The organism is Planctomycetaceae bacterium, from assembly GCA_041398825.1.
Lineage (GTDB): Bacteria > Planctomycetota > Planctomycetia > Planctomycetales > Planctomycetaceae > F1-80-MAGs062.
Window position 1 is genome coordinate 57,672 of sequence record JAWKTX010000011.1, and the last position, 57,671, is coordinate 115,342.

Below are 57,671 nucleotides of genomic sequence, written 5' to 3' on the forward strand. Positions count from 1 at the left end.
GGTCGACAATGTTGTCAATGAGATAGTCGAGGTTACCCCGCTGAGCTCCGGTGAGATTAGGCCCAATCGTTGCGCCCTCTTCGTAAAGGCGGTGGCATTGCGAGCAGTGTTTGCGAAACAAGACGCGTCCCGCGGGGAGGTTGCCCGATGCCAGAATCTCAGGAGTCAGTTGCGAGCGGAGTTTATTCGCCGCCGCCTCTTTGTCGGCGGGAGTATCTCGGATCTCGCCCCAAACCTCGGCCAGCAGTCGGTTGATGCTGTTGTCGTCCAGGCTGCGAATCATTCGTGCGTCTGCCGGCGTGATGGCAGTGACAGAGATGGGCGCCCCCTCTTTCGCGGCCAGCAGGAGTTCACGTGCAAAACGCGCGCGGGATGTGAGGATCTGGATGACGCCCGGCCGGTCATCGGCTGGAAAACGACGGAAGTTTTCGATCAGCAAGCGGGCGATATTTGCATCGTCAAATCGCGCGAGAGCCTGAGCTGCGATCAGATTCGCGCCTCTGACCCTGATAAACGTTGAGCAAAAGTCACGCAGATCGTCAGGCTCGGCAGCAATCAGTGTTCGGAGTGCCGCATCGCGTGTCAGTTTATCGGCCGTTGTACTCATCGCAATGGCTTTGATTTCATTCAGCGCGCGGCCACTTCCGAAGACGATGTCCAGTCCGCGAAACAATTCGGGATCGTTGCGAGCGGCAGATGTTGTGGCAATATTTTCCCATGACGGTGGGCGGTCAACTTTACGCACGCCCTGAAATGAGTCTCGCAATCCCCGAAGAACGGCAAGCTGCAGAGGTTCCTCAAGGTCCGGGATGACTGCGATCAGGTCATCGAGCAGGGAGTCGAATGACGTGGCGCCAGAAGAAATCTTGTCCGGAATGACGGTTTCGGCTCCAGAGGTCGAAGCGGAATTCTGGCTATGACCCCGATTTCCAACCGCCGCCGATCCAATGCTTCTGGCAATCCACTGAGTAAGACGCGGCCATTTGGAATTCAGGACCAGCGGTACCAGTTCTGTCGGCCGTTCGTTTGCAACGGCCATCAATCCAAACCAAGTCAGGAACGGCAGGGAAGGATCATTTGCATAGGCCGGATGTTTCATGATTTCTGCGGCTAATGACGAACGGCGGTCAACGGGCAATCGTTGAAGAGTGGATGCCAGTGCAGACAGGACAAGTCCTGACTCTTCCGTTGACGCCATTTCGAGAAACCGGCTAATGATGGTGTCCATTGCGGCGTGTTCATTCGATCCGGGCTCCCATTGAATGGCGGGACGAAGTCCCGTGATCGTATCCAGCGGCCAAAAATCAGTGAGAAGACGAATCCCCCACACGCGCATGTGTTCGTCTTTTTCGTCCAGTAGTGACAGCATTTGTGATTGCGTCAATTGGTGATCTCGATAAGTCTGCCAGATAGATTTCAAACGTTCCGCTGTTTCATTTGGGGAAGCGGTTCGTTTTGGTGTGGTTGTCGCTGATGGCTGGCCATTCCATGCAATCCTGAATATTCGCCCACTCTGGCGATGCACACCGGTTTGTTCGTGGCATTCACCCGTGTCACTCCAGTCGATGACGTACGCGTTCCCGTCAGGGCCCGTTCGGATATCCATGCCCCGAAAGAAAGGGTCCTGACTGGCGAAAAAATCAGGCTCGTGTCGACCGACATAGCCAGCTCCCAGTCGTTCGAGACGTTCCACGTTGCATTGCCGACCATGCATGTTGAGAGTCAACAGCTTACCACGATATTCTTCGGGCCACTGCCTGCCCTGGTAAATCATCATGCCGATGTGTGCGTGACCACCGCCATGATCAGTCGCCTTGCCATCGCGACTTTTCGACCAGCCCAGTGAAGTATCAAAATGAAAGTGGTCGGCGATCATGTCCATTCGCTCGTAAACCAACGGATTCATGCTTTCGCCAAAAGACTCTTTGAAATGCGCTCCTGGCATCATATGCCAAAGGTGTCCGATGACTGTGTTGATGAAGAAGAGTTCGCCGAATTCGTCCCAGTCATGGCCCCAGGGATTTACCGTGCCGTGGCAAAGCACCTCTACCACTTTGCGCGTCGGATGGTATCGCCATATTCCGCCGTCAATCGGTACGCGTTGATCCTGCGGAGTACCCGGCTGGCCAATCCATCCCGGGCACGAATGGCCACACCGCCCATAGAGCCAGCCATCAGGGCCCCATCTCAGGCCATTGGCAAAGTTATGGTAGCTGTCCTGTCCAATCGTAAAGCCATCCAGCGCAACCTGAGCGGGACCGTCGGGCTTGCCGTCTTCATCGGTATCCGGGATAAACAGGAGTCGAGGTGGGCACATCAGCCATACGCCGCCGTGGCCGATTTCCACGCTTGTCAAAATCTGAACGTCATCTGTAAAAACGGTTCGCTGATCGGCACGACCATCATTGTTACTGTCTTCGAAAATCAACACACGGTCCCGCAGGGACAAGTCAAACCGCTGCTGTCGCTCTGCATACGTGTAATTTTCTGCGACCCAGATCCGTCCCCGCCGATCAAAGGCCATGGCAATCGGATTCTGCACCATGGGTTCGGATGCAAAGACCGACACCTGAAAACCGGCTGGAACGCTCAGCGAAGCAGCAGCCTTTTCCGCGGCCATCGGCTTCGCATTCCTGTCGCGTTCGCTGTTGTAAATTTCGGGGAAGTCATCGCTGATGGCTGCGCAAAGACTCTGAAACAATGCGATCAACAGCAGAAGCCTGCCGGCGATGGTTGCGTGAGAAAAGATTCTCCCTGAGGAAAATATCCGGCCAGCGAAGGTAGCAGACAAGAAGTTCACCTTTGGCGATTTTGTTTCGAGAGTTTAGCAGAACAGATTTGTCGTGATGACAGCTTCACTGCGGGTCAAGAATTCCGATTTCATGACCGTTCACAACGTCCAGCCGCTTTACACCGGTGAGTTTCCAGCGACCAGATTCTTTTTTCCATTGGGTTTCCCAGCGTGTCGCAACATTCTGGCCGTACCCGGAACTTCGCAGAATTGCCTGCCCATTGGCTCGCAGATGTGCGATCGCTTCGGTGTTTGACTCGTTCAGTTCGATGCGGACATCCTTGATATGAAAATCCGAATCCAGAGTCACCTGTTTCAGGCCCTCGGATGCAATTTGTCGAAGGTTTGGTGCATCGTCCGAGATTTGTCCGTGGATGGCAGGTTCGTCTCGTTTGATGAATGAATCCAGCATACTCTGCAGATCCTTTTCCAGCACTTCAGCTTCCGTCACAACACTACCTTCGAACCACCACAAGGATGCGGCCAGCAGAAAGAAGCCCACGGCTGCCATTCGACCTTTTGCGTCGAACAGGATCGCAGACATGATTCCGAGGGTTCCACAACCAACAATCAGGGGCCATGAATTCTCTGTTAGCCAACTCATCACAACCTCCTCATTCTTATTGTTGTCAGAACAGTACTGTTCAGCGTGCAGACAAAATCGTGGTACGGGCCACCTATGGTTGCATCGTCGGATGAAGAATCCTGGGAAGTTTGTTGCTTCCGGACATTATGGGTTCTCAGCTGCGTTTCAGGAAGAAAACAGCAGAGGCCCACTCTCATGGCACCCGCATGCGTCCGATGTAAGGAATCAGGGAGGTTTCAATTTCGTCTAATGATTCTTCAAATGCCGACTGAAACTCCAGGGATCGTTCATCAGGAGTGAGCTGTTTCAGCGGTTTCCGTTGGGAGATTGCCTTCATAAAGCGGTCCATGCCTTCCGGGTCTTTTCGGATCAGCCATGTCATCAGCGCCCAGCTTTCGGAGTAAGCCGCGGCTACCTGGTCGGCATTCTGAAATGGAGCGTCACTCGCAACCAACTGTTGTAACGGGAGGACGAGCCGTTCTCCGATGATTTGCGACCGGAATAACGGCTGATGGACAGGATTGACCTGCCCCGGGCGATTCCAGAGCAACGTTGATCGAACTGATGCCGGCTCAAACCACAACGACAAACCTTCCGAAAACCAAAGCGGATTGTCCGCCATTCGCACCTGAAGACCACTATTGAACGCCAATTGATGAACCGCTTCATGGACAACCGTTGAGACCTGACGCGGCATGCCGGAAAGTTTTTTGCGGATACTGCTGATGGAACTACGTTGGGGTTCGCCGGAAAGGTCGTGCATCAGAACCTGATTCTCCCGGACTGAGTAGTATCCGGGCGTGTCTTCAAACGACACGTCCGGGTGCTGTGTTTTTCCGAAAGCGACGAGTTCCTGATTTGTTGCAAGAATAATGATGGGCAACGGAGCCGTTGGCTGCACGATAAAGGGACGCGTCTCGTGCTCAAACAAATCAAAAAACTCGCCATGAACACGTTCGAGCAACTTCCCGCAGAATTCTGCATACTCCGGTGATGAATTGCTGCAGATCACGTAATGCGGGGTTTTGGTAATCCCGAACTCCGGGCCTGTGATTCCACGAAGATAGGCGGAGAGTTCGTCCGAATTGAAACGCGTGAATGGACTGTCAGAAACAGATTCCTGAATGATTGTCTCTGCCTTAACGATCCGGATTCGCCCGCTGCGTTCTTCGATAAGCAGACCGCCATCGGCAGCACGAACCAGAATTCGACCAGAAACAACGATTTCGCTTTCTGATTCGCGAATTGTCACGCTCAACGTGCCGGATTGCCCGGAACGCTCATCGCCAAAGACCGCAGAGGGACGCTGGACAGAGTCTTTCAGTTGCCCGGAGATTTGTTCGGTCGTGTTCAACAGGACGCAGACCCAAAAGAACACTACAATGCGCCGCCTGCGCGCGACGTTTGCAAATCGCGCAGGGTTTTGGAGATCAACCATTGTCTGAGTGCTCTTTCTCTCCGAGGAAGGGGCGAAACCAGCGAAACTGTTTCTACGCATATCCTACAGGCACAGCAGCCGTTAGAAACTCAGTAGCCGTTAGAAATACTCAATGAAAGAATCGCCAAATGGTGCGAACCAAATTTCTCTGTCTGGCCATCACACTTATGCAGGTTCTCTGCTTTTCCGGGGACACGGGAGCGGACGAGTCGGCGATAGCGGCAAGGGAACACCTGTTCCTGGAACCGAAAGTTCATGACCAGTGTTTGCAGGTTCTGAGATCCGGCCTGGCCGGTATCCATGGCGAAGACTTCTGGCCAGCGATCCATGCAGCCGAAGGTTTAACTCTCGGCGGCCATTCGTCCGAAGTCATTGAAACTCTGACTCCCCTTATGGAAACGGAAACCGATGACCAGCGGCGTTGTGGCCTGGCTCGTGAACTTGTGCGGGCCGGAGATGTCTTGCGGGACCGCGTTATGCTGAATATCCTGGCGGCAAACAATCCTCATGGACACACCCATGCAGCGGAAAGTCTCTATAAGGTGTACCGCCTGGGCAGTGGTGCTGCGATGCGGATGCGGTTTGAAACGACCACAGACCTGCGTTTGAAGTTGATGACGGCCGGCGCACTGGCTCGAGGCGGAAACCCGGAAGCGGTGGTATTTCTGCGCGAAATGCTGAACCACCGCGATCCTGAATTATGCAAAGTCGCTGCCTGGATTCTGGGAAGAATTGGCACCGTGGATGACATCCCACTGATCCAAAGTCAACTTTCCCGGCATGCCGATGAACTCACCACTGCGTACCTCAATCATTCGCTGGCCGCACTGGGCGATCCTTCCGGGCTCGCCGCCCTCGCAAAGAATCTTCAAAGCAGCGATCCGGCTGTTCGTACTTATGCCGCTACATTTGCCGGGGACGCATGGGCCACGCATCTGGCACCATTGCTGACTACGATGCTGAATGATCCGCACAAAGATGCCGCGATTCGCGCGGCTCAGTCATTGCTGCAGATGTCACGGGGCGAATCAGTCGCGGTGAATGAGGATGTGTCACGAATTGTCTTCGCAGCAACCGGGGAGCATCCACGAAATACAGAAGGGTCAGTGATCGAACTGGCGGATGGATCACTTCTGTTTGCTGCAACTCAGTTCGAAGACAGAGGAAGTGATTTCGACAGCGCAAAGATTGTTGCCAGTCGGTCCGGAGACGGAGGACGCACCTGGTCATTACCGACTATCCTGCAAGAGAATACCGGCGGGATGAACGTAATGAGCGTCACCTTGCGCAGGATTCAGAATCAATCCGCGAACCGAATCGCACTGTTTTATCTTCAGAAGAACGGACTGGACGATTTGGACATGTATGTTCGCTTTTCTGACGACGAAGCCCGAACGTTTGGTGCTCCGATTCTCGTAACCAGCGATCCTGGTTACCACGTGATCAACAATGATCGAGTACTTCAGCTGACCGGCGGTCGGCTGCTGGTGCCAGCGGCTTCCACTTCTGATGTGAAGTCGGTAAACCATTTTGTGAGTCATTGTTATCTCTCGGATGATGGCGGCGAAACATGGAGATCCCCTGTCAGCGATGGAGGCGATGGCAGATTTGTTGACGCGGCCAGACGAGGAGCGATGGAGCCGGATCTCGTGGAACTCCGGGACGGTCGCATCATGATGCTTGTTCGAACCCAGTTGGGGGACATTGGCCGAAGCTACTCGAGCGATCGGGGTGAAACGTGGTCGGAAATGGAATTGCTGGGATTGCGAGCACCCGAGGCCCCTTGCACCGTTCGGCGGATACCATCCACAGGTCATCTGATGCTGGTTTGGAACCATACCTGGCAGGAAGGTCAGGGCCATGGAGGCCGTCGAACCCCGCTAACGGTCGCATTGTCCAAAGATGAAGGCACAAACTGGTCAATTGCCTGCAACCTTGAGACCGACCCGGAACGTACCTTTTCCTACACAAGTCTGACCTTTATTCACCACCGAGCTGTCATGAGCTATTGGGACAATACCGGATCGCAATATTCATGTCGGTTTCGTTCTGTGCCAGTGAGTCGGTTCTATCGATCGGAATGAAATGGAATCTGCCGAGATCAGTTCAGAAGAAGTGGCATTGCGATACCTGGAGCAATTGCCCTGGCCACCCTACCCGTTTCAGGAACAGGCTATCCTGTCATGGTTTGAGAAGGACGATGGATTGCTCGTTTGCGCGCCGACGGGCAGCGGCAAAACGGTTGTTGCAGAAACGGCAATGTTCGAAGCATTGTTGACAGGACGCCGGGCCTATTACACAACGCCACTCATCGCGTTGACGGAGCAGAAGTTTTACGAATTGCGCGAGTCAGCGGTTCGCTGGGGCTTCAGTGCAGATGATGTCGGTCTGGTGACTGGAAACCGTCGAATCAACCCCGATGCTCGTTTGTTAGTTGTCGTCGCAGAAATTCTCCTCAATCGGTTATTGTCGCCTGAGGAATTTCCGTTCGACGACGTGTCTGCCGTTGTGATGGATGAATTTCACAGCTTCAACGACATTGAACGTGGTATTGTCTGGGAACTGTCGCTGGGAATTCTGCCGAAACACGTGCGAGTTCTGCTCATCAGCGCCACGGTCGGGAATGCGGCTGATTTTGTTGTCTGGCTCGCACGTCAGCATGGTCGTCGACTGCGATTACTGCAAAGCGAAGAACGCCGTGTCCCTCTTACCTTTACGTGGGTGGGGGACGAAATGCTTTCGGATCATCTGGAGAAAATGGCGGACGGCGAAGATGAGAATCGTTACACGCCGGCGCTCGTATTCTGTTTTAACAGAAACGAATGCTGGAGCGTTGCTGAGCAGCTGAAAGGCAAACGGCTTCTGGCGGATGGCCAGCAGAAACAGTTGCAAGCCGAGCTCGACCAGGTTGACTGGAGCATCGGGGCTGGTGGGAAGCTGAAGCAGATACTGATTCGAGGGGTTGGTATTCATCACGCCGGCTTGTTGCCCAAATACAGACGCATCATTGAAAAGCTGTTCCAGAAGAAACTTCTGTCGATTTGTGTCTGCACCGAAACACTGGCCGCCGGCATCAATCTTCCAGCCAGATCCGTCGTGATGACATCGCTGCTCAAGGGGCCGCCGGGCCGCATGAAAGTCATCGAGGCCAGTTCTGCTCATCAGATGTTCGGGCGCGCAGGACGCCCACAATTTGACAGTCGTGGCTTTGTTTTTGCCGTCGCACATGAAGATGACGTACGATTGTTTCGCTGGCAGGAAAAGTACGACGCGATTCCGGAAGACACCCGCGATCCTATGCTGATCAAGGCGAAAAAGAACCTGAAGAAGAAGATGCCCAAACGCAGGGAAGGTCAGCAATACTGGACAGAACGGCAATTTGAAGTTTTGCAGACCGCACCGCCAGCCAGACTTTCAAGTCGGGGCCGGTTTCCGTGGAGACTGCTGGCCTTCCTGATCAGAAAAACTGGCTCTGTAATGACGATGCAGGAAACGGTCCGGAAACGCCTGCTGGATTCTGATCAAAAAGACGATGCCGAGCGACTTCTGAAACGCATGCTGATTACGCTGGATGCCGCAGGCATGATTTCACTGGATCCTGTACCGCCGGGGCGAGCAGGCACCAGTGAATCCGGAGATGACAAATCGATGTCTGACCGACCATTTCATTCGGTCATTGCTGGCTCCGGTGGTGGTGCATCGCTGTTGCCGAAAGACGGGACTGTCTGGACTGCCACTCGATCTCGATGGACCACAGGAGAACAGGAAAAACTGGAAATCGGCGAAGTTCATGATTTCAGCAGCACTGCGTTGAGCGATGAGGAAGTGGATGCCTTTGGACTTGGGATTTTCGCAGATGACGACGCTGCTCAGGACGCCAATGAGAACACAGAAACGCTGAACGTCAGTGAGACAACGGAATCGGTTGAGCCCGCGAACGTCCTTCCGGCAGATTCAAACGCATCAATGACATCGCCAGTCGCGGCCGAAGCCGTTGAGAAGCAACCAACCACGACGGGGGAGTTACCAACGAGTGGAGGCGGTTTACTCGGGAAGTTGATTCAGGAAGCGATGGAAACTGGTCAGGCTTCGACGTCGGTTGCGAAGAAAAAGTCTCAGGCGACGGCATCCTCCGGCACTTCGTCAGGTCGTCTGGATGACGCAGGTTCACTCATCACTTACGAGCCGAAGCTCGCAATTCCAACCGATCAACTGCCATTGCTTTTTGCTTTTCGGAGCATCAACCCTTTGTACGGAATGTTTCTTGCGGAGCACATGCACCTCGCCAACTACGAAGAACGCCTGCAGTTGCTCGAAGCGGTTCTCGATATGCCAAGAAGTGTTTCCGGAATGGTGCGGGTTCCATTTCCGGATCAAATGCCACCAGGACCTCTGGCGTCAGACTATCTGAACCAAAAACTGATTTCGCGAGGGCTTGTCACTGTTGACGAACTGCAGGGGTTTCGCGACGAAGAGACGGGGCGTCGTATTCCGCCTCTCGTTCTGGGTGACAAAATGCGTCTGCTTTTTCGAAGCGAGTATCCAGGCGTGGATGACGTGTTCAGCACCAGCGTTTGGTGCGTGGGAGACTTGCTTCGTTACGGCGGGAACTTTGATCGCTATGTCCGGGCCAGGGAATTAACAAAGCAGGAAGGAGTGATCTTTCGCCACTGTCTTCGGCTGATCCTTCTCTGTGGCGAGTTCTCTCAGATTGAACCGCCGAATATTGATCCCGCGGAATGGCGAACAGACCTGGCCGAACTCGCCTCGATCCTCACGGATTCCTGTCGTGCAGTGGATCCCGACAGCACTGATGAGGTTGTCGAAGCCCTGCAGAACCAGACCCTGAATCCTGATCAGTTGTGATCGCGTGCGATGGTCCTGCACGCACGGCCAAAGGATAGAAACAAAAAAGGGTGAAACCCAATCTGGTCTCACCCTTTTAGTTTTCTGCTGGTTGCTTGATCCAGTTACTCGACGATGATTTCCCTGACGGTTCTGCCGCTTGGGATCATTGGCAGGACGTGTTCCTGATAGGGGCAGATGACATCCAGAAGGTACGGGCCATCGTGATCGAGCATCGCGGCCAGAGCCTTTGGAAACTCAGCCTTGCTTCGAACCTGTGAAGCTGTGACGCCGTATCCCCGGGCAATCTGCACGAAGTTCGGGAATGTCTCGACCGGCATCGATCCATCGCCCTCTCCCAGCGCTTCGGGGTGATGGACCGGGCCAAGATATGTATGGGCTCGACGACCGTCGTTAAACCGGTCCTCCCATTGAACCACCATTCCCAGATGCTGGTTATTGAGCAGGAGAATTTTGACAGGGAGCTTTTCGCAGAACAGGGTGCCCAGTTCCTGAATGTTCATCTGGAACGAACCATCACCATCAATATCCACAACCAGGGATTCCGGGTGCGCAGTCTGAACTCCCATCGCAGCTGGAAGGCCGAAGCCCATGGTGCCAAGACCAGAACTGCTCATCCATCGGCGTGGTTTGTCGAACTTATAGAACTGAGCCGACCACATCTGGTGTTGCCCGACTCCCACGGTGATATAAGTGTCTCTTTCACTGGTCTGGCGCCAAAGTTCCTCAATGGCGTACTGCTGCAGGATTGCATCTCCCGCATCCGCGTAGCTCAACGGAAACTTGTCTTTCCAGACGCTGATTTGCTGGTGCCATTCCGTCAGGTCCGGGATATCCGAATCTTTCAGCTCGGCATTGATCGCTTCGAGGCAGGATTTGACATCCGTCACGATGGGGATGTGAGCTTCTTTGTTCTTGTGGATTTCAGATGGATCGATGTCGACGTGGACGATCTTGCCATGTTTCGCGAACTCTTCCAGTTTTCCGGTGACCCGGTCATCGAATCGAACACCGAATGCCAGAAGCAAATCCGACTGGTCGACTGCGTAGTTGGCATACACAGTCCCGTGCATGCCGAGCATATGCAGAGATTGCGGATGAGTTCCAGGAAAAACGCCAAGTCCCATCACGGTCATCGCAACCGGGATGCCCGTTCGGAGGGCCAGCTTAGTGAGTTCTTCAGACGCCTCACTCTGGATGCACCCTCCACCTACATAAAGCACTGGTCGCTTGCTTCGCCGGATCGCAGCAATCACCTGCCGGATCTGCTCCGGTGCGGCGGTTCGAACTTCCGGATGGTATCCTGGAAGCTTGAAGCCCGGATCAAAGTCGACTTCTGACAGTGGAATCTCAGCCAGTTGTACATCTTTCGGGAAGTCGATCAGCACAGGCCCCGGTCGCCCGGTCGAAGCGATGTGGTACGCTTCTTTGACGATTCTTGCGACATCCCGGATGTCGGTAATCATGTAATGATGTTTTGTGATTGCCCGACAGACTTCGACAATTGGTGTTTCCTGAAACGCGTCGCTGCCAATAACAGCCTGCGGCACCTGTCCGGTGATGGCAATCATCGGAATGCTGTCCAGCTTTGCATCCGCAATGCCCGTCACCAGGTTTGTGGCCCCGGGACCGCTGGTCGCCATGCACACACCAACTTCTCCAGTCGAGCGAGCGATGCCCTGTGCAGCAAAGCAGCCTCCCTGTTCGTGCCGTGGCAGGATCGTCCGGATGTCGTCGCGTCGCTCTCGTAACGCCTGGTGGAGCGGCATGCTGCATCCGCCTGGATAGGCAAAGATGCTTTTCGTTTGGTGCCGAATCAGCATTTCTACCAGAATCTGGGCACCGTTAATTGTTTGTGTCGCCTTTTCAACCGTAGCCAACGTCATTCACCTCAGCAAAAGAACGGGGTCATCCAGCAGGTTCTCAGGTCGATTTGTCGGATTGAAACTTTGCCTGGATTCATTCCGTTTCGGCAGGAACTGCGTGTCAGCAGTTTACGTACGCGTCTTCGTGTGTTCGACCCCGGATTCGGGCAGATTCCTTCGAATCATTGAATTCATGCCCATTCTTCCCAGTTAGAACAGACTTCCGGCAGAGGCCGACCACAGGGGGTTCCCGCAGAATCGACGACGTCCCGAATGACAATCTCAGCAATTTGACCCTTGAGTTATCCATGTGTTCGGAATAGATTGCCCAGCCGTTCAGTTTTTCACCCGTGAGACTCTGGGAATACCCAACACTGACGTTGGTGGTCTCAAACGGGCTTATGAATTGTGGTCGACATGACTTCGACCGGGCATTCAGTGTTTCAGGGAGGAACCACCGATGAATCGCGTGCCACTACGTCTTTATTCACCGCCTGCTGAAGACATCGACAACGAACTGGATGCTGACGTTATCCCTTTCGAAGCCGCTCGACGAACTATCATTTTCAGTGGTCGCTTCACGGAGCCCACCCGTCGTGCGAGACTGATCCGGGATAACCGAACCTGCCCAAATTGCTCACACTGCGATATTGAGCCACTGGAGCTGCAGGACGCTATGATCAGCCCCAAGAGTCGCCTGCCCGTTCCGGGCACAGCAACCATCGTCGGTTTCCACTGTAATGACTGCGGAACGGAATGGCCTGTCTACGAGATTCGACGTAACGGCTGAAAACTGTGGTTCGGACGCCATGGTCGGTATCGCTCGGAACGCCCCTCAGTCAACAACCGACCGTCCATCCAGGCTGGTCAGTGGGAATGATGCCAAGTAACATCGAGTCTCGGCGTCTGGATAAAGCCCCCATTTGTGATGGATTTGCTGGCGTGCGTTTGTCTTCGGATCTCGCCACAGGTGGTTGTTTTGCTCGGCGGTCAGTATCAATGATCCAACCAATAAGATTCTCTGCGGCAGGAAGAAAATGACAACGTCACTTGGCAGCATCATGGCTGAATCACTGAATCTGTCGCTGAACTACGCAGAACGAATGTTGAAGGACATCACGCCATCGATGTTTGCCAGGATCGCAACGCCTGGTGGCGTCGCGGTTGATTCCAACCATGCCGCATTTATCTACGGGCATTTGAGTCTCTATGGTCCGCGGATTCTTGAGCAACTGGACCTTCCTGCTCCTCTGATTCCGGACGGTTTCGATGTGGTATTCTCGAAAGACGCGAAATGCGTTGACGATCCGGACGCCACCATCTACCCATCGATGGAGGTGATCACTACGGCATTCTTCAACGGGCATCGAGCCGTGGAGCAGGTGCTTCGAACGACGCCCGACGAAGTTTTTTCGGTACAGAATCCACAGGAAGGGCGAATGCGAGAGCTGTTCCCAACACTGGGCTCAATGCACAATTTTTACCTGGGCGGTCACATGATGATTCATCTGGGCCAGCTGAGTGCATGGCGACGAATGATGGGCCTGGGCCCAGCCTGAATCGCGGATCGGATACCTGAATCCCGGACGCGCTTTTGAATTTTCAACGATACACCGCCGCGAACTGTGGTTCACCAAAACGGCCGAGCGACAAATAGTCAGCTACCGAAACGAACGCATCGACATCCGGCTGCCATCATCTGTAGAGAAATGGCTCTCCGGAGTTGTGCACGGACTCCCGAAAGTCGCGTCACCCATCAGCTGTTGGTGATCGTTTCGATCAGCATGGCTCGGACCGTCTTTGGATCAGCCCCGGCGACCTGTTTCATGATCATCCCAATCATAGGACCGACAGCGGCCAGCTTGCCGGCTTTGACGTCAGCGGCAGCCTCAGGTTTCGAAGCAATGGCCGCGGTAATTGCTGCCAGCAGCGCTCCAGTGTCTTTGATGATCTCCAGTTTTCGTTCGTGAATGATTCGCTCAACGTCACTCGCATGAATGGGATTGCCTGCGGCAGAAACGCTTTTCAGCTCTGCGTAAACGTCACGCGCACTTTTCGTGGTCAGTCGATCATCTTTGATCCACTTCAGAAGTGAGCCCAGAATTTCGGCAGTGATGGGGAATTCTGATAACGAGAGTTCATCTGCATTGAGATCGCGAAGGATATCCTGGGTGACCCAATTCGCAGCAATTTTTCCATCGCCGCACAAACTTGCCACGCATTCGAAGTACTCAGTCACATCGGGCCCCTGAGCGATGATGACGCCTGCGTCGTATTCTGTGAGACCAAGCTGCGATTGAAATCGCTCCCGGCGAATTGCTGGTGTCTCCGGTAGAAGAGTCCTCGCCTCTTCGATCTGCTCCCTGGTCAGCACGACGGGTACGAGATCCGGGTCCGGGAAATATCGATAATCGGATGATTCTTCTTTCTCACGCTGGGCAAAGGTAGTTCCACGTTCAGCGTCCCAGCCTCGTGTCTGTTTCGTTGCGCCGGGGTCCCCAAGTTTGAGGCCCGTCTCTTTAAAGAGTTTCGCCTGCCTCCGAATCTCAAACTCAACCGCCAGTTCCACGTTCCGGAAACTGTTCATGTTCTTGAGTTCAACAATTGGCGTTGCTGTTCGGCTGCCATCAGCATTGTGGAAGTGCAGATTTATGTTGGCGTCGCACCGGAGACTGCCTTCCTGCATATTGCAGTCAGAAACGCCAACAAACAGCAGTAACGTTCGCAATTCTTCCAGATATCGACGCGCTTCGCTGGCAGAACGCAGGTCCGGCTCACTGACAATTTCCAGCAGCGGAGTGCCGGTGCGGTTCAGGTCGACCAAACTGTCTCCACCGCGGCCCGACTCGTCGTGGACGTTTTTTCCGGCGTCCTCTTCAAGATGAGCACGCGTGATGCGGATCGTACGAGGTTCGGCGGTCGGGTCATCTGCCGCAATTTTCAACCAACCATTCGAACTGAACGGCAGATCGAACTGACTGATCTGGTATGCCTTAGGGAGATCCGGGTAATAGTACTGTTTGCGGTCCCATTTGGTGAACTCTGCGATTTCACAATTTAAAGCCAGAGCCGTGCGCACTGACAGTTCGAACGCTCGCCTGTTCATGACCGGAAGCGCGCCGGGCAATCCCAGACACACCGGGCACGTTTGCGTATTCGGGGCCGCACCAAATTCGGTTGAGCAGCCACAAAACAGCTTACTGTCTGTTTTGAGCTGCGTATGAACTTCAAGTCCGATAATGACGGTGTACTCAGCAGATGACATGGCGGTTCGTTCGTCTGTCAGATGGCATTATGATTTGCAGGATCGGCCTGATTTCCTGTCAGGTTGTTCGGAATGATAACCACAGACCGCCGCAGAACCCAGAGTAGTGACCAGGTTGTCGTTTCGGAGATGAACTCTCGTCATTCGACCGGACGTAATGCCCTCCCCGCAGTCATTCCTGCGATGGTGTCATGGTTGCGGTGCGTATTCAACCACGATAACGTTGGTGAGAATAGCGTCAGAATCGTGACGCCCTCTGTACGTTCAGGACTGCACGGTCGCCTCTCGGCACAGTGAAGTCTGAAGCATCAGGCTCTGTCCCGGAAAATTCTGGATTTATGATTCCTCAAACCAGCAACATTCGACGTGTTCTTTTTGTGTGTCTCCCGCTGATGATCACAGGTCAGGCGAAGGCGGTGGAGCAGCCGCAGTCGCCTCCTAACATTGTCGTATTCCTCTCGGACGACCACACAGTCACGGATTCGTCACTGTATGGTTCCACGGACCTGAAGACGCCCAATATGGAACGCGTGGCGGGTGCGGGAATGACGTTTGATCGCGCATTTGTGGCGTCGCCTTCCTGTGCTCCCAGTCGTGCGGCATTGCTGACCGGGCTGATGCCCTCAAGAAACGGAGCTGAGGCGAATCATGCTCGGCCGGGTCAGGACCTCACGAAGTTACCGGCCTATCTTCAGGCCCTGGGCTACGAAGTTGTTTCCTTCGGCAAGGTGGGCCATTACGGGCAAACGCCGGAATACGGTTTCGATCTGGCAAAGCATTTTGGATACCACGAAGACGTCTGCGTTGCAGAAGCGCTGAAGTGGCTTGACGCTCGTCAGAGCAGGAAACCGCTTTGTCTGTTCGTTGGATCCAACTGGCCGCACGTCCCCTGGCCTGACTCCGATGAGTACAGCCCGGACGCGTTGGATATTCCCTCGCGGCACGTTGATACCCGGAAGACACGCGACGCGCGCGCTCGGTACTATCAGGCGGTCCATACCATGGACAGGGAGCTGGGACAGGTCTTTGACCTTGCCCGAAGCAAGTTCGGTGATCATCTGCTCTTTCTGCACACAAGCGATCATGGTGCTCAATGGCCATTCGGAAAATGGAATCTGTATGAAGATGGCATTCGCACGCCCCTGATTGTTTCGTGGCCGGGGCACGTCGCTCAGGGCACTCGCTCCTCAGCCTTGGTCTCGTGGATTGACATCCTTCCAACTCTGATCGATGCAGCTGCGGGAACTGTGCCCGGAGATATCGACGGGAGATCAATTCTTCCGGTGCTTACAGGAAAGACGACGACACACCGCGATGCCATTTTCACAGTGCACAGCGGTGACGGAAACATGAATGTTTTTCCTATTCGCAGTGTCCGCACTGAACGATGGAAATACATTCATAACCTGCATCCCGAATTTCGCTTCAATTCGCATGTAACGAAGAAGCCCGGCGATACAGGTTACTGGCCGAGCTGGGTGGAGAAAGCGGCCACAGATGCAAATGCTGCCGACATCGTACAACGCTATCAGATTCGCCCCCGGGAAGAACTCTTTGATCTGTCCAGCGATCCGCTCGAACAGAAGAACCTCGCAACGGATGCATCGTTTTCCAATGAACTGAATGAGATGCGAGCTCGACTGACAACATGGATGAAAGAGCAGGGGGATACCCAAACAGTGTTCGGTATGCCGGACATGCTGCCCCTGAAGGATCGCCACCCAAATGTCATCTCCATTTTCATCGACGATATGGGGTGGGCCGATCTTTCCTGTTTCGGTGGCACCGCCGTGCAAACGGAGAACATTGATCAACTTGCTCGAGAAGGCATTCGATTTACCAATTTCTACGTCAACAGCCCGATTTGCTCTCCCTCTCGAACGGCGTTAACGACCGGTAACTACCCCGCTCGCCACAGAATTACATCGTATCTTGCTGAACGCCAGATGAACGAACGCCGTGGAATGGCACAATGGCTCGACGTTAATGCAGCGACACTCCCGGGAATGTTATCTAAGAATGGGTATGCCTGCGGCCACTTTGGCAAGTGGCATCTCGGCGGTCAGCGTGATGTGGGAGAGGCGCCTTTGATTACCGAATACGGTTTCGATGCTTCGCTCACAAACTTCGAAGGTCTTGGCCCGCGCGTCCTGCCACTGAAGGACGCCTATGATGGCAAACCGGCCGTCCCGCATGCATTGGGAAGTGATAGGCTGGGACGCGGGCCCATCGAATGGGAAGACCGATCGATCATCACAGCCCGGTTTGTGGATCGGGCTCTTCAATTTATCGACGACCCTGCAAACTCAGGTAAGCCACTCTTCATTAATGTGTGGCCTGACGATGTGCATTCCCCGTTCTTTCCTCCAAAGGAACGGCGCGGCGACGCAACCAAACAGACGCTGTATCACGGAGTCCTGAAAACGATGGACGAACAGTTAGGGAAGTTGCTTGACCGTGTGCGAAGTGATGAAACGCTGCGAAACAATACGCTGATTCTGGTTGCCAGCGACAACGGCCCGGAACCGGGGGCTGGTTCAGCAGGTCCGTTGCGGGGGTCAAAGGGAGAGCTTTGGGAAGGTGGCATCCGAAGCCCGCTCATCGTCTGGGGGCCGGGACTCGTTGAACCAAATGCGGCAGGTTCAACGAATGATCACACGATCATTTCCAGCGTTGATCTTGTTGCTTCCCTGATCACTTTGACGGACGCACCCGTGCCCGCCAACTATGTACCAGACGGTGAAAATCTGCTTGCTGCGGTGCTGGGAAAAACCACTGCACAACGGACCGATCCCCTGTTCTGGCGTCGGCCGCCAGATCGTCCCTCGCAGCCGGAGAACTATCGCCCCGATCTGGCAATACGGGACAAAGAATGGAAACTGGTCTGCAACCTGGATGGCAGCAGTCCGCAATTATTCAATCTGAACCTCGATCCGGGTGAAGCCAAAGACGTGTCTTCAACACACCCGCGGATTACTCAGCGTCTCCGAACACTGGTAGTCGAATGGAATGCAACTCTGCCCGTGGATGGAACATCACAGAATGCCGGGCATTTACCGCAGGGCGATTCGCCATCGCCGACCGCAAAAAAGAAACAGGCAGGAAAAGGCGCGGGGAAAAAGGGCAAAGCTGGTGCAAAAGCCAACTAGTTATCAGTCACCCGATACTTTGGGAATGCCCTCGGCCGTAGAGACGGTCTCGGATGAACGAACGGCCGCGGATTTCCTGGTTGTCCCGGCGTCCCGGAAATTTTCGGCCGGTAGCGTCCGGGCACCGGAGAAGAATGAACCAGAATTGCATCGAACGCGATCCTGTGTTGCGTCCAGCAACGCTCATGGGTGGCTGACGCGATGCATTTCTGTGTGCTGCCTCTGTCTGTCACTTGTTTCATTACTTTGTAATTCTCTTGAAGCGCAGACGCGTGACCGGTCACTGTTGCCTTTCGTCACAACGGATCATGTGATCATCCGTGAAGCGATCGGGGGCAAGGAAACTCGCCTGACAGGTGTGATCGAAGACCTTCGCGGCGATGTCGTTCAGTTGCGTCGTGGTTCAGGTGAACCGATGCGAATTCACCTGCGGGAAGTCATCGAACTTCAGTTTCAGAAGTCCGCTGATTTCGACCTGGGACTGCTGCACATGCAAAAACGCCAGTGGAACGAAGCACTAATGGCGTTCGACCAGGCATTTCTGGTTGAGCATCGCGAATGGGTACGCCGGGAATTGCTTGCGGCATCCTCTGAAGCTCTGCTCGCAATGGGGCAATTGAAAGCAGTCCCGCCTCGGATCGCAAAGATTGCGGAATCAGATCCTGAAACTCGACACGTTGGCTTGCTGCCGATGGTCTGGGATCACCGAATGCCAACCGACAAGCGATATCCCGCAACGGGAACGGATTTGAGTGCTGTTTCACCGCTGATTCAGCTGACCGCCGCGTCTGTGCTGCTGGATCAACCCGAATTTAAAGATTCAGCAACCCAGACATTGACGACCCTGCGACTGAACGGACAGCCATTCGTTCAGCAGCTCGCAGAAGCACAGATGTGGCGTACAAGAATCATCGATGCTTCACTCCTCAAACCCTCTGATGCTCAGCGAATGTCTGACCGAGTCAGAGATTTCGATCGTTCCATTCGCAGTGGTCCCGAATTTCTGCTCGGACGCTCTTTCATGATTCTGCACGATTACGATAACGCGGCCATTCATCTCATGTGGCCCTCGTCATTGCACACCCCCGACAGGTACCTTGCCTCGGTCAGTCTCTCTGAAGCTGCCGAAGCTCTCGAACGGTCGGGTCGGATTGGTGAATCGGTGATCGCTCGACAGGAGTGGCAAACGCATTTCGGAAAGCTCGACGTCAGTGACAAGTAACTGAATCGGTTGCGTAACTTGCCGGCACAGAAAAACGATTGCGTACTCTTTAAACAGGACTCATTTCATGCACTGCCAGAGACCATTCATTCCCGCATGGACTCGATTCTCCACGACCATCACTCTTCTTTTCGGAGTCATTACGTTGGTGCCTTCTGCCACTGAAACAGCTATCGCTCAAAGTCTGCGTTCACCGCAGGTCAACGACGACAACACAGTCACGGTGCGTCTGAAGGCAGCCAACGCGAAGGAAGTCGTCGCCAACATTGCGGGGCAGAGGCTGAAACTGACGCAGAATGAAGGTCGTATCTGGGAGGGTACATCTGCCAGTCTGCCAGCGGGCATTCACGACTATACGTTCCAGGTGGATGGAACAATGATGATCGATCCCTCGAACCGCAACGTCAAGAAGTGGCTAACGATGGCGAGCATGGTGGAAATTCCGGGCAAACCAGCACTGCTGACCGAAATGCAGTCGGTTCCACACGGATCCATTCAACGTTGCTTCTACCCATCCAGCACCGTCGGGACCCAGCGTCCGGTGATGGTCTACACGCCGCCGGATTACCACGCCGTACAGGAAACCAAATACCCTCTGGTTCTGTTGCTCCACGGATTTGGTGATGATGAAACAGCGTGGACCGAAGTCGGCCGCGCGAACTTCATCGCCGATAACCTCATTGCTCAGGGAAAGATCGGCCCTTGTATCATCGCGATGCCATATGGGCACCCCGTCCCGGTGCCCGTTGAACAACGGCCGGATGACTATTTCGCATCCAACAATGATGTGTACGAACAGGACATCATGAAAGACCTTCTTCCCTTTCTGGAATCACGGTATTCTGTACGCAATGACAGGGAGGGGCGAAGCATCGTGGGACTGTCGATGGGAGGAGGTCACGCGCTTGATACCGGGTTGAAGAATATCGAAAAATTCTCCGCCATTGGGGCATTCAGTGCGGCCGTCCCTCAGCTCAGCAACGACGATCTGATTATCAAATATCCCGCTCTCGCCGGTCCATCACCTGCCGCGAACCAACTACAGCACTTGTGGATCCCCATCGGGGACAAAGACTTTCTTCTGCAGCGCAACCAGTCCTTCATTGAACAAATTCGGGAGAATCACGTTCAGTTTGACTTCCACCTCACAAGCGGCGGCCACGAATGGAAACTCTGGCGTGAGTATCTTCCTGAATTTCTTATTAAAGTAGTCGGGAAGTAGCGGGACGAAGTCATTCGTTCCAATGACCGGGATTCAAATTCACGGTGGCCGACTTGAACCGGGTCTCCATGAGTTGATGCAGAACGATTCACCCAAGTAATGTTTTTCAGCGACGTGATGAACTTCGCACGACGCGAATGAGCCACCCGGTGATCGTCAGCCCGGTGATCGTCAGCGACGCGCCGGGCGGAGTGTTCATCCGCCGGAGTTCAGTTGCCAGATGCTGAAGTTCAATATGCTGGCGAATGTGACCCAGCTAAGGTACGGCACCATGAGCCAGCCGGCAGACTTCGATCGCGCGAAGAATGCCACGGTCGTGGCCAGAATCGCGAGCCAGAGGACGACAATTTCAACAACAGCCCAGCCTATCTGGTGCATTCCGAAGAAGATCCACGACCACCCAACGTTTAGGGCCAACTGGACGGCAAACAGTGATAAGGGAGTGACGGCTGCCCTGAATCCTGCCGGTTTCCAGACGATCCATGCGGAGATCCCCATGAGAACAAACAGTGTCGTCCAGACCGGACCAAACACCCAGTCTGGTGGATTCCATTCTGGTTTGACGACTGTCCGATACCAGCCATCAATCTGAGGCGTGGTAGCGGCGGCCCCAAGCCCACCCGCTCCCACGCAGACCAGAACAAACAGAACCAAACCAATCCAGCGTGTCCGCTGCTTCATCAGTGAACTCCGAATCCGAACTGTGGGATGATAAGCCGACTGACCGTGTTACTGACGCGACAGCCGTCAGGCCATTTTTCCCGGCGATGCTTACAGACAGGCAAAGTTCATTCTCGAAAAGATCGTTGCTGCGTTGGCTGACATTCGTGCATCGCTCTCAGACGTGACTCGCACTTGTATGTTCGTCACCGACGTCAGCGGATGGGAAGAAATCGACAAAGCCCATGGTGATGTATTCGCTAACATCCGACGGGCAGCTACGATGTTCGAAGTCAGCAGGCAAATTGGTCCACAATATCCGGGCGAGATTGAAGTCAATGCTGTTGTCAGTCGAGGATCTGTGGAGTGATACATGAATGCCGCGCGTGATGGAATACCGAAAGAATACCTGGCTGCCACCGATGTCATTGACTACGCCGCTCCCGATGTTCGTACATTGGCAGCCGAGATCAGGGACGCGCAAACGGAGGATTCAGTTGTCGCGCCGCTGCTTCGAGTGGGTTCGAGATCACATCGAACACAGTCTGGACTTTCAACGGGCTGAACTAACTTGTCGTGCGTCTGACGTGCTGGCAAAACGCACCGGCTACTGCTACGCAAAAAGTCACCTGCTGGCCGCACTGCTGAGAGCCAACGGCATTCCTGCAGGTTTCTGTTACCAGCGACTCACTGTTGAAGGAGACCACCCTCCGTATTGCCTGCATGGGCTGAATGCCGTCTATTTGAACGGCCACGGCTGGTATCGCATCGATGCACGAGGCAATAAGCCGGGCGTCACCGCTCAGTTTACTCCGCCCTTGGAACAACTGGCATTTTCGACATCAACTCTCGGCGAATTTGATTTTCCGGAAGTCTGGGCTGAGCCGTTGCCTCCCATTGTTGAAGCGATGCAACGTCACTGCGACGTAAAGAGTCTTGCCGAATGCCTTCCTGATCTGACAATTGACCAGATGAAGCAACTTCGAGAACAACCGCCGATTCCCCCAATGCTCCTCAGTTGTGAGACTGCGACATGACCGATTCCTCAAACATTGGTGCCGAAGTCATCACAAGTGCCATCACTTCCTTTCGAGCCAACATGGGCTGGGCTGACAAAGCCATTGCCCAATTGCCCGACGACAATCTGCACGTCGCTCTTGATGACAACACAAACAGCATTGCCGTCATCATGAAGCACGTCGCCGGAAATCTGAAATCCCGCTGGACTGACTTCCTGACTACAGACGGCGAGAAGCCGTGGCGCAATCGAGACGACGAGTTCGTGGATACGTTCACCAGTCGTCAGGATGTGTTGAAACACTGGGAAGAAGGCTGGGCCTGTTTGTTCAAGACGCTGGAATCACTTCAGCCGGACGACTTATCGAAGACCGTGACCATTCGGGGCGAGCCGCACACAGTTCCGCTGGCGATTCACCGGTCACTCGCTCATTGTGCCTACCACGTCGGTCAAATCATGTTGTTGGCTCGCATTCTGGCAGGCGATCACTGGGAGACGATCACAATTCCCCGTGGCTCGTCGAAGGAATTCAACAAGTCTCTCTGGAAGAAGGGGACGGAAAACACATGAAGCTAATCGAGATCGGCGAGACTGGGAACCTGCCGAAAGGCATGATTGCAGATGATTTCCTTCAAGCCGTCATTGAGGCCACGGTGGCGCACTATCAACGTGTCGGATTCGTGCCGCCATGGCTTGGATTTATCGGCGTCGATGATGATGTTCCGGTTGGTGTTTGTGGGTTCAAAGGACCACCGACTGATGGACGAGTTGAGATTGCTTACGCCGCAGCACCCGGACACGAAGGCAAAGGTGTTGCGACTGCCCTCGCCCGAGAACTCGTGAAGATCGCTCAGGCTAACGACGACACGCTGACGGTGTTCGCTCAGACACTTCCCGAGGAGAACGCATCGACAAGCATTCTGAAAAAGCTCGGCTTCGTCATGACTCGCACGGTCGATCATCCGGAAGATGGTTCCGTCTGGGAATGGGAACTTCCGAGGGATTCTGGAATCTGACGCCGAAGTAGGTTCTTCATCGGGAGAAATTTAACATGGCACGATCACTGGACGTGATTCTTGTGGTTGATCTGGAATCAACTTGCTGGGAAGGCGAACCACCGGCCGACCAATCCAGCGAAATCATTGAGATTGGACTGTGCCCCGTCGATCTGAAGACGCTGACACGACTGGAAAAACGCAGCATTCTCATTAAGCCCGTCAAGTCTGAGATCAGCCAGTTCTGCACGGAACTGACGACGCTCACGTCCGACATGTTTTCCAAAGCGGGAAGTCTGACCGATGCGGTGCGGATACTGAAGAAAGAGTACTCTGCCAAAGATCGTCTGTGGGCAAGCTGGGGCGACTATGACCGTCGGCAGTTTGAGCGAGTCTGTCAGGATCAGAACGTTGGCTATCCGTTCGGCCCGAGCCATCTGAACGTCAAGTCGCTGTTCGCTGCTGCCGTTGGGACCGAGCACGAAATGGGCCTCGACGGAGCGTACAAGCATCTGGGTCTCACGATGGAAGGAACACACCACCGAGGAGACGACGATGCGTGGAACATCGCTGAAATCCTGTGTCGGCTGCTCAAGTCAATGAGGGGCGGAAACACTGGCTGCTGAATACTACTCGCCGCACGCTTCCTTCTCGAAGGGATTCTCACGGTATCCGTCTTTTCCCCTGAGTCGCAGATACAGGTAGCACACATAGTAAGCTGGCAACAGGAATGGTCCCCAGCGTTCGTATTGCCGAACGTGAACAAGTTCATGCCTCCTGCAGAGTTCAAGTGCCGATTCTGTTCGACCGAGGATCACGTGGCCCAACGCCATCGCCATGACATAATCGCTGAAGAGATGGGACAGAATCCAGCAAACGCCACCATTGCAGAATTCCAGTGGCAACCTCCGAAGCACTTTACCACCGGTACACAGCCCCACCGCCCCGATCATCAGGCCAAGGACAGTGTAGGGCAATGCCCAGACGATTTTGAAAAGGCGAACTAATAACATGCAGCAATTCTATCGGTGAATACTCAGCCTTAAACAGGCTTGCGAACAACGGCAGTCGTCACAAAATCGCTCTGCTGGTCCACAGAAACATCTTCACCGTTGCCCTGTACGACAGATGCGATCATTGTTGAGTTGATGATTCGTGAAAACTCACGATTCGGATTGATGATTCGTGCGGTGTGAAGCAGACCAATGATTCCATCACCAATCTGCTTCAGACTGTTGTTGATGATCAGAATCTGAAACGACGTGTTGTCAAAGGCGTCAATATACGTAGTGTAATTGGAAAGCCGATTCTGCCCGTCCGGGAACATGGGATTGAACTGGTCCAGAAACTCAGCCGGAGTCAAACCGAGATCGTATGCGCACTTTGAGTAATCCGATAACTCCACGTGACTTTCAATTCGTGAAGGTTCATAGCCCAACATCAGGATGGACTCATCAGGGCCGCCGTCACGGTGAGGCTTCGTTGTCACCTGCTGATCAAATCTGGTGAGCGACTGATAAACAAGTTCATGGCCTCGGTGCCTGCGTTCAAGTCGGTCAAACTCATTCTTCAAACCAATCATCAGCCGCCGCTGAGATTCGGAACCGTAGGCCGGACCAAGGTTAATCAAAGCAAATCCCGGCTCACTGAAGTCCGTTCGGAAGACACGGTGATAAACGGACTCAGCAATCACACGCGGTGCGTGAATTTCTTCGGTCATGGTATCCTCCTGTTTGGGTCGTACGACATAGCGACACCGCAATCGAGACAGAGTTCAATCTTCAACTCGTTTTCAGCGAACCATTCCAGACAGCCGGTGTCCGAGGCGGCAACTCTTACCCAGTTGGAGGTGTACCATGCGACATACGAACCACGAACAATTCGACGAACAGCCATTTTTTTTGAGACGATGAGCAGGCGACGCCGAGGCTATCCGTCCGAAACGCAGGTCAAGCGTGGAGTGCAAGTCGTCAACGGCGGCAAGCTGCTGGAGGAAAAGCTCGGCAGGAATGATCTCTGCCCCTGCGGTTCCGGCAATCGCTTCAAGAAATGCTGTCTCTCGAAAGGCTGCTTTTGATGGCGTGAACCGGGATCACTACTTTAGGGACTGAGAAGGGTAACGCCCTTCACCGGTAGGCGCTTCACTCGATGAGAATTCGCTCTCGATGGTCGCTCGCTAAAGAACTGGGCTTAACGCAGTCTGCAATGAAACGAAAGCCTACTCAGTTCAACGAAACCGAGCGGGCTTTTGTGTTTGGACTGATCAACAAGGTGAGTCATGGAAGCGGTCGTTCGTCGGGCTGCAAGCATCGGGAAATCGTCCTTCTACAAGGAACGGTTCTTCTCCACGCACGTGCGGATCAGCCTCGATCTGTTGCGAACTCGGAATCGAGGAACGACGACTACTCACGATGTGTCTGGAGACTCGTAGCAGCCGTTCGTCATCGACAATACAAACTCCGACTCGGGAAGAGCGATGGAAATATATCGCGCTCTGCGAAGTCCGCCAATTATTCGGTGGTCGGATACTACTTCCGGTCCAAAGCCGAAGAGTGCCTCGCTCCGAATCAGCAGCGAACGGATCAGGTGCCGGATGTCGGCGTCTTATCCACGGCCAGGAAACTGGAACTGCCAACATCAGAAGAAGGGTTCAACACCCTGAAATACGTCCGACTGACGGAAGACGGATTCGTCGTCGAGGAGTGGAACGATGAAGTTTGATGATCTCGACAAGAAGATGCGGGCTCGAGACTGCTGCCGATCTGTGCGTGCTGCCCAGCATGCTTTATGGTCGCCGTCTCGATGGTCGCAGTTTCACCCGGCTGACCAAAGATTTGTGCCAGTTTGAAGCTCCGTTCGACCTGCGCTTCCGTGACCTGATGGTGTCCACCACGGAGTCGCTGATGACTGCGGTTTCCGCGCTGTACGCCTATACGGAAAGTGACGAGGATTTCGCTGTTGTTCGATCCGGCTGAACAACTCTTCGGCCGCAAGCTGCGGGAAATACAACTCGACACTGGCTGGTGAAGCCAGTGCTCAGTTTTCCTCCGTCTCGGGAAACCGGCGTGTTTCGATTGCCGAATCTCCCAGTTGCCCTCGACGGAACTGGCTTGTGGACTACTTCCGCTGGCGTAACGAGGATGCCGCTCTGCAACGCTTGAGCGCATGGTGCTACTGGACGCTCCGCAAGGATGGCCAAAGCGAGCAGCAGGCCACGAAGCGGCTGCTCGGCCTGTCCGTGAGTCAGAAGAACGAGTTGCTGTTCCAATATGGGATCAATCAACGATCTCCGAACTGGCAGAAGCGTCGGATTTGTACTGGGAAGAGTACGATAAACCTTCAGTGAATCCGATAACAAAGGAAGGTCAGATTGCCGGACTCGGTTGGGCTGTCGTCGAAGCCAACGCAGCATGGGGATCAGGAATCTATGGATGCAACCCGAATCTTGTGCTCGATGTCATTCGACATGCCACACTTCAATCGGAACAGAAAGGAGCCATGACGATGGGTACTTCCCACGGTGATTTCACCAAGTATCCCCGCACGCCCCATCTGTTTGGGTCGAAGGGGACGGACGACGACAAGCATCTCGGCGAAGCGGAGTCAAAGGCGTTTATTGCCGACGAGTCGCTGATCGTCGAGGAGAAGATCGACGGCACGAACGTCGGCATCCACTTCTCGGAATCCGGTGAGATGGTCCTGCAATGCCGGGGCCATCTCATCACCGAGGGGATGCACCCGCAGTACGACCTGTTCAAACAGTGGGCAGCAGTGAAGCGGCATGTGCTGGAGGAACAGTTGCAGAGCCGCTTCATCCTGTTTGGAGAATGGGTCTACGCCCGGCACTCGATCCATTACCGCAAGCTGACGCACTACTTCTTCGAGTTCGACATCTACGACAAGGAGCAGGAAGCCTTCCTCGATCTGGAACGTCGGTTGTCGCTGCTTGAAGGGACGGGAATCCAGACGGTGCCGGTGGTTCATACGGGCACGCTGGATCGAGATGACCTTGAAGAATTGATCGGGCCATCAGAGTTCGACAGCCATTTCGAGAACCCAATCACGAAGCGGCCCGATAATCTCATGGAAGGTCTGTACCTGCGCACGGAGGCGGACGGCGTTGTTACGGGACGAGCCAAGTTTGTACGTCCCGAATTTGTTGAGAAGATCAAGCAGAGCACACACTGGCAGCACCAGCAGATGGTGCCCAACCTGCTGGCAGATGATGTGGATATTTGGGGATGAATTCATCCGGATGCGTGCGTCAGCATGTCAGCATGTCGTCGATTTTGTATTCAGCGGCGAAGCCGCGACCGCATGTAGCCGTGAGCGTAAGCTCATGGGAAAATAAACACCGGACAGGAACACAGCCGCGAAGCGGCGACAGCAGGAGCAATCTGATGGGCACATTTCATCGTCTTACGTATCACCTGGTTTTCGGAACGCGATTCCGACACCGTTCCATCAGCACCGATTTTCAGGAGCGTCTCTACGAATACATCGGCGGAATCGTCCGCACGCAGAATGGGCACCTGATCGAAATCGGTGGCGTGTCTGACCACGTCCATCTGCTGACGAATCTGACTCCCGCCAAGGCTGTGTCCGATGTTCTCCGCGAGATCAAAGCCAACTCGGCCAAGTGGATTAACGACGAGCAACTAGCAATTGGACGGTTCGAATGGCAGAAGGGATACGGCGCATTTACCGTCAGCTATTCCAACATCGAGTCTGTTCAGCAATACATCCGAAAACAGGAAGAACATCACCGAACCCGCACGTTTCGTGATGAATATGTCGAATTCCTCAAACGGCATGGCGTTGAATTCGAAGAGCGTTTTCTGTTCGAGGGGGAACATACTGGGTGAACGAGGTGTCGCCGCATCGCGGCTTTACAAAAAAATGCCATCGCACTCAACCCATTGGCTGACGCCAACGGCTACATGCTGACGCAGCTTCGCCACTGAAGACATCTGAACCGCCAATCGGCGGACCGATCACAACTGGACATCGAATCATGAACTGGGAGCAACTCAAACAGTCTTCGATGGAGGACATCACGGCATGGGCCGAAACCCAACCGTGGTGTCAGGCGATGGCGGACTGCGCACAGGATGCCGAATGGCATTCCGAGGGCGATGTCTGGACCCATACGAAGATGGTCCTTGTGGAAGTCAGAAGGATGAGGGATGAAGGCGGAAAGGCTGGTCCTTACAGCGATCCCACCTTCATCCTTCAGCCTTCTGATTTCATCCTTTTGGTGTTCACCGCTCTGTTCCATGATGTTGCCAAGCCGCTGACGACTGAAGTTGATCCTGAGACGGGCCGAGTCCGCTCTCCCAAGCACGCTGTCAAAGGCGAACATGTTGCTCGCAACGTTTTGCGTGATCTCGGTTGTGACCTCAAGACTCGTGAAGAAATTGCTCGGCTCGTTCGTTACCACGGTCGCCCGGCATTCCTGCTGGAACGTGATGAACCAACCCACGAAGTCGTGAGACTCTCGTGGCTTGTCAACAACCGTCTGCTGTATCTGTTTGCTCTGGCGGACACTCGTGGCCGAGACACGGACTCGATGAGTCGCCCCGAGGAGAACCTGCACTTCTGGAAGCTCATGGCGGAAGAAGTTGGCTGCTACGACCAACCATATCCGTTTGCCACCGACCATGCCCGCTTCACGTTCTTCCGGCAGCAGGTACCAAATCTGCACTACGTTCCCCACGAAGACTTCGCCTGCACCGTGACACTCATGGCTGGTCTCCCCGGCAGCGGCAAGGACACATGGCTCGCCAAGAACCGTGCTGGCATTCCGGTTGTTTCGTTGGATGACATCCGAGGTGAACTTGACGTTGATCCGACCGACAATCAGGGGCGAGTAGCTCAGGAGGCCCGGGAACGCTGTCGGGAGTTTCTACGATCAGGAACGTCGTTCGCCTTCAATGCCACCAACACGATGCGACAGACTCGTGGCAGGTGGCTCGACCTGTTTGCCGACTACAACGCCCGTATCGAGATCGTCTACCTCGAACCTCCGCTCGATACGCTGTTGCGGCAAAACAAAGCTCGGAGCAAGTCGGTTCCTGAGCAGGTGATCCGCAGGCTGGCCGAGAAGTGCGAGCCGCCGACATGGATCGAGTGTCACAGTCTGTTGCTGGAACCCAGAACAAGTGAGAGCGAATGAAAGCCAGATTTCCGGGTTTCAACAAATGTATGGAAATGATGCGGAGCCAGAATCCACAGATTCAGGAAGATGGTTTTCACTTCCTGCTGCCAGAAGCACCACAGTACGTTCAAGAACTCATCGAAGCGTTCCAGTCGGAGCTGGGTCTTGGCCTTCGCTGCTGGCTGCTGGAACTGATCGGTGCAGCCAAATCTGAAAGAGCATTTGACTTCCTCGCTGGACAGCTTCGCAGCGAGAGTTGGCAGTTGCGGTACTGGGCCGTTAGAGGACTGAAGCATCTTGACTCAAGACAGGCCCGAACACTGCTGTGGGATGCACAGTCCTGGGAACTGGACGCACCAGAGGCAACAGAGCGATTTCGGAATCAACTCATTGAACCTGATAACGGCAATTTCAGATGATTGAAGTAACGACGAAGATCAAGCAAGTGATCTGCATGAGACACGATTTGAAGATGCGTCGTGGCAAGCAAATCGCTCAAGGTGCGCACGCCTCGATGTCATTTATCTGCCATCGTTTACGGGAAGGGGCTTCAGTGTCGCTCAATGACTTCTCCGACGTTGAGCGTGCCTGGCTGACTGGAGCCTTCGCCAAAGTCTGCTGTCGTGTGGACAGCGAAGACGAATTGATGAAGATTCACGACGAAGCCATCGCCGCTGGCCTTGAGGTTCACTTGATTACCGATAGCGGCAAGACGGAGTTTCACGGCGTGCCGACTCGAACATGTCTCGCCATTGGCCCGGACGACGCTGAGAAGATCGACGAAATCACGGGGCATCTGCAGTTGTTGTAATGGAACGATTAATGAACCTGGAAACCAGCCTTTATGCCGACCAGATACGTCGATGGCCCGAAGCCGGTCGCCATATTCTCGCTCAGTACGATGATAATACGATCATCGTCTATCAGGCGTATCGACCGGAGATCGGGATCTTCGCAGTCAAGAACGGCTACTTCGGCGGCGAGTTCAGTTACAGCCGAATGAGCTGGATTAAGCCCAATTTCCTGTGGATGATGTACCGCAGTAATTGGGGGCGATCTCAGGGACAGGAAGTCATTCTGGCAATCCGACTACGGCGACCCTTCTTCGATTCGCTTTTGGAACAGGCCGTCCCATCGTCATTCGTTCCTGAGTTGTTTGAGAGCCATGAAGCGTGGAAAGCAGCCGTTGCACGATCCGACGTAAGGCTTCAGTGGGACCCAGACCATACTCCCGGTGGTGGCAAGTGTGAACGCAGAGCAGTTCAACTTGGCCTTCGAGGAAAGACGCTGGAATCCTTCGGCAAGAGCGAAATCGTTGAGATCATCGACATGAGCGAATTCGTGACTCATCAGCGTGAATTCGTCGGTCATGAAAAATCGGGAACCCTGTTGACTCCCCTGGAGAAAGTCTATGCCCCGGGAAGTTCCGTTGCCGCAGCCAATATCGGACTGGATGAATGGTCCAACACGTCAGGAGGACGGGAATGACATCACCCCGACTTAACCTGCTCGTCATTCGCGCAAACGCCCCGGCCCGCACAGTGAGCTTCTACGAAATGCTCGGTCTTCGCTTTCAGGAAGAGCAGCACGGAAAAGGCCCGATTCACTGGGCTGCGGAATTTAATGGTCTGGTCCTGGAAATTTATCCGGCTCAGTGTCCCGATGAGGTGGACAGCACAACTCGCCTTGGATTCAGTGTCGGCCACGTGGAATCACTCGTTGCCACACTGCGAGATCAGGGAGTCGAATTTGTAAGTGATCTGAAGCAAACGAAGTGGGGTCTGCGGGCCGTGGTCAAAGATCCCGATGGTCGGTCGGTGGAGGTGGTGCAATGTGCCAACCTTCTCGATGCGAACGCCGAGTGATGTCTTGTCGCAGAACTCACGAGATTGCTGATTCCCGTCCGGTAGCAAATCTCTTCGGAATTGCCTAAGCGCAACCACTCTTCGTCATTCACATGGTTACCCAATAATCCTGATGACCTTGCCAGCCTGCATCCTTGCCGAGCTCAGAAAACGATCCGTAACCAGCAATTGGACCAACCTTTGCTAATCACCCGGACCGCGAGGCCAACCGACGGTGCGTGTCAAAGGTCGTACCACACTCTGACACCCCGGTCTTTAATGTCTCTCACACGACTGCTGTCAGGGAAATTGAAGGACGACGCGACCGCCCCACGAGGCCGGGACTTGTTGACAACTTCAAGCTATTCGCAATTTCAATGTCCTGCGACGGAAAGGACAGGCCAGGGTGTATGACGTTCACTGCTCTGCTCTTGATGAAAAAGAAAAATCAGTTGACACAAAATTAAATGACATGTAATGTATCCACATGAGAGGAAGTCATGTCGAAAAGCCGATTGCAAAACGAACTCAGGAAGAAGCAGCCGTTCGATTCGCCCGAACAGGAAGCGATGCTGAACATCCTGCGGACGAACGATCAGTTCCAAAACCGTTTTGGCAGACTATTCCGCGACTTTGGCTTGACCGCCTCGCAGTACAACGTGCTCCGTATCCTTCGGGGCGAAGGGAAGCGGATGCCCTGTCTCGAAATCGCACAACGTATGATTCAGGTGGTGCCGGCAATGACCGGGCTGCTGGACCGCCTGGAAAAACAGGAACTCATCACCCGGGAACGCTGTTCCGAGGATCGAAGAGTCATCTATGTCGAACTCACGGAGAAAGCCGGACAACTACTGAGCCGGATGGACAGCCCGGTGATCGATCTGCACAAGCAACTCATCGGCCACCTCACGGCAACGGAACTTAGGGAACTCAGCCGACTGCTGGAGAAAGCTCGCGAAAGTGTGACTGCATAACCATTTTTTTGCCCATATGAATCACATATAAACTAATTATCAGTAAGCAATAAACGGAGGAAGCAATGATTCAGATTCGAAAAGCACACGACCGGGGCCACGCCTACCACGGATGGCTGGACACTCACCACACGTTCTCATTCTCAACGTACCGAGACCCCGATCATATGGGTTTCCGCTCGCTGCGCGTGATGAATGAGGACATCGTGGCTCCGGGTCAGGGATTCGGGACGCACCCGCATCACGACATGGAAATTGTGACGTACGTCCTTGAAGGGGCCCTGGAACATAAGGACTCAATGGGCAATGGCGAAATTCTCCGGCCAGGTGAGTTTCAGCGAATGTCAGCGGGCACCGGGATCACGCACAGCGAGTTTAACCCGTCGGATTCCGAGCCCGTTCATCTGTACCAGATTTGGCTGTTCCCAGAACGCAAAGGAATCGAGCCGAGCTATGAGCAGAAACAATTTCCCATTGAGGAGCGGCAGAACCGTCTGCGGCTTGTGGCCTCGCAAAACGCAGAAAATGGCTCGCTCCTGATCCACCAGGATGCTCGCATCTATCTGTCAAAGATAGACGCTGGTCACAAAGTCAAACATGAGCTTCTGCCGGGGCGTTATGCCTGGCTTCAGGTTCTCCGAGGCCTCGTTGTGCTGAACGGTACCGCATTCAACGGCATCACACTGGGCAGCAGCGATGGAGCCGCCATAAGCGACGAGACCATATTGACCATCCAGGCGAATGAAGATGCTGAAATCATGCTGTTTGATCTGGCATAACCTAACGACGAAGAATCACCAAGACAAAAGGAGAACTATTGATGCAGGCAGTCGCTTCGGCCCTGGGCCGTCTTATGATCGCAACTATCTTTCTGATGAGTGCGATCGGCAACAAGATTCCTCAGTTCAACAACGTCGCCACTTATATGTCCTCCGAAGGAATACCCATGCCGCAGGTCATGCTGGTTGGCGCCATCGTGTTTCTGATCGCCGGGAGCCTGTCCGTGATCGCCGGGTACAAGACCCGAATTGGCGCGGCTCTGCTGTTGATATTTCTGGCCCTCGCCACTTACTTCTTCCACGATTTCTGGAGCTTTGAAGGGCAGGAGCAGCAGACGCAGATGATCCAGTTCATGAAGAATCTGTCGCTGATGGGAACAATGGTCTTTCTGGTGGCGAACGGAGCCGGGTCCTTCAGCATCGACTCCCGGAACAACCCAGCGGTGCCACCTGCGCCGTAACAAAAGCTTTTGGAGACGAGGGATGACGCCAGATGTCCAGAAATTCCCAGTGGATTGCATTCCCTGGCGATAGCAAATCGAACGGATCAGAAAGAGTTTGCCTGCCGACAATTGCCTGAGCGGGAGTGTATTATGCAGGCGTTGGCAACTGAGAAGAGGAACGAAGGCCTCGGTACCGAATTGCTTTGAGCAATTCATTCAAGACGGTCTGGAGATGCGTTGAATGATTTCGCCGGTCAGTTTATCGCGAAGGATGAGCCTGGCACTTCCGTCTGGCATTTTCTCTTCTTTAATGAGCAGGTGTGTTTCATCGAATTCCCGCGTCTTACCAACGCGGCGGACGGCGTCCTGCCCACGCCAGATCGGCAACGCAACGGATTCCCACTTCTTACTATCTGCGGATCGATAAGCAGCATCGATAATCGCGTTCACGATGTAGCCGTCGTAGAAATCCTCCATCGGTCTGCGATTTTCTTCCAGCGCATTCAGGGCATCGGCAAACATATCGGTGTAACCCAGGGCGGCGGCTTCGTCACCGACTGGAAACAGCCAACCCGATTCTGTTTCGGCTTTTTCTGCAACGTAACCTTTCTGGCCACCGGCCGAAAACATCTCGGTGCCGGTTCGCAACCAATGGTTTAACCAAATCGTGCCATCCGTGCCTGCAACCTCATCCCGCAGATCCATTCCGCCTCGAAATGCCCAACTCACTTCAAACTGACCAATTGCACCATTCGCATATTTCACCATGCCAACAGCGTGATCTTCGGCTTCAATTGGATGCACCTGAGTATCAGCCCAGCAAATCACCTCGATCGGGCGGATGTCCTTGCCAATGAAATTTCGCGCAATCTCGATGCAGTGGCATCCCATATCAACAATTGCCCCGCCGCCGGACAGCTCTCGATTCCAGAACCAGTCGCTGTGCGGCCCGGGATGTGTTTCTCTTGAACGAACCCAGAGCACATCCCCGATCGCTCCCGCTCGGACAGATTCCAGTGCCTTCAGAGTCTTTGGGGTGTAGACAAGATCTTCCAGATACGCATGATAGACCCCGGCCTGTTCAACCACCTGCAGCATTCTCAGTGCCTCGTCCGCATTCCTGCCGAGGGGCTTCGTACAAAGAATCGCTTTTCCTGCTTTGGCGGCGGCGGTCACGGCTTCTTCATGAAGATGATTCGGCAAGCCGACGATGACCGCATCGATATCCGGACAATCCACGGCCTGCTGAAGGTCCGTCGTATGGAGTGGAATGTTGTACTGCCTGGCGAATTCAGATGCTCGAGATTCCGTCCTCGAATAGACCAGCGAAATTCGATCACGGGACCTCTTGCCGTGAAGTGATTCGGTATAGAACCGGCCGATTAACCCCGTGCCGAGTAAAGCGATTCGGGTCATGTTTGTCTCATCGTCGAACTGAACTGATGGATCGATTTCCGGACTCTACTTCGTGTCGTCATTTTCGGGAGGGCGAAGATGCCACGCGACGAGCCATGATTCCGCGGAACGCACGAATCTGAAATCGTTGACCATTCGTTTTTCCATGTCCCCGAAGTGACCGGCTCCATAAAAGACGCCGATTTTTCGGTGCCCTTTCTTAAGCTCCGATCGAAGTACTTTTAATGCGGCGAGATTTCGCTCGGTGATAATTGTCGACGTGCCATCACTTCCCGCAAACGGATCAATGTCGCCAGCTTTGGCAAGCTGTGCGGCGGCAATGCGTCGAATTCGGTATACGCGGTCATTCGACAAAGCAGACAGCACCACGTCCAGATTTGTCGCCAATGGATTTTGTTCCTGCCCCATGGCTTTTGCCATCTCCCGGGCGAGCATCTGCGAAAACGATTCACCACGGCTCTTCATCGTCTCTTCAAATTGTTCGGCCGTCATATCGGCATGAACAAAATTCGGATTCGTGTAGTCCACAGCTGACAATTGAAAGTCCAGCCCCAAAGCGTCCTTCATTCCGAGCTGCAATACGGAAATCGCCGTCAGTCCGACCTTGGCTTCTGTCCATTCATCCTCATCTGTCAATGCTTTCCTTGCTGAAGCTTTGCCGCCCGGCCGAAGATTTCGCCTCACAGCTTCTTCAGGCATGACGGCTTCAAACAGCACCACATCGTATTCCTGAAACATCGCATTCAGTTTTTCGTAGTAGCCGGTTTCCCCCAGATGGACCGCGCCGATCAGGTCTACTGTTGCTCCGGGGAAATCGGGAGAATCTGTCATCGTGACGACAGATGTTTCGAGGGCTACTGCCAGTCGGCGGTCATTCTTGCGGATACGAACGTATTCGTGATTGCGTTCACTTTCGGCGGCGGGCTCTCCAGTTTGAGGCTTCGTTTTCTCGCCAGCCTTCTCTTTCTCCTGCTGAGCGTTTACTTGCCCCGGCAGGGCCGCCATACAAAGCAGCGACAATATGCTGAGGCAAGCGATCGCTCCTGCTTTCCTGCTGGAAGATTGCGCTGAAGTAGATTTCACGAAAGTGACGGCCGAACCGTTGTTATCATGCCATGCCATGCCAGGGTACTCTTAAAGAAAACTTAAAACCCAGGACCCGCGAAGTAACCAGGCGATTCATCGTTTCCGGAAAACTTCCCAGCCCGAATACTAACGAAGAGCACCGTCAGTCGCGATACAGCTCGCTGGTTTGACAGCTTCTTCACAGACGGAACGACTTTATTGTGCTGATTCCGGCAGGAAATGCATCAAATTCCGCGACATCTGCGACGATCGTGCCTCTTTTCTCGCGTATTGTCGGAGGATTGCAGGTGTCCGGATTCCTGGTATCTGGGCATTTCGTTACAGAAAGATTAGAGTGCCGGAACAGGCCGAGCACCGACCGTCCTTCACTGTCTCCCTAAGAAACTGTTGATCTTCTGGTGGTACAACCAAATTTTTTTCTGCGAATTTTTTCGATCTGCCTCGCTGCGTTTGGTGCCGTTTTCTTGTTGACGCATCCAGGCCTTGCGTCTGCGCCGCCCACTCCTCCGCAAGCGGGAGCAGTCCGCCTCGACAATGGAATGATTCTGCACGGAAACTGCTGGACCACCAACACGTTTCAAATGACGGATCCTGTCATTGACCTGGGGATTTCCCTTCGCTGTATAGATCAGGGGTATCGCCGAGTCTTCGTAGGCAGTCGTACGAGTTCGACAACGATTCCCAATCCGAATGACTGGCCTGTGCAGAGTTTCGCAATCCCTCAGAAACGCACAGGCCGTGACAGACTACCGCAGATCGTGGGACCGATTGGCTTTGCTCCGTTCCAGCCGGATGGAACGACAACGGTAAGAGTGCAGACAAGTCGAGGAAAGGTTGAAGAGATTCGACTTGGCATCGTTCAGGTGAATGAACTGTTCGCCGAAGCAATCGGTTTGACCCACAACTGGAAACTGAAAGTCTCGACACGCACTTTGCCGGCGGGGATCCTTTTCCCCGGCATGCTCTCCACGACACCCGGGTTCGAAAAAGATGGCTTCAAAAGACTCGATGTTGCAAAAATGCTGATCAAGGCTGAGCGTATCGATGAAGCGGCGGCTGTTCTCTCATCCATTCAGGAGGACTTCCCGGATATTGCCGACCAGATTCCGCAACTGCGAACCGAACTCCTCACGGCAAGAGGCAGGCAATTGCTTTCCGTCCTGGATCATCGCTTTCAGGGAGGCCAGTACCGACTGGCACAGAATGCCGGGCGACTATTCCCAACCGAAGATCTGGCTCCGGAAGTGCTCCTGCAGGCCAGGCAGCTTGCAACAACCGTCGATCAAATCGACGCAAGGTGCAACGCCGTTCGCCTGAAGCTGAACAGTCTTGTCGCTCGAATCTCAGACGAATCACTTCAGCAACGTACCAGTCTCGTGATCCCGGAAATCATCGCAGGAATTCACCCCGACACGATCGATCGCTTTGCGGCATTCGAGCTTCTGTCGGCTGCCGATGACCTGCCCGCTGAAGCTTCACTGGCCCTGGCAATATCCGGCTGGATCATTGGTACCGAAAACGCCCTCCAGAATCTGGAAGAGTCGCTTGGTCTGTTCGAAGCGCGGCAATTGGTGATTGATTACCTTTTGTCGACACCTTCGGAGAGCGCTTACCGTGCCGAACTTCAACAACGGATCGGCGACCTGGAAGGTGTCAGCGCTGAGCGTCTGGGTTCGCTCATACTTCAGCTTCCTGCAATCGATCCACCACGACTTTCAATGGACATGAATCCGGCAAGTCGACGATATCGAACAGAAGCGATGGAAGGTCTGCCGGCGATGGCCATTCAACTACCGCCTGAATTCAATCCACATCGACTGTACCCGGTCGTCCTTGCATTCGCTCGCGAGGGTATTTCCATTGATGACACGGTTTCATTCTGGGGACCGCATGCGGACAACTACGGAAGCATTGTTGCCAGCATCGAGTTATTCGAAACAAACGCAGCCGATTACGACGCGTCTGCAGTTCAGCACGCACTGTTCCTGAATGCGCTCAGGCATCTCAAACATACGCTGCCTGTCGATGATGATCGCATATTTGCCGTGGGCCATGGCATGGGCAGTGAAGCAGCCATTGACATGGCAACGTCACACAGCGATTCAATCGCCGGAGTCGTTTCGATCTCCGGAATGGGGCGTCGACACTTCCAGTGGACGGCCATGAACAATCCCGATCTGCCCTGGTACATTGTCATCGGTGAAGGGCAGGGCAACTGGTTCGAACGAATGCGATACCTGCTGACACAGCTTTTCAAACGCGACACCAGGTCGAAACAACTGGCCGATGTCCTGCTTGCCATTTATCCCGACCGTGGCTTCGAAAGCTACCAGGAAGAACTTCCCGAAGTGTTCGAATGGATGCAGTTTCAAAAGAGAAATATGCAACCCGAGCTCATCAATGCTCAGCTACTCCGATCGACAGACAGACGCTGGGCATGGATCGAAGCTGGCTCGTTGCCCGCTCAGTTTGCTCAACTTGACCAACCAACCGTTTGGAGCGACAGTTCCTTCCGCGCAGGCGAATTGACCGCACGACTGACCGCAGGAAATGGCATTCTGATCAGCCAGTGCCCCGGAAGTTCGGTGACTGTCCGCCTGGGACCAGACATGCCACTGCTCGACTTTCAGAAACCCATCACGATCCAGTTTGGACGTCTCCGGCGTTCGATAGACTACTCGCCATCAATGTCAGATATGCTCGAAGACCTTTACGAAACCGGCGAACGCAAAAGGCTGTGTCTGATGAAGGTTCAACTGGGAACAGCTCCCTGAAAACAGAACACATGCTCAGTTTTGATTTCGTACCGGACTCGGCAAGAAACGGTTGTATTTCGATCGGCAACTTCGACGGTGTGCATCGTGGTCACCGGATAATGCTCGATTCTCTGGTGGCGCTGGCAAGGCAAGTACGCACTCACACCGTGGCTGTCACGTTCCACCCGCACCCGGTAGCCGTGTTACGGCCGGACTTTGCCCCTCCAATCCTCACCGACATCCCGGAACGAATTCGACTGCTGAAGCAGGCTGGAATGGACCACGTCGTGGTGCTTCCAGTCACGTCCGAGTTGATGGCTATGTCCGCCCGGCAGTTTTTTGACAGCTTCGTTGTGAATCAATTACAGGCTCGCGGCATGACTGAAGGCGTCAACTTTCGCTTTGGTCGTAATCGCCTCGCCGGCACAAGCGAACTTCAGCAAATGTGCGATGGCGCGGATATCCGGCTGCAGCTCACAGACATAGTGACCACCGAATCATTTGAGATTTCTTCAAGCCGAATTCGCAAACTGCTTGTGCATGGTCAAATTGCAGAAGCATGCACACTTCTCGGACATCCCTACACCATCAGCGGCGTCGTTTCCGCGGGCGCGGGACGCGGCACAGGAATTGGATTCCCCACCGCCAATCTCGAACGAATACCGACACTGGTTCCTTCTGCAGGAGTCTATGCGGGACTCACAACCATCAACGGAACGAACTATGTTGTCGCAGTGCATATCGGACCGAACCCGACATTTGCAGACGGACGACATAAAGTCGAATGCCACATCGATCAGTTCACAGGGTCACTCTACGGTACGGAGTTGTCGGTCCAGCTGATCGCCGAAGTCCGAACGCTGCAAAGCTTTGCCTCACCGGCGGAACTCGTCGCTCAAATTGAAGTCGATGTTCAATCCTGCCGGCGGATTGTATCTCCTTATCTGTAGATGGCATGGCTGCTGTTCGGTGCAGATCATCGTTGGACTCAGATCATTTCCCGCGTGGTGATTCACCGATCACGACTGGGCGATGGTGCGGAATCTGCGCTTTGAAGTCTCCCAGACTTTGCCAGTAAAGCGGTTTCCCAAGGTCAACCTCATGAATGGCCACAGTCCCAAACGTTTCCGCAACAGCAGCCGTATTCCCCGCATGATCAAATACCGCTGAAAGCATCCAGTCTGCAGCATGATCAGTGTACGTACTGCTCACGATCCAAACGTGATTCTCGCAGGCCCGGGCCTTCGCAAGAAGGGGATTACAGCCCCAGACGGGCCAGGCAATGACCTCAGCACCATTGTTCGTCAGTTCTCGGGCCACCTCAGGAAAGAAGCCGTCATAACAAACCATCATTCCGACTTTGCCAAAACGTGTTTCGAAAACCGGGTACTCTTCGCCCGGCGTGATCCCCGCCTCGATTTCCCCACGGGGCAAAGTGACTTTACGATATTTTCCCACAACATCGCCGTCCGGCCCCAACAGTACCGCAACATTGAACAAGAGTGGTCCATCACGCTCAACCAGTCCAGCGACGATGTACAGTCCGTGTTCTTTGGCAAGCCCAGCGAAATACTTCGACGACGGCCCGGGAATCGGTTCTGCCACATCTGCAAACGAAAGCCCCGAACCGTAATAGGTGAGTGTTTCAGGCAGCACAACGAGATCCGCATGTTTGGCGGCCGCTTCTGCAATCAAAGGAGCAAACTGCTTTCGCTTTTCTTCCGCAGTTCTTCCCGACGATGGTCGGTAGTGAACAGTCGCTAGTCGAACGGTCCGGGACTTCGGCGCAGCGACTTTAACCATCGATGGCTCCGTCCAGCGAACGACTCCATGAGGCTGCCAGCGATAGTCCAGTTCGATGCGGGCAAAGCGAGCGGCTTCGGGTGCCCGGAAAGTTCCGGAAACTTCCACCCAAACTTCCGACAAATGAACGTCGTTGACCAGCTGGTCTTGAACATATTCAGGTTCGGCGCGAGGCTTTTCACCAGGCCGATAACTGGCAAACGATGGCTCATCTCGTTCAACCGGCTTCCCGCCTTCGCCCTGCCACAATAACCGCACAACGGCCGTACGTCGAGGAAACTTGACACCTTCACATTGGCGCATGCACCTGAACTCGTACCAGGCCCCGCCCTCGACCGCAATAGTCTTTGTCCACCGGCCGAACAATCCCGGACGTTCGTCCGCACAGATCGACAGGATCGCCTGATTCTCGGGTCCTCCGGATTCAGTCCGTGTGAAAGCTGGTCGGATCTCATCGCGGGGAGATTCCGGAACCCAGACATTCTTCTGATCATCACCAGCAGCGGCCGAACAAACCACCGTCAGTACGACTGCGAACACAGCCATCCTTCCGTGTATTTGTTCCGCCAAAACGGAAAGAAGTGTGTGCGAACAAGAGTGTGAAGGAGAGTGTATGGACTGCATGGCAGATTCCCGAAAACCAATGAAAGGTCTCTTCAGCAATCATCAGCATCATTCAGCAGCCCCGGGAGATCAAGTCAAGACACCATTTTGCATGAAGCAAAGGCGGTACAACGCATCAATTCAGGAGCTATTTTCGCTGAGCATTCAGGAGTGTGCGGCACCGCTGTACTGCGGACGTCCATTCGCCTGCTCTTGCTTCGGCCATGATCTCCGACAAAAGGACCCGCTCACTTTCCAGCAAATCTTCACGACGGGATTCAGCAAGCTGAACTGCTGCCGCCTCCAGCCTTTCCATGTTCCGCACGCTGCACGCACTATAAATGGCGACGGTATACTCCGACGCAGACTGGCTCAGTTCGGGCGATCGCCCGCAACCAAACACGACCAGAAACAGCACCCACAACTGGCAACACCTGTGCAAACCCAATCGCACCGCACCAGACTCAATCCTCATGGCTGGCCTCCTTAAAACTCGCCGATCAATTCTCCTTCGGCCATGCTGGATAGCTCAGCCCAGGTGAACAGATAAATGTCCTCGGAAATAAACCGGACGGAGCCATCACCCAGACAAACAAATCCGCCGCCGGGATGTTCGGAGTACATCTGGCCCACGTGGTAGGCGGGAAAATTGACGGGATGAATAATCGGGTAACCAGTGATATCCAGTTCACCGCCCGATGGACCGGCGTGGACCAGAGTCAATGTGGCGGCAGAATCCGGTGCGTTCAGAGGCGAATCAATCCGTGGCGTGACGATGGCACCGGGGACAACTCCCGCCCAGGACTTGTCGCTTAACTGAGAGGAATGCTCTCCCAGAAAGATAGTGTTCGACAACCCATCCGTCACATCACGGAATCGCGTCGCTGAATTACGATAGAAAGGTCCGTCGGCAACACGAGACACATTTCCTTCAATCCGAACGGTTTCGGTTTCGCCCGTGTAAATATTTACGAACCTGATGCCGGTTAAAGAACCACCACACTCGCCCCAGCAGGATTCCTGCCCGTGACTTGCCACATAATGCGACCTTCCAAGAAGAACAGCACCACCGGACGTTTGCAATATTCCGCTCGCACCCATCACGGAAAAAGGTTCCGAATCTCCTGAAGAAGAAGGGCACAACAACGCTGCCAACCGAACAGACACGGTCTGGCGATGCTGAGGATCCCAGATCGGAAGGCGAGTATCAATTTGACTGCTGAGATTCCCCTGGTCGATGTACGGTAACAAAGATGAAAGCCACCCCCACCCGGGCGTGGCGTCCCATGTGATTGAGTCGTGGTCGGCCACGTTGGGCGGCATTCCGCTGGATGCCGCAAACGAGTAGTATCCGGCAGGCAAACGCTGATGAACGTCGTGATAATTGTGAACGGCAAGCCCAAGCTGCTTCAGATTATTACGGCATTGTGTTCGTCGTGCTGCTTCCCGAGCTTCCTGAACGGCAGGAAGAAGAAGCCCAATAAGAATTGCGACAACCGCAATCACAACCAACAGTTCGATGAGGGTAAATCCGCGACGCATCCGAGGCCCCTAAAAATTAGCCATGACTAACTTAGCACAGGCTAATTTAGCGTCGACTAACAATATGGCCAGCAAAAAACTGAAACTTCCTGACTTCCGGCAGACAAAAGTGAAAAAAGGCACACAACGAAACCAACACACGCGGACACGCGACGACCACGCGACAGAAACGACCGAAGACTACGTGGAAGCGATTGCAGAGATTACTGACAATGCCGGAGTCTGCCGTGGCGTGGACCTGGCGCGGCATTTCGAAGTCAGCAATGTGACCGTCAACAAGACCATCAACCGACTGCAGCGCGACGGGTACGCCATCACCGAACCCTATGGTCCGGTTTCTCTAACCGCAAAAGGGCGCAAACTGGCGGCGGAATGCCGCCGAAGACACAAAATTGTCTATCAATTCCTGCTTGCACTGGGCGTCGACGAACAGACAGCCCGCGTCGATTCAGAAGGAATCGAGCACCACGTCAGCCCATCCACGTTATCGCTGATGGAGAATTTTGCCAGCAAGCGCTAGCCTGGCAGCCTGCTGAAAAACGGGGCTGGCTCGAGCAGGAGACCTTAAGACACGACGGTTTCCAGTCGTCCTGCCTGCCTGTCCCGGTTTTTCAACGGACAGCCGGAGTCATCGGCTGAGCGGTTTAAATCGTCCGCCCTTTGGAGTCTCCGCATCGTCACCAAGTCGTTCGCGAAGCTGCTGTTCGTAGATACGGTAGTTTCCTTCGCACCAGACAACTTTGTCACCTTCGAATGCCATAATATGCGTGGCAATTCGGTCGAGAAACCACCGGTCGTGGCTGACAACAACGGCACAGCCACCGAAATTGGAGAGCCCCTCTTCCAGAGCTCGAAGAGTATCAACGTCCAGGTCGTTTGTTGGTTCGTCCAGCAGAAGAAGATTCCCCCCTGAACGCAAAAGTTTTGCCATGTGGACGCGATTACGTTCGCCACCGGACAGCTGACCCACAAACTTCTGCTGATCCGGACCTTTGAAATTGAAACGCCCGCAGTAGGCCCTCGCGTGAATCTTTACAGATCCGACTTCCAGGGTGTCGTGCCCACCGGAGATTTCCTGGTACACCGTCTTTTTCGGATCGAGAGCATCACGCGACTGATCGACGTACGAAATATCGACCGTTTCTCCAATCCGCAACGTCCCGGAATCTGGCTGTTCTGTTCCCATAATCATGCGGAAAAGAGTCGTCTTGCCAGCTCCATTCGGACCGATGACTCCCACGATACCACCGGGCGGAAGGTCGAAATTCAGATCCTCAAACAAGACCCGATCACCAAATGATTTCTTCAGGTTCTCTGCCTTGACGACCAGTTGCCCCAGCTTCCGTGACGTTGGAATCTGAATCTGAGCGGCTTCATCGCGGGCGTCATACTGCTGTGAGGCCAGTTCGTTGTAGCGTTCCAGTCGGGCTTTGTTCTTCGTGGCTCGCGCTTTGGGCGACATGCGAACCCATTCAAGTTCCCGTTTCAGCTCCTTCTGGCGCCGGGATTCGTTGCGTTCTTCCAGTTCCAGACGTTTTCGTTTCTGCTCAAGCCACGACGTGTAATTCCCTTCGTACGGGATACCGCGTCCGCGGTCGAGCTCAAGAATCCAGCCAGCCACATTGTCCAGGAAATAGCGATCGTGCGTCACGGCCACAACAGTTCCCGGGAACTGGTGGAGAAACCGTTCCAGCCATGCAATGGATGTGGCATCCAGATGGTTCGTTGGTTCGTCCAGCAACAACATATCCGGATTCATCAATAGTAACTGACACATCGCCACACGGCGTTTTTCTCCACCAGACAGCGTGGCAATCTTTGATTCGGCAGGCGGAAGCATCATTGCATCAGCCGCGATTTCCAGAGTCCGATCCAGTTCCCAGAGATTCTTGAGATCGATTTCGTCCTGAACGCGCGCTTGTTCGTCAAGAAGCTTCTCCATTTCCTCAGGCGACATATCCTCGCCCAGCTTCATACTCAATTCGTTGAAGCGATCCAGGACCGCTCGCGAATCCGCAACAGCGTCTTCAACACACTCACCAACGGTTCGTTCCGGATCGAGCCGGGGCTCCTGTGGGAAATAGCCAATCCTGATTCCCTTTGCAGGCCGGACAGTCCCCATGAAGTCCTTGTCTTCGCCGGCCATGATTTTCAACAGCGTGCTTTTACCCGCACCGTTGCTGCCAAGCACCCCAATTTTTGCCCCTGGATAGAACGACAGCCAAATATCAGACAGGATCTCCTTCTCGTCATAAAGTCGAGTGAGACTCTCAATCGTCATGATGTACTGCTGAGCCATTGTGGGAGCTTTCAAATCTCGTTGGACGATGACTGTTTTCTGCCAGAATCACTGAAGAACCACCTCACTGATGCGTCGTTCAGGCATCGGGTTCTTCAAACGCTGTAAGTCAACCTTGATTCTAGTGCCGTCAACAGGCCATTCCTGAATGTTCGTCGAGTAAGACCTTAGACGGACGAATCCCCGACTGAAAACATGTGTAAAATCAGTGGTCGGACTTTTTCTTTGCGACAGACTTTGAAACTTTTCGCGGCCTTTTGGGTTTCGCGATCAACTTCTTCAGCAGATCGACCATGAAACGAAATGCTTCGGGATAGACTCGATCATCCGAACTGCCACGAGGACCTGCCACGTTCAGGATGCGAATTCTATGAAGGTGGATCCACTCGACAACTGAGGCCAATTGTTCACTGCGTGGATTCTCATCAGTCAGCAATCCCGGAGAGGGATCAGGGTCAAGATGTACGATCTGAACGGGCCGGGCGTACGCCTGAGCCGCGGAAATCGTCAACCTCGTACCGCTGCTGATCTCATTGAGCACAATGATCAGCGTCGCGTCGGAATCACGAGCATTCCAGTCGGTCCGAATCGCGTAGGACCGGGCATGCGTCTCTTTCAACGGATAAGTGCCCGGAATCATTCCATCTTCGGATCGCCGTCCCCTTGGACACCATCCTCCGATGGGTATGTTCAACTCAAGTGCCGCATCCAGGGCCGCGCGGTCAACTCCGGTTTGTCCTCCCGAAACCACCATGAATGGTCCACTTTCGCGGCCCGACATCTGCCTCACGTTCTCCGCTGACGTCAACGGTTCTTCCTTTGCTCAATCGCACGTGCGAAAGCCGTGGAGACTCGTTTTAGCCGCACTGTTTCGCTGTTAATTTCGCCCACGGCGACCCGCGAAACACCATAAGCAACCAGTTTCAACACGTAAACCAGGACACCCAATAAAATACAGGGAATCAAAATCCACGGGTTACCAGTCGCACGCTGAGTCAGATAGCCACCAAAATACAGCCCTGCCAGAAGCCCCATTGGTATCAATATCCATCCCAGGCTTGCAAACAGCGTCATGTCTGACCAATGCCGGCGATGTTTCTGACACAACGGACAGGAGATTCGTACTTTCCGGGTCATCAGGATCGCAAGCACGATCCCAATCGGAAAAAACAAAATCAGTCCCAGCACGATCAGCCCCCCTGCCAGATCAGACGTGTGCTGAAACTCTTTGTACTGTCGACGCCTGGTTGGAACTCCGCACACGATGCAAACATCCGGCAGATCGTTGCTTTCAGCCATCTCCAGCGGAATATTCACGCAGGAATCCCCCGAGTGACCCTCCGAATCGTCCGGCACAGCATTCCCCGAATCATCAGGCCGGCGATCATCTCCAGCCACGAAGTCACGAATCCCTGCAGCCATGGCGGCCACGCCGTTGTCGATGATCGTGGAGACTCCGGGCAACCCCCGGACATCATCAGTTGAAGAAGAAAACTTTCCGGAAGAAATCGTGCTGATATGCGATGCCACTTCTCCAGCGGACTGATAGCGACGCCCAGGATCACTTGCCAGGGCGCGCATGATGACGGAGTCCAGACGGACATCACTCCCAACCCGCCGGGAAGGCATTTCGAATGCACCTGCCGGAACCTCGCCGGTCAGCATTTCATACAGCACGACCCCCAGCGAGTAGATATCTGCACGGTGATCCACGTTTCCGGATTTCGTCATCTGCTCCGGGGCCATGTATCGAACAGTCCCCAGAATCTGATGTGTGCCCGTCAGCGTGAAGTCCGCGTTGTCTCCACTCAGTTTGGCCAATCCAAAATCTGCAATTTTCACATGCCCGGCTGCATCCAGAAGAATATTCTCCGGCTTGATATCGCGGTGAACGATTCCACGCGAATGAGCATACTGCAACGCTTCACAGATCTGAGGAACAATCAACATCGCATGCTCTGGCGATGTACGGCCGGACTCAATGACCTGCCTGAGATTGACACCTTCCACATATTCCATCAGGAAGTAGTAAAGAGGCTGCGATTCTGCCGTCTCCGGGTCTTCGAACTGTACCTCGCCAAAATCATAAACTCCCACGATGTGTTTGTTATTGAGCTTCGCAAGCGTTCTCGCTTCCCGATTGAATCGCTCTGCAAACGCCGGATCCGAGGCAGAATCGGGCCGAATGATCTTCAGAGCGGCCAGTCGATCCAGCTTGATCTGGCGCACCTTATAAACCGCCCCCATCCCCCCACGCCCGATGACTTCGACTATTTCCAGCTGCGGAAACAAGCTGGCAATGGCCGACGACTCGGGAGCCGAGAAACTCCCCCGGGGCTGAAATGTCGGGGCAATCGCAGAGTTGCTGATCATACTGGACGGTGCGTTGCGTAATTCCGGGGAGACATGATCCTCAAATGCAGCAGCCAGAAGACATCTCGGACAAAGTCCATCCGTCTTATCCGCCGAAATGGAAGCACCGCATTGGGGGCAAGTACTGGAATTTGACATCGCTTAAAGGTCCGATTTCAAAAGTATCAGAACAGATTCTGATGCTGCTGTTCACCGGTTTTCCGCTGAGGTTACAAACGAAATCAGGAATTCATGGAAACCGCGCTGAACAGACGTCGAATTTCATCCTCGACTTCTTCCGCACGCTGCACGGTCTGAGCAATTTCCGAACGAAGCAACTCACGGAAACGCAGCTTTAGCCGATGTGCGGCGACTTTGACAGCGTTTTCCTGCATACCCAGCTGTTCAGCGATTTCCGCATACCGGCAGCACTGCACGTCTGTCACAGTTAACTTCAGCATTTCAAACAGATCCAGCTTACCCTTAGCACAATACTCATCACGAAGCAGGTCAAGCACTGCCTGCAACAAAGCCAGAGCCCACTCGTGTTCAAAAATTCGCTCCGCTGTTTCCTCGTCTACGGCTTCAATCTGAAGCTCGTTCTCTGCAGATTCGAAATTCAGCGACAATGTGGCAACCTGGCCCCCCCGTTTGATTCGGTGCAAATTTCGGTAGTAGTTGGACAGGAACCGCTGACAGGCCGTCAGTAGAAATGTCCGAAACCGTCCCCGCCCCGGATCTGCCGTCTGAATCGCCTGACGCGAAAGCAACTCAGCAAAGAATGACTGGGCCAGATCCTGCGCATCGTGGGTGTTCGCGACCCGGCGGCAGAAGTATCGATACACCGGTAACCAGTAAGTTTGACAAAGTGTTTCGAGGGCGCGGGCAGAAGTCCCGGGAGACTCTCCACGGCCGGCAGCCAGCACAATGCTCCAGCAGGTCGTATGGAAACGTCCGGGAACCGAATGAATGAACTCAGAGGGGCTTTGGCGACCAGCCATCGTTCTCAGTGCTCCGGGTGACTCGATTCGACCGCCAATTCAATTCCACTCAGGGTTCCTGACATTATGCGGCAACAGACGACTGGCTCGCTGCAACCGTCGCATGCAAACCTCCCACACTCCGTAAGGATCTTCTTCAAGAACAACAGAGCCATCGCCAGGAATCGATAACCAGTCGCCACGATCAATTTCCGATTCCAGTTGCCCGGCCCCCCAGCCAGCGTAACCACAGTAAACCCGGAATCGAACTTCCTTCTCTGGCTTCAATCCATCGACAACAACGGACTCAAACGACTCGTGGCTGCCGGCAAGAAAAACCCCCGGAACGATTTCCTGATCATGCTGCCCCAGCGTAAGGCAGTTATGCATGATGAATAACGACGAGGTTTCGACGGGCCCGCCAACAAAAACAGGTGTCTCACATCGCCCGGTGGAAATATGTTCCGAAAGTGCTGTTTCGACAGAAACCGCTGATGGACGATTCAGGACCAGCCCCATCGCCCCCTCGCTGTTGTGCTCCAGCATCAGAACAACGGTCCGATAAAAGTTCGGATCACGCATATGATTTGCAGCGATCAGAAAATGTCCCTGGAGCGACATCATATCAGCGAACACTCAGAGCTTGAGAAAGACACCAGTATAAACAAACGTCAGGCAAGGATTGAGTTGAACGTTGCGCTGGGGCGCATTGCGGCGGTCACTTTTGACTCATCGGGCAGATAGTACCCGCCAATATCAATGGGGGAACCCGATGCAGCCGCAATCTCGGCGAGAATGGTCTGCTCGTTGTCGGCCAGTCGGGATGCTACGCTGGTGAATTCATTTCGCAGTTCGAGGTCGATGTCCTGGGAGGCCAGAGCCTGAGCCCAGTACAACGCCAGATAGAAGTGACTGCCCCGATTATCCAGTTCCCCCGGTGCTCGACCAGGGGACTTGTTTTCATCAAGGTACTTTCCATTTGCGGCATCCATTGCTTTTGCCAGAACTGCCAGTTTCTGGTTCCCGGTTCGCTGCGCCAAATCTTCAAGTGACACCGCTATCGCGAGGAACTCTCCCAGTGAATCCCATCGCAGATGCCCTTCCTCGACAAATTGCTGAACATGTTTCGGAGCAGAGCCGCCCGCACCGGTCTCAAACAATCCTCCCCCGGCGAGCAAAGGCACAATCGACAACATTTTGGCGCTGGTGCCGAGCTCCAGAATTGGAAACAGGTCGGTCAGATAGTCCCGAAGCACGTTGCCGGTCACAGAAATCGTGTCCTTGCCTTCCCGGCAACGCTGACAGGTCAGCTTCGTCGCTTCCACCGGCGAAAGGATCTCAATCTGCAATCCCGTCGTATCGTGTTCCGTCAGGTATTTTGTCACCAGCCTGATCAAATTCGCATCATGCGCTCTGTTGGAATCAAGCCAGAAAATTGCCATGGCTCCGGTGGCTCGAGCACGGCTGACTGCCAGCCGTACCCAGTCCCGAATTGGTGCATCTTTGGTCTGGCACGCACGCCAGATATCGCCCGCAGCGACAGCGTGCTGCATAAGGACTCCACCGCTGGCATCGACGACGCGCACGGTACCCGCCTTCGGAATTTCGAAGGTTTTATCATGCGAGCCATATTCTTCTGCCTTCTGAGCCATCAGTCCAACATTGGCAACGTTGCCCATGGTTGTCACGTCGAAGGCACCGTGTTCTTTGCAGAAGTCGATCGTGGCCTGATAAACGCCGGAATAGCACCGGTCAGGGATCAGCGCCTTGGTATCCTGCAGCTTTCCATCGGGTCCCCACATCTTCCCGGAAGAACGAATCGCTGCGGGCATCGAGGCGTCGATGATCACATCACTGGGAACGTGCAGATTGGTAATCCCTTTGTCTGAATTCACCATAGCGAGACGCGGCTGACGGGCATAGACAGCGTCAATCTCCTGCAGAATTGCCTGCTGCCGATCCGCTGGCAACTGCTGAATTCGAGACAAAATGTTGCCGACCCCATTGTTGGGCTCGACACCTGCTTCCGTCAGGTCGTCCGCGAATTTTTCGAAGACATCAGCAAAGAACACTTCGACAACGTGCCCGAAGATGATTGGATCGGACACCTTCATCATCGTGGCCTTCAGATGCAGGGACAGCAGGACATCGTTCTCCCGCGCATCGGCGATCTCGGCGGCGATATATTCACGCAGGGCCTGACGGCTCAGACACGAGGCATCGATCACTTCGCCCGCCTGAAGCACCAGCCCATCTTTGAGAACGGTGACTGAGCCATCGTCTCCGACAAGCTCGATTCTGACAGAACCAGAGTCACTCATGATATGCGACTGTTCGCTGCCGTAAAAATCCCCCGATGACATCGACGCAACGTGGGACTTCGAATCCCGCGACCATGCGCCCATCGAATGCGGATGCTTCTTTGCATAAGCTTTCACCGGAGCCGCGACGCGACGATCCGAATTTCCTTCCCGCAGGACAGGATTGACAGCGCTGCCAAGCACTTTGGCATATCGGGACCTGATTTCCTTGTCCGCATCCGTTTCCGCCTCTTCCGGAAAATCAGGAACGTCGAATCCCTTCGCCTGCAGTTCTTTGATCGCGGTCGTCAACTGCGGGATCGACGCGCTGATATTCGGCAGCTTGATAATGTTGGCTTCAGGAGTCTTCGCCAGCTGCCCAAGCAGAGCCAGTGCGTCATGTTGCTTCTGGTCTTCAGCCAGTCTCTCCGGAAATGCTGCAATAATGCGGCCAGCAAGTGAAATGTCTTCCTGACGGTATTCGACACCGGATGTTCGCGTGAACCTTCGAATAACAGGGAGCAGAGACCTTGTCGCAAGCGCTGGAGCTTCGTCCGTCAGTGTGTAGACAATTGACAAAGACGAATTGCTGGATGATTGTGGCATAAACAACAGATTTCGAAATTGCAGGAAAAGTCGAAGAAGTAGATACGTCGGTTTGAATGATGCAGCAGAAATCGTGGCAGCAACACCAGATTCAGAGATGCGCCGAGCCGACCCATGCCGCAGCGACCACTGGCGCGGTCAGAAACACTGGTGCGGTCAGAAACACCGGCGGGCATCGCGACCCGGAGATCCTCTCCGGACGAAACACACCCTGAGTAAAGATAACGAATTCTGATGGAATTGAATACCGGCTGCAAATCGGATCAGTACGCATTCGCGGCGATAAAACCGTGTCTGCCGCATATCCGCAACTAACTCAGCGGTATGAATCGTTTCATCAGGGTCGCTGGAATGACCAGGGCAACGATCAGTGATGCCAACCTGGCGTCGCCGGTTGCGGCAAAGACAACGGTGGCGTCAAGAAAAATAATGTTCAGCAACAGGACGCCCACGGATTTCTGGACGAGCCGCGGCTGTCCCGATCGGACTGCCGTCACACACCGAATCGTCAGGTTCACAGCGATCAGGACCAGGGCGATCAATGCACCTGTCGCTGGGCGCCGTGGAAAGGTTGACGCGAGAATCACCACTGCGTCCCCGGCAATTCCAAGAATTACGATCAGCAGCCCAACCATCAAATGCCGAGTTGCACTCACCTGGGCTTCATATCGTGCGAACCAGGTTACACCAACGATATACACAAACAAGGCCGTTGCAACACCCAGCTGAGGCATTGAAACTAACAGATCAAACCGTTCCACCGCGCTCGCACCGAGCAGGATATTCAGGAACCGGCATGTGGCCATTCCGATGGGGCCGAACACCGTTTTCTTCAAGGCAGCGTCATACGCAAAAACGGCAGCCGCAAGGCAAATGGCGACCATCGAACTCACAGACCCAACAATCGATGCTGCAGCCACTCCACCACCGATCAATGCGACCGCCAGCAAAAGGGCGTGTGACAGTTTGACCTGCCCCGACGGGATCGGCCGTTCAGGACGCTCCGTCCGATCGAGTTCCGCGTCGCAGACATCATTCAACACCATTCCGCCCAGATACAAACCAGCTCCGGAACACAACAAGAGCCAGAAGCGTGAGTCCCCGGCAATCTGTTCGATTCGCAAAGGATGAGTCAGCAAATAACCACAGATCACATTGGCAAGGGCAGTGAAGACTGTCGGAAGCCGCATCAAACGCAGCCAGGGCATCATGACGAAAGCCCCTGACTCTGACTCACCTCCACAAGTTCCTGCAATTTGCGGACTGCTGTTCCGGTCACCAGCATTTCTTTCGCAAACACCGCGGCACGACGGAAATCATCAAAGCCACCTGCGGCCACAAGAGCGGCTGAGGTATTCGCAATGACGATGGCACTGGCGGCTCCAAATCGGTCTCCCGTCAGCGTTCCGGCACTCGAATCCGGAATGTGCCGTCCGGAGAGTACGGCCTGAATCACTTCCGCACTTTCCGAGGCAGAAGAAACAACAAGGTCTTCCACAGAACATTCCGGCAGGTCAAAGTCTGCCGCCGAAACTTCGTATTCGCTGACTTCCTCATTCTGCACATCAAAAACGGCCGTCGGCCCCCACAGGCAAACCTCGTCTAACTGGTCGTTTCCACACACAACCAGAGTCCTTGTTGTCCCCAGTTTGGCAGCGGCAGATGACAGCAGCCTGCCGCGGTCGTTACTGCTGGCCCCCAGCAGCTGGTGTTCAGCACCGGCCGGGTTTGTCAAAGGCCCGAGCAGGTTGAAAATGGTGGGAAATCCAAGTTGACGCCTGACCGGTGCCGCGTGCTTCATGGCCCCATGTACAACCGGGGCAAAGCAGAAGGCTATGCCGATTTTGTCCAGGCACCGACCGGCTGCATCTGCAGACTGATCAATCCGAACCCCCAGAAACTCAAGTACGTCGGCAGATCCGCTCGAACTGGACACGCTCCGATTACCATGCTTGGCGACATTAATGTCGCACGCCGCAGCCACAATTGCTGTGGCCGTGCTGATATTGAAGGTATGCAGTCGGTCCCCCCCTGTCCCGCAGGTATCCAGCAGAGGACTTCTCGCAGTGCGAATGTGTGCCGCTCTTTCCCGCATCGCCCGTGCCGCGCCGACAATTTCATCCGGCACCGGGCCCTTGGCCGCCATCGCAGTCAGAAACGCCGCAATGTCCACCGCTTCGCAGGCACCGTCCATAATCGCACCCACGCACGATTGTACTTCGACGGTGCTCAGGTTCTCCCGACGCAGCAATCGCTGAAGCGGAGCTTCCAGACATTCATGCATTTTACTGAACCAGGCCTTTGGTCAGCTGAAGGAATGCGGTCTCAAGATTGACTTCTTCTTCCCGGAATAGATTCACGCGAAACCCTCCTTCTACCAGCGCAGACGGCAAATCACTGTAGTCTTCGATGTCTGGTTTGAGAGTGACTTCGATCATTTGATTCTTTGCCATACCGACCTTTTCAACGCTGTCGCACTGCTCGAGCAGTTTCGCCGCATCATCCGCCCGATCTCTGACTCCGATATTTAACAGAATGCGCTGGCGTGCTTTTCTCATGACTTCAGCCACATCACTGTCAACGATCATATGCCCCTTTTCGATCATCCCGACACGCGTACACACGTCCGCAAGTTCCGGTAGAATGTGGCTGCTGACGATGACCGTCTTTTTCATTTCCCCCAGGCGTTTCAGAAGATTTCTGATTTCAATTCGGGCACGCGGGTCCAAACCACTGGCAGGTTCATCCAGCAGCAGCACCTGAGGGTCATGGATCAGCGTCCGCGCGAGTCCAATACGTTGAGTCTGTCCGCGGGATAGTTCATTAACCATCGCATCGCGTTTAAAGCTCATATCAACCAGTTCAAGCTTCTCTTCGCACACTCGTCGCCGATCAGGTCCGTTGATGCGATAAGCCGCGGCAAAGAATTCAAGATACTCGATGACGGTCATGTCATCGTAAACACCAAAAAAGTCCGGCATGAACCCGACGAGTCTTCGGATGTCTTCCTGCTCGGTATAGATACTCTTGCCACACACATAAGCTTCGCCGTGATCCGGATTCAACAGCGTCGCAATCATGCGCATAGTCGTGGTTTTACCGGACCCGTTTGGACCGATGAATCCAAAAACGTCGCCTTCATCCAGCTTGAGATTAATGTCGTTCGCCGCAATAAGGTTGCCGTAGCGCTTCGTTAAATTGCGTGTTTCAATCATTTGATTTTTCCAGAAGAGCTTCTTCTAGCGTTGTGGCTGCCTGCTCTTCAGCAGCCCGACGTTTGACGGGCATCAGCAGTCGAACAATGCTGCCGGACTCTGACGATGTGACGGCCTCACCATCGACGAGAAACGACGTCGGGGGAGCATCAATTCGACCAATCAACAGTGCGGTATTTATCCTGATATTCTCGCTGACTTCCATGTGCTGAAGAGAATGATTGGACACTCCACAATATGCTTCGCCCCCGGCGATATCGAACAGTGAAATCATTGTCAGAATTTCCAGTGGGTTTCGGCTTGCGGGATTGTACGGGGTTGTAACCTGCCTCGCCTCCGACTGAGTACTGCCGGGCTTCCTTGAGGCAATAATTCGCACACCATTCAGAAACGTTTTCAGATCCGACGCACGAACCCATGGTTCTCTTCGCCAGACACTATTCGGCTGAATAACCCGCTGCTCGTCCAAAGCATCGAAACCGGGCTGATAAACGCGATTGCCATAGAAGATCAACCAGTCACTGATGGCGACGGGAAGGTTCAGAGTTACTTCACCATCGAGCAAACCCGTACCCGATGCTGTCAACTTCGAGTTGAACAGCCCGCTGCCGTCCGTTTCCACAAACCACTCAGCAGCAACGGCCTGTGAACCACCTGCCAGCATCGGTAACCCAACAATTCGACGTTCCGTCAGAAGGTCAGTCCTTTCGTCGCTGGATGCATACAATTCCGACAGGACGCGGTATGTCTGCCTGCCGAGACCGGCTCCGCCCGCTCGATACATCCCGCCGTAGACATCCTCGGCCCGACCCTGCCAGTTGATATCCACCGCCGCGGTATTGGTGGTCCACGATTGATCCCTGTTCTGAACAGCAGCCACGTCGGCTCGCTGGGTAACATGGGACGACAAACTGACCCAACTGCGAACATGAATGGTTTGCTGACGATCATGTTCCTGCGACACATCCACAACGTGAATCTGTCGAGAGGTCTGGGAAGCCGTGTCACGACCTGTTTGAGCGTAGATCAGGCCACAACCAGTCGCGACCATCACCGGAAACGTCAGCCAGGTCAGATGTGCCCGCTTTAATAGTCGCGTCACGATGAAGTAGTCGAGCGGACCGATGATCAGCATATAGACAAACATCAACGCCATGATCTGCCACGATGACCAGCGTTGTTCCGGCGGCACAGCATCCCAGGTCGCAGCAAGTTGCGTCCCAAGATCACTCACTCCCGACGAGGAGATCCTGCGACTGCTTGATTTTACAACAGACACGTTGTCAAGCACGCGGTTGAAGACCAGAAGTTCGTAAAGGCGTGGAAGTGAATCCCAGTTGCTCAGGGGACGCTGATTCAATTCCACCGCCACAAAGGTCACCCGTCCAGCACCGATTCCTGCCCGCGACACCAAAGGACCGTCGAGTGAAAGGACGATCGAACGCAACTGGTCCGAAGTCGCGCGCGCCATCGATACCGTTCGCCGCTGCGTGGAGAGAGAAACAGCCCCTGGAACAAAATTCTGAAGTGCAGAGAGATCGCGGATCGTGACGGTCTGCGGCTCAATTGAAAAAACTGGCTGAATCCACTTTCCCAGCTCAGTCTCAAGCATTTCCCCTACGGTGGAGCCAGCCGTCAGAATCAAATGCCCTCCCGTCTTCACCCACCCCTTTAAAACGCTGGTTTGACGATCGCTGAGCCTGGTCGACCCTTCCAGCACGATATGATCGACAGACTCCAGTGCTTCCAGCGATATGGGAAACTGAGAGGCGTCTTTCAGCACACACCACTGAAGTCGCAGGCCTTCGCCCTGATCATCACCGATCAACTGCTCCATCTCTTCGATGCCTGCCAGTTCTCCGATGGTCAGCACACAAGTCGTGGATTGCCGGACAAGCATGATCTGGTTTGCTTCGGCACTGCCAAAGTCGGAATTCTCAGTCCTGTTGAATTCAGCTACTGAGCGACGTTCTACGATGCGAGCCGTGGTTTCGCAGAGGCTCTCTCCCGCTTCGTTTTCGATCTCAATTTGCAGCTGCCCTTCAAGTCGCCCGATCGCAACAGAACCCAGCAGCTCAATCCTGCCTCCTTCTGCCTGTCCTTTGGCGATCTCCTGTGCGCACAGGTTTCCCCGGGGATCCGGAACCGTCACGACAGCCCTGAGTTCTTCTCCATCCGGCAAACCTTCTGCATGAAGTCGAACGGGAATGCGATGACCAACTCGGCCAAGTCCGCCGAATCCCAGTTCAATCAAATCGATCGAAGGCTCGGCTCCACTGGCACAGCAGGACGCCCCACACGGGAACGGCAGAACACTGAACGCAAGACACAAAACCGCGGCCAATGCGTGAATTCGGGAATGCTGCATTCTGAAACGCATCAGGCTGGAACCAGTATTCTTAATGCTCAAAGGAACTCATCGACCAGAAGAAACACACTCAGACGTTCAGATTTCATCCACCCGTTGCGGACATCACAACCAACCGCCCGGAGGATCGTGCAGAATTGCCAAAATGGAAGCACAAAAATCGGAACGCACGTTTTACACGGGATTTGGTACGCCCGATGCTTGCGCTCTGCGAACCCAAATGGCCGATTGGGGCAGGTTTTTGCAAACTCCGACTCCAGCTACGCCCCTACTGGATTCATACCAGCCCGCTGGCTATTATCGGGCTCAAGCAACGTTGATTCCGTCTCTCACTCGGGGTTTCGTCACCCTGATTTCCGTCAAAAACCATTCCCAAAAGGCCGGGCTCGTGAACGATGAAGTGCATCCCGACCTGATCGCTCGCGTGGTGGATGGTGACCAGGACGCACTCGCCGAGGTTTTTTCACTTTACCGGGACCGACTTTGGCGGATGGTGAATTTTCGCATGGATCCTCGACTCCATGGTCGCGTGGACGCAGACGATGTCCTGCAGGAGTCATGGCTATCGGCGGTGCAGAGAATTGATCACTTCCTGCTGGACGCTTCGCGATCAATCTTTGTCTGGTTTCGACTGATCACCGCCCAAACACTTGTCGACATTCATCGACGGCATCTGGGGACCCAGAAACGCAACGCCGCCATGGAATTCTCTATCAATGGCGGATGGTCTGCCTCTTCAACTTCGTTTTCGCTTTCGCATCACCTTCTGGGACATCTCACCTCCCCAAGTCAGGTGGCAGTACGCGAAGAACTTGCCGTTACACTCAGAACTGCACTTGAGTCGATGAATGATATCGACCGTGAAGTTCTTGCGATGCGGCATTTTGAACAGCTCACCAATCGCGAAGCCGCACAGATCCTGGGGATTTCCGAACAAGCTGCCAGCGATCGCTACATTCGGGCAATCTCGCGGCTGAAAACCGTCCTGACCGCCATTCCCGGCTTCATGCCCTGACCAACCCACCAGCAGCGCAGCCGCCGGCGAACCATCGGAAGACGTGACCTTAACCT

General features: G+C 54.2%; 54 protein-coding genes (1 of these 54 only partly in view). 31 read left to right on the forward strand and 23 right to left on the reverse strand.

Annotation, left to right across the window (positions count from 1 at the left end; genetic code table 11):
- The 3 genes from R3C20_19090 to R3C20_19100 all read right to left on the reverse strand — a co-directional run.
- Positions 1-2,791, reverse strand: partial view of a c-type cytochrome gene (locus R3C20_19090; protein MEZ6042607.1) — the 5' portion only. Its footprint begins 269 nt before the window's first position; the window shows 2,791 of its 3,060 coding nt (coding positions 1-2,791); the start codon lies at positions 2,789-2,791; its stop codon lies beyond the left edge, outside the window.
- A gap of 64 nt (positions 2,792-2,855) precedes the next feature.
- On the reverse strand, positions 2,856-3,395 hold the full coding sequence (locus R3C20_19095; GenBank protein MEZ6042608.1) for a hypothetical protein: 540 nt from the start codon (positions 3,393-3,395) through the stop codon (positions 2,856-2,858).
- A 175-nt stretch (positions 3,396-3,570) separates the two neighbouring features.
- Positions 3,571-4,815 carry a DUF1570 domain-containing protein gene (locus R3C20_19100; GenBank protein ID MEZ6042609.1) on the reverse strand — a complete coding sequence of 415 codons (1,245 nt, stop codon included), beginning with the start codon at positions 4,813-4,815 and terminating at the stop codon, positions 3,571-3,573.
- 128 nt (positions 4,816-4,943) lie between these two features.
- On the opposite strand from R3C20_19100, the gene R3C20_19105 reads away from it, so the two are divergent.
- Positions 4,944-6,899, forward strand: a complete 1,956-nt coding sequence (locus R3C20_19105; protein ID MEZ6042610.1) for an exo-alpha-sialidase — start codon at positions 4,944-4,946, stop codon at positions 6,897-6,899.
- Between the two features lies 1 nt (position 6,900).
- Positions 6,901-9,681, forward strand: a complete 2,781-nt coding sequence (locus R3C20_19110) for a DEAD/DEAH box helicase (protein ID MEZ6042611.1) — start codon at positions 6,901-6,903, stop codon at positions 9,679-9,681.
- A 104-nt stretch (positions 9,682-9,785) separates the two neighbouring features.
- Here the strand turns inward: R3C20_19110 and ilvB are convergent, their stop codons facing one another.
- Positions 9,786-11,561, reverse strand: a complete 1,776-nt coding sequence (gene ilvB, locus R3C20_19115) for a biosynthetic-type acetolactate synthase large subunit (GenBank protein ID MEZ6042612.1) — start codon at positions 11,559-11,561, stop codon at positions 9,786-9,788.
- Between the two features lie 445 nt (positions 11,562-12,006).
- On the opposite strand from ilvB, the gene R3C20_19120 reads away from it, so the two are divergent.
- Together R3C20_19120 and R3C20_19125 are read left to right on the forward strand one after the other, a co-directional pair.
- A complete protein-coding gene (locus tag R3C20_19120; protein MEZ6042613.1) occupies positions 12,007-12,336 on the forward strand; it encodes a hypothetical protein in 330 nt (109 codons plus the stop codon).
- A gap of 247 nt (positions 12,337-12,583) precedes the next feature.
- On the forward strand, positions 12,584-13,105 hold the full coding sequence (locus tag R3C20_19125) for a hypothetical protein (GenBank protein ID MEZ6042614.1): 522 nt from the start codon (positions 12,584-12,586) through the stop codon (positions 13,103-13,105).
- Positions 13,106-13,302: 197 nt separating this feature from the next.
- Here R3C20_19125 and gatB read toward each other — a convergent pair whose 3' ends face one another.
- On the reverse strand, positions 13,303-14,811 hold the full coding sequence (gatB, locus tag R3C20_19130; protein ID MEZ6042615.1) for an Asp-tRNA(Asn)/Glu-tRNA(Gln) amidotransferase subunit GatB: 1,509 nt from the start codon (positions 14,809-14,811) through the stop codon (positions 13,303-13,305).
- Between the two features lie 338 nt (positions 14,812-15,149).
- Between gatB and R3C20_19135 the strand changes: the two genes are divergently transcribed.
- The 3 genes from R3C20_19135 (at position 15,150) to R3C20_19145 (ending at position 20,404) form a co-directional block, all read left to right on the forward strand.
- Complete coding sequence (locus R3C20_19135; GenBank protein MEZ6042616.1) at positions 15,150-17,960, forward strand: sulfatase-like hydrolase/transferase; 2,811 nt, start codon at positions 15,150-15,152, stop codon at positions 17,958-17,960.
- Positions 17,944-19,182, forward strand: coding sequence for a hypothetical protein (locus tag R3C20_19140; GenBank protein ID MEZ6042617.1), 1,239 nt, complete (start codon positions 17,944-17,946; stop codon positions 19,180-19,182). Before R3C20_19135 ends, R3C20_19140 begins: the two co-directional genes overlap by 17 nt.
- A 67-nt stretch (positions 19,183-19,249) precedes the next feature.
- Entirely contained in the window at positions 19,250-20,404 is a 1,155-nt protein-coding gene (locus R3C20_19145) for an alpha/beta hydrolase-fold protein (GenBank protein ID MEZ6042618.1), read from the forward strand.
- Between the two features lie 195 nt (positions 20,405-20,599).
- Here the strand turns inward: R3C20_19145 and R3C20_19150 are convergent, their stop codons facing one another.
- Positions 20,600-21,085 (reverse strand): TspO/MBR family protein, encoded by a 486-nt coding sequence (locus tag R3C20_19150; GenBank protein ID MEZ6042619.1) that lies wholly within the window; start codon positions 21,083-21,085, stop codon positions 20,600-20,602.
- A 73-nt stretch (positions 21,086-21,158) separates the two neighbouring features.
- On the opposite strand from R3C20_19150, the gene R3C20_19155 reads away from it, so the two are divergent.
- Genes R3C20_19155 through R3C20_19180 form a run of 6 tightly spaced genes read left to right on the forward strand, consistent with a single transcriptional unit; the run spans position 21,159 to position 23,703 of the window.
- Positions 21,159-21,434 (forward strand): Rid family hydrolase, encoded by a 276-nt coding sequence (locus R3C20_19155; protein MEZ6042620.1) that lies wholly within the window; start codon positions 21,159-21,161, stop codon positions 21,432-21,434.
- A gap of 3 nt (positions 21,435-21,437) precedes the next feature.
- Positions 21,438-21,629 (forward strand): hypothetical protein, encoded by a 192-nt coding sequence (locus R3C20_19160; GenBank protein MEZ6042621.1) that lies wholly within the window; start codon positions 21,438-21,440, stop codon positions 21,627-21,629.
- Entirely contained in the window at positions 21,562-22,101 is a 540-nt protein-coding gene (locus R3C20_19165) for a transglutaminase family protein (protein MEZ6042622.1), read from the forward strand. The genes R3C20_19160 and R3C20_19165 overlap by 68 nt, the downstream gene beginning before the upstream one ends.
- A complete protein-coding gene (locus tag R3C20_19170) occupies positions 22,098-22,652 on the forward strand; it encodes a DUF1572 family protein (GenBank protein ID MEZ6042623.1) in 555 nt (184 codons plus the stop codon). The genes R3C20_19165 and R3C20_19170 overlap by 4 nt, the downstream gene beginning before the upstream one ends.
- Entirely contained in the window at positions 22,649-23,098 is a 450-nt protein-coding gene (locus R3C20_19175) for a GNAT family N-acetyltransferase (GenBank protein MEZ6042624.1), read from the forward strand. The genes R3C20_19170 and R3C20_19175 overlap by 4 nt, the downstream gene beginning before the upstream one ends.
- A 35-nt stretch (positions 23,099-23,133) precedes the next feature.
- A complete protein-coding gene (locus tag R3C20_19180; protein ID MEZ6042625.1) occupies positions 23,134-23,703 on the forward strand; it encodes a 3'-5' exonuclease in 570 nt (189 codons plus the stop codon).
- A 3-nt stretch (positions 23,704-23,706) separates the two neighbouring features.
- Here the strand turns inward: R3C20_19180 and R3C20_19185 are convergent, their stop codons facing one another.
- A complete protein-coding gene (locus tag R3C20_19185; protein ID MEZ6042626.1) occupies positions 23,707-24,090 on the reverse strand; it encodes a hypothetical protein in 384 nt (127 codons plus the stop codon).
- Between the two features lie 29 nt (positions 24,091-24,119).
- Positions 24,120-24,797: a hypothetical protein gene (locus R3C20_19190; protein MEZ6042627.1), complete on the reverse strand. Its 678-nt coding sequence runs from the start codon at positions 24,795-24,797 to the stop codon at positions 24,120-24,122.
- A gap of 189 nt (positions 24,798-24,986) precedes the next feature.
- Here R3C20_19190 and R3C20_19195 point away from each other — a divergent pair, with 189 nt between their 5' ends.
- The 14 genes from R3C20_19195 (at position 24,987) to R3C20_19260 (ending at position 33,292) form a co-directional block, all read left to right on the forward strand.
- Positions 24,987-25,154 (forward strand): SEC-C metal-binding domain-containing protein, encoded by a 168-nt coding sequence (locus tag R3C20_19195; GenBank protein MEZ6042628.1) that lies wholly within the window; start codon positions 24,987-24,989, stop codon positions 25,152-25,154.
- A gap of 128 nt (positions 25,155-25,282) precedes the next feature.
- Positions 25,283-25,798 carry a hypothetical protein gene (locus R3C20_19200; protein ID MEZ6042629.1) on the forward strand — a complete coding sequence of 172 codons (516 nt, stop codon included), beginning with the start codon at positions 25,283-25,285 and terminating at the stop codon, positions 25,796-25,798.
- On the forward strand, positions 25,798-26,052 hold the full coding sequence (locus R3C20_19205; protein ID MEZ6042630.1) for a tRNA(His) guanylyltransferase Thg1 family protein: 255 nt from the start codon (positions 25,798-25,800) through the stop codon (positions 26,050-26,052). Before R3C20_19200 ends, R3C20_19205 begins: the two co-directional genes overlap by 1 nt.
- A 137-nt stretch (positions 26,053-26,189) precedes the next feature.
- Entirely contained in the window at positions 26,190-26,423 is a 234-nt protein-coding gene (locus R3C20_19210) for a hypothetical protein (protein MEZ6042631.1), read from the forward strand.
- 158 nt (positions 26,424-26,581) lie between these two features.
- The gene (locus R3C20_19215; protein MEZ6042632.1) at positions 26,582-27,322 is read left to right on the forward strand and encodes an RNA ligase family protein; all 741 of its coding nucleotides are present in this window, start codon (positions 26,582-26,584) and stop codon (positions 27,320-27,322) included.
- Between the two features lie 155 nt (positions 27,323-27,477).
- Complete coding sequence (gene tnpA / locus R3C20_19220; protein MEZ6042633.1) at positions 27,478-27,942, forward strand: IS200/IS605 family transposase; 465 nt, start codon at positions 27,478-27,480, stop codon at positions 27,940-27,942.
- Between the two features lie 149 nt (positions 27,943-28,091).
- Entirely contained in the window at positions 28,092-29,252 is a 1,161-nt protein-coding gene (locus R3C20_19225) for an AAA family ATPase (protein MEZ6042634.1), read from the forward strand.
- On the forward strand, positions 29,249-29,653 hold the full coding sequence (locus tag R3C20_19230) for a hypothetical protein (protein MEZ6042635.1): 405 nt from the start codon (positions 29,249-29,251) through the stop codon (positions 29,651-29,653). Before R3C20_19225 ends, R3C20_19230 begins: the two co-directional genes overlap by 4 nt.
- Positions 29,650-30,045 (forward strand): aminoacyl-tRNA hydrolase, encoded by a 396-nt coding sequence (gene pth2 / locus R3C20_19235; protein MEZ6042636.1) that lies wholly within the window; start codon positions 29,650-29,652, stop codon positions 30,043-30,045. The genes R3C20_19230 and pth2 overlap by 4 nt, the downstream gene beginning before the upstream one ends.
- Positions 30,045-30,722, forward strand: a complete 678-nt coding sequence (locus R3C20_19240) for a DUF4291 domain-containing protein (GenBank protein MEZ6042637.1) — start codon at positions 30,045-30,047, stop codon at positions 30,720-30,722. Before pth2 ends, R3C20_19240 begins: the two co-directional genes overlap by 1 nt.
- Positions 30,719-31,099, forward strand: coding sequence for a VOC family protein (locus R3C20_19245; GenBank protein MEZ6042638.1), 381 nt, complete (start codon positions 30,719-30,721; stop codon positions 31,097-31,099). The genes R3C20_19240 and R3C20_19245 overlap by 4 nt, the downstream gene beginning before the upstream one ends.
- 479 nt (positions 31,100-31,578) lie before the next feature.
- Positions 31,579-32,052 (forward strand): MarR family transcriptional regulator, encoded by a 474-nt coding sequence (locus R3C20_19250; GenBank protein MEZ6042639.1) that lies wholly within the window; start codon positions 31,579-31,581, stop codon positions 32,050-32,052.
- Positions 32,053-32,117: 65 nt separating this feature from the next.
- A complete protein-coding gene (locus tag R3C20_19255; GenBank protein MEZ6042640.1) occupies positions 32,118-32,831 on the forward strand; it encodes a pirin family protein in 714 nt (237 codons plus the stop codon).
- A gap of 41 nt (positions 32,832-32,872) precedes the next feature.
- Positions 32,873-33,292, forward strand: a complete 420-nt coding sequence (locus R3C20_19260; GenBank protein MEZ6042641.1) for a DoxX family protein — start codon at positions 32,873-32,875, stop codon at positions 33,290-33,292.
- Between the two features lie 198 nt (positions 33,293-33,490).
- Here the strand turns inward: R3C20_19260 and R3C20_19265 are convergent, their stop codons facing one another.
- Both R3C20_19265 and R3C20_19270 read right to left on the reverse strand, forming a co-directional pair.
- The gene (locus tag R3C20_19265) at positions 33,491-34,690 is read right to left on the reverse strand and encodes a Gfo/Idh/MocA family oxidoreductase (protein MEZ6042642.1); all 1,200 of its coding nucleotides are present in this window, start codon (positions 34,688-34,690) and stop codon (positions 33,491-33,493) included.
- A gap of 45 nt (positions 34,691-34,735) precedes the next feature.
- On the reverse strand, positions 34,736-35,812 hold the full coding sequence (locus R3C20_19270; protein ID MEZ6042643.1) for a hypothetical protein: 1,077 nt from the start codon (positions 35,810-35,812) through the stop codon (positions 34,736-34,738).
- Between the two features lie 545 nt (positions 35,813-36,357).
- On the opposite strand from R3C20_19270, the gene R3C20_19275 reads away from it, so the two are divergent.
- A complete protein-coding gene (locus tag R3C20_19275; protein ID MEZ6042644.1) occupies positions 36,358-38,550 on the forward strand; it encodes a hypothetical protein in 2,193 nt (730 codons plus the stop codon).
- 11 nt (positions 38,551-38,561) lie between these two features.
- Entirely contained in the window at positions 38,562-39,482 is a 921-nt protein-coding gene (gene ribF / locus R3C20_19280; GenBank protein ID MEZ6042645.1) for a riboflavin biosynthesis protein RibF, read from the forward strand.
- A gap of 43 nt (positions 39,483-39,525) precedes the next feature.
- On the opposite strand, the gene R3C20_19285 is transcribed toward ribF, so the two are convergent.
- The 3 genes from R3C20_19285 to R3C20_19295 form a co-directional block, all read right to left on the reverse strand.
- Positions 39,526-40,881 carry a carbon-nitrogen hydrolase family protein gene (locus R3C20_19285; protein ID MEZ6042646.1) on the reverse strand — a complete coding sequence of 452 codons (1,356 nt, stop codon included), beginning with the start codon at positions 40,879-40,881 and terminating at the stop codon, positions 39,526-39,528.
- 205 nt (positions 40,882-41,086) lie between these two features.
- Complete coding sequence (locus tag R3C20_19290) at positions 41,087-41,413, reverse strand: hypothetical protein (GenBank protein MEZ6042647.1); 327 nt, start codon at positions 41,411-41,413, stop codon at positions 41,087-41,089.
- 11 nt (positions 41,414-41,424) lie between these two features.
- A complete protein-coding gene (locus tag R3C20_19295; GenBank protein MEZ6042648.1) occupies positions 41,425-42,480 on the reverse strand; it encodes a DUF1559 domain-containing protein in 1,056 nt (351 codons plus the stop codon).
- A gap of 22 nt (positions 42,481-42,502) precedes the next feature.
- Between R3C20_19295 and mntR the strand changes: the two genes are divergently transcribed.
- Complete coding sequence (mntR, locus tag R3C20_19300) at positions 42,503-43,000, forward strand: manganese-binding transcriptional regulator MntR (protein MEZ6042649.1); 498 nt, start codon at positions 42,503-42,505, stop codon at positions 42,998-43,000.
- 108 nt (positions 43,001-43,108) lie between these two features.
- On the opposite strand, the gene ettA is transcribed toward mntR, so the two are convergent.
- The 10 genes from ettA to R3C20_19350 all read right to left on the reverse strand — a co-directional run bounded on the left by ettA (position 43,109) and on the right by R3C20_19350 (position 56,612).
- Entirely contained in the window at positions 43,109-44,779 is a 1,671-nt protein-coding gene (ettA, locus tag R3C20_19305) for an energy-dependent translational throttle protein EttA (protein ID MEZ6042650.1), read from the reverse strand.
- A 205-nt stretch (positions 44,780-44,984) separates the two neighbouring features.
- Positions 44,985-45,560 (reverse strand): putative molybdenum carrier protein, encoded by a 576-nt coding sequence (locus R3C20_19310; GenBank protein ID MEZ6042651.1) that lies wholly within the window; start codon positions 45,558-45,560, stop codon positions 44,985-44,987.
- 23 nt (positions 45,561-45,583) lie between these two features.
- Positions 45,584-47,290, reverse strand: a complete 1,707-nt coding sequence (locus tag R3C20_19315; GenBank protein MEZ6042652.1) for a protein kinase — start codon at positions 47,288-47,290, stop codon at positions 45,584-45,586.
- Positions 47,291-47,373: 83 nt separating this feature from the next.
- Positions 47,374-48,132: a sigma-70 family RNA polymerase sigma factor gene (locus tag R3C20_19320; protein ID MEZ6042653.1), complete on the reverse strand. Its 759-nt coding sequence runs from the start codon at positions 48,130-48,132 to the stop codon at positions 47,374-47,376.
- A gap of 39 nt (positions 48,133-48,171) precedes the next feature.
- Positions 48,172-48,735 (reverse strand): YqgE/AlgH family protein, encoded by a 564-nt coding sequence (locus tag R3C20_19325; GenBank protein ID MEZ6042654.1) that lies wholly within the window; start codon positions 48,733-48,735, stop codon positions 48,172-48,174.
- A gap of 47 nt (positions 48,736-48,782) precedes the next feature.
- Positions 48,783-51,017: an NADP-dependent isocitrate dehydrogenase gene (locus R3C20_19330; GenBank protein ID MEZ6042655.1), complete on the reverse strand. Its 2,235-nt coding sequence runs from the start codon at positions 51,015-51,017 to the stop codon at positions 48,783-48,785.
- A 311-nt stretch (positions 51,018-51,328) separates the two neighbouring features.
- Complete coding sequence (locus R3C20_19335) at positions 51,329-52,228, reverse strand: UbiA family prenyltransferase (GenBank protein ID MEZ6042656.1); 900 nt, start codon at positions 52,226-52,228, stop codon at positions 51,329-51,331.
- Positions 52,225-53,301: an anthranilate phosphoribosyltransferase gene (trpD, locus tag R3C20_19340; GenBank protein ID MEZ6042657.1), complete on the reverse strand. Its 1,077-nt coding sequence runs from the start codon at positions 53,299-53,301 to the stop codon at positions 52,225-52,227. The genes R3C20_19335 and trpD overlap by 4 nt, the downstream gene beginning before the upstream one ends.
- 1 nt (position 53,302) lies before the next feature.
- Positions 53,303-54,232: an ABC transporter ATP-binding protein gene (locus R3C20_19345; protein MEZ6042658.1), complete on the reverse strand. Its 930-nt coding sequence runs from the start codon at positions 54,230-54,232 to the stop codon at positions 53,303-53,305.
- The gene (locus R3C20_19350; protein ID MEZ6042659.1) at positions 54,225-56,612 is read right to left on the reverse strand and encodes a hypothetical protein; all 2,388 of its coding nucleotides are present in this window, start codon (positions 56,610-56,612) and stop codon (positions 54,225-54,227) included. Before R3C20_19350 ends, R3C20_19345 begins: the two co-directional genes overlap by 8 nt.
- Positions 56,613-56,745: 133 nt before the next feature.
- Here R3C20_19350 and R3C20_19355 point away from each other — a divergent pair, with 133 nt between their 5' ends.
- On the forward strand, positions 56,746-57,615 hold the full coding sequence (locus R3C20_19355; GenBank protein MEZ6042660.1) for a sigma-70 family RNA polymerase sigma factor: 870 nt from the start codon (positions 56,746-56,748) through the stop codon (positions 57,613-57,615).
- Positions 57,616-57,671: the final 56 nt, after the last annotated feature.

Coding starts and splice junctions, on each gene's coding strand:
- R3C20_19095 (MEZ6042608.1), bottom strand. CDS start 3,395: ATGAGTTGGCTAACAGAGAATTCATGGCCCCTGATTGTTGGTTGTGGA.
- R3C20_19100 (MEZ6042609.1), bottom strand. CDS start 4,815: ATGGTTGATCTCCAAAACCCTGCGCGATTTGCAAACGTCGCGCGCAGG.
- R3C20_19105 (MEZ6042610.1), top strand. CDS start 4,944: ATGGTGCGAACCAAATTTCTCTGTCTGGCCATCACACTTATGCAGGTT.
- R3C20_19110 (MEZ6042611.1), top strand. CDS start 6,901: ATGGAATCTGCCGAGATCAGTTCAGAAGAAGTGGCATTGCGATACCTG.
- R3C20_19120 (MEZ6042613.1), top strand. CDS start 12,007: ATGAATCGCGTGCCACTACGTCTTTATTCACCGCCTGCTGAAGACATC.
- R3C20_19125 (MEZ6042614.1), top strand. CDS start 12,584: ATGACAACGTCACTTGGCAGCATCATGGCTGAATCACTGAATCTGTCG.
- gatB (MEZ6042615.1), bottom strand. CDS start 14,811: ATGTCATCTGCTGAGTACACCGTCATTATCGGACTTGAAGTTCATACG.
- R3C20_19135 (MEZ6042616.1), top strand. CDS start 15,150: ATGATTCCTCAAACCAGCAACATTCGACGTGTTCTTTTTGTGTGTCTC.
- R3C20_19145 (MEZ6042618.1), top strand. CDS start 19,250: ATGCACTGCCAGAGACCATTCATTCCCGCATGGACTCGATTCTCCACG.
- R3C20_19150 (MEZ6042619.1), bottom strand. CDS start 21,085: ATGAAGCAGCGGACACGCTGGATTGGTTTGGTTCTGTTTGTTCTGGTC.
- R3C20_19160 (MEZ6042621.1), top strand. CDS start 21,438: ATGAATGCCGCGCGTGATGGAATACCGAAAGAATACCTGGCTGCCACC.
- R3C20_19170 (MEZ6042623.1), top strand. CDS start 22,098: ATGACCGATTCCTCAAACATTGGTGCCGAAGTCATCACAAGTGCCATC.
- R3C20_19175 (MEZ6042624.1), top strand. CDS start 22,649: ATGAAGCTAATCGAGATCGGCGAGACTGGGAACCTGCCGAAAGGCATG.
- R3C20_19180 (MEZ6042625.1), top strand. CDS start 23,134: ATGGCACGATCACTGGACGTGATTCTTGTGGTTGATCTGGAATCAACT.
- R3C20_19185 (MEZ6042626.1), bottom strand. CDS start 24,090: ATGTTATTAGTTCGCCTTTTCAAAATCGTCTGGGCATTGCCCTACACT.
- R3C20_19190 (MEZ6042627.1), bottom strand. CDS start 24,797: ATGACCGAAGAAATTCACGCACCGCGTGTGATTGCTGAGTCCGTTTAT.
- R3C20_19195 (MEZ6042628.1), top strand. CDS start 24,987: ATGAGCAGGCGACGCCGAGGCTATCCGTCCGAAACGCAGGTCAAGCGT.
- R3C20_19200 (MEZ6042629.1), top strand. CDS start 25,283: ATGAAACGAAAGCCTACTCAGTTCAACGAAACCGAGCGGGCTTTTGTG.
- R3C20_19205 (MEZ6042630.1), top strand. CDS start 25,798: ATGATCTCGACAAGAAGATGCGGGCTCGAGACTGCTGCCGATCTGTGC.
- R3C20_19215 (MEZ6042632.1), top strand. CDS start 26,582: ATGGGTACTTCCCACGGTGATTTCACCAAGTATCCCCGCACGCCCCAT.
- tnpA (MEZ6042633.1), top strand. CDS start 27,478: ATGGGCACATTTCATCGTCTTACGTATCACCTGGTTTTCGGAACGCGA.
- R3C20_19225 (MEZ6042634.1), top strand. CDS start 28,092: ATGAACTGGGAGCAACTCAAACAGTCTTCGATGGAGGACATCACGGCA.
- R3C20_19230 (MEZ6042635.1), top strand. CDS start 29,249: ATGAAAGCCAGATTTCCGGGTTTCAACAAATGTATGGAAATGATGCGG.
- pth2 (MEZ6042636.1), top strand. CDS start 29,650: ATGATTGAAGTAACGACGAAGATCAAGCAAGTGATCTGCATGAGACAC.
- R3C20_19240 (MEZ6042637.1), top strand. CDS start 30,045: ATGGAACGATTAATGAACCTGGAAACCAGCCTTTATGCCGACCAGATA.
- R3C20_19245 (MEZ6042638.1), top strand. CDS start 30,719: ATGACATCACCCCGACTTAACCTGCTCGTCATTCGCGCAAACGCCCCG.
- R3C20_19250 (MEZ6042639.1), top strand. CDS start 31,579: ATGTCGAAAAGCCGATTGCAAAACGAACTCAGGAAGAAGCAGCCGTTC.
- R3C20_19255 (MEZ6042640.1), top strand. CDS start 32,118: ATGATTCAGATTCGAAAAGCACACGACCGGGGCCACGCCTACCACGGA.
- R3C20_19260 (MEZ6042641.1), top strand. CDS start 32,873: ATGCAGGCAGTCGCTTCGGCCCTGGGCCGTCTTATGATCGCAACTATC.
- R3C20_19265 (MEZ6042642.1), bottom strand. CDS start 34,690: ATGACCCGAATCGCTTTACTCGGCACGGGGTTAATCGGCCGGTTCTAT.
- R3C20_19270 (MEZ6042643.1), bottom strand. CDS start 35,812: ATGGCATGGCATGATAACAACGGTTCGGCCGTCACTTTCGTGAAATCT.
- R3C20_19275 (MEZ6042644.1), top strand. CDS start 36,358: ATGACGGATCCTGTCATTGACCTGGGGATTTCCCTTCGCTGTATAGAT.
- ribF (MEZ6042645.1), top strand. CDS start 38,562: ATGCTCAGTTTTGATTTCGTACCGGACTCGGCAAGAAACGGTTGTATT.
- R3C20_19285 (MEZ6042646.1), bottom strand. CDS start 40,881: ATGGCTGTGTTCGCAGTCGTACTGACGGTGGTTTGTTCGGCCGCTGCT.
- R3C20_19290 (MEZ6042647.1), bottom strand. CDS start 41,413: ATGAGGATTGAGTCTGGTGCGGTGCGATTGGGTTTGCACAGGTGTTGC.
- R3C20_19295 (MEZ6042648.1), bottom strand. CDS start 42,480: ATGCGTCGCGGATTTACCCTCATCGAACTGTTGGTTGTGATTGCGGTT.
- mntR (MEZ6042649.1), top strand. CDS start 42,503: ATGACTAACTTAGCACAGGCTAATTTAGCGTCGACTAACAATATGGCC.
- ettA (MEZ6042650.1), bottom strand. CDS start 44,779: ATGGCTCAGCAGTACATCATGACGATTGAGAGTCTCACTCGACTTTAT.
- R3C20_19310 (MEZ6042651.1), bottom strand. CDS start 45,560: ATGTCGGGCCGCGAAAGTGGACCATTCATGGTGGTTTCGGGAGGACAA.
- R3C20_19315 (MEZ6042652.1), bottom strand. CDS start 47,290: ATGTCAAATTCCAGTACTTGCCCCCAATGCGGTGCTTCCATTTCGGCG.
- R3C20_19320 (MEZ6042653.1), bottom strand. CDS start 48,132: ATGGCTGGTCGCCAAAGCCCCTCTGAGTTCATTCATTCGGTTCCCGGA.
- R3C20_19325 (MEZ6042654.1), bottom strand. CDS start 48,735: ATGATGTCGCTCCAGGGACATTTTCTGATCGCTGCAAATCATATGCGT.
- R3C20_19330 (MEZ6042655.1), bottom strand. CDS start 51,017: ATGCCACAATCATCCAGCAATTCGTCTTTGTCAATTGTCTACACACTG.
- R3C20_19335 (MEZ6042656.1), bottom strand. CDS start 52,228: ATGATGCCCTGGCTGCGTTTGATGCGGCTTCCGACAGTCTTCACTGCC.
- trpD (MEZ6042657.1), bottom strand. CDS start 53,301: ATGCATGAATGTCTGGAAGCTCCGCTTCAGCGATTGCTGCGTCGGGAG.
- R3C20_19345 (MEZ6042658.1), bottom strand. CDS start 54,232: ATGATTGAAACACGCAATTTAACGAAGCGCTACGGCAACCTTATTGCG.
- R3C20_19350 (MEZ6042659.1), bottom strand. CDS start 56,612: ATGCGTTTCAGAATGCAGCATTCCCGAATTCACGCATTGGCCGCGGTT.
- R3C20_19355 (MEZ6042660.1), top strand. CDS start 56,746: ATGGAAGCACAAAAATCGGAACGCACGTTTTACACGGGATTTGGTACG.